This is a genomic window from Streptomyces blattellae, from assembly GCF_009709555.1.
In the GTDB taxonomy this organism is placed as follows: Bacteria; Actinomycetota; Actinomycetes; order Streptomycetales; family Streptomycetaceae; genus Streptomyces; species Streptomyces blattellae.
Map to the genome: position 1 here is coordinate 112,102 of NZ_WJBG01000213.1, position 57,671 is coordinate 169,772.

The window sequence follows — 57,671 nt, forward strand, 5'->3', positions numbered from 1 at the left end:
AAGCCGCCGAAGGCCGCCTCACCCCGGCCGTGCAGCGCTTCCCCCTCAGCGAGGCCGCCGCCGCCCACCGAGCACTGGAGACCCGCGGGACCACCGGGAAGGTCGTACTGGAGCCATGAGCACTCAAGCTGCGGGCACCCGTGCCGCCCAGGACGGCACGGGTGGTCCGCCCACCGCGTCAGCTCACTTGGCGACCGCCTTCGTCGCCTTGCTCACCGCCGACCCGTCCTTGTGACCCGTACGGCGCACGGTGACCTTCACGGTGATCTTCTTGCCCTTCTGCGCCGACTTCAGCACCAGCGAGGACTTGGTGGCCCCACTGAGCACCTTGCCGTTCGCGTACCACTGGTACGAGTAGGAGGTCGGGCTGAGACTCCACGTCCCCTTGGACGCCTTCAGCGTCTTACCGACCTTGGCCGTCCCGTTGATCACCGGCAGCTTGGTCGCCTTGGGCGCATCGCCCTTGGCGACGGTCACCGCCGCCGAGGTCGCCGACCCGCTCTGCCAGCCGCTCCTGACCGCCGTGACGGTCACGGTCAGCTTCTTGCCGACCACCGAGGAGGCGATGGTGTACGTCTTCGCCGTCGCCCCCGATATCGCCTTGCCGTCCGCCTTCCACTGGTACGTGTACGACGTCGGAGTCGCCGACCAACGCCCCGGGTCCGCCGTGACCTTGGCCCCCACCTTGGCCGTGCCGGTCACCTTGGGGGCGCCCGTGCTGGTCAGCTGCGGCTCCGTCACCGTGAAGGTGCCGCGCGGGTACTCGCAGCACGTGGTGAACACGCTGACGCTCCAGTCACCCGCCGCCGCGCCGGTCAGGTCGACGGTCGCCGTCACCGAGCGGTTGTCGGCGGCCACCGAGTCGGCCGTGGCGGTGATCGTCTGGCCGTTGCGGGTCAGCCTGACCCCAGTGTTCGCGCCGAGCGCGGTGCCGGTCACCGTGAGCTTGACCTTGCTCTCGCCGACCCCGGTCGTGGGGCTCAGGCCGGTGACGCTCACTTTGTCCGGACCGCACAGCGCCGAGAGGCAGGACAGCTGGGCGCCGTAGGAGGTGGCGGACGCCGTCTCCGGCAGGCCGAGCACGAACAGCGAGGGCGCGGATCCGCTGGTCGAGCCGCCGACCGAGCACTCGTAGCCGGAACTCGTCCGGTAGCAGCCGTTGTTCCACTTCGCGTTGTAGAGCGCGGGCACGGCCGTCGCGGTGGCGCCCGTCGTGTCCGTGATCTCGGCGTCGAAGCGGTCGGACCCGGCCGTCGGCAGCACCGCGCACACCGCGCTGTGCTGCTCGTCGAGTGTGCCGGTGACCGGCCCATAGCCGTAGGACACCGACGGCACCTTGGTGCACTCCGGCGCCGGACCGGCCGCGGTCGCGATGCGCAGGGCGTCCAGGCGGTACTCGGGCGCCGCCTTCAATGTGGCCGGGGTCTGTACCAGGACCTGGTGGGCGGTGGATCCGGTCACCGCGCAGGAGCGGTTGCGGTAGGAGCACTCGGCGCTGCCGTCACCGCCGAACACCGCGATGTTGGCGGTGCCCAGGGCGTCCCGCACGTCCATGTGCAGGACGTCGGTGGCCGCGTCGGTGGTGACCTGGTGGCAGGTCAGGGTGCCGGGCTCGCCGTAGGTACCGGCCACGGACGGGCCGCCGACCTTGCCCGCGGCGGTCGTCGCGCAGCCTGCCGAGGAGGCGCTCGCGGTGACGTCACGCCGGGTGAGGGTGTACGTGGCGGCCGTGTCCCGGCCGGTGACCAGCACGGTGTGGGCCTGGCCCGGCGTCAGCCCGCACACCGTCCAGCCGTTGACAGTGGAAGTGCGGTCGCAGACCTTGTCGCCGGTGGCGTCCAGCACGGAGAACTTCGCCGGTACGCCGCCGGAGGTGCCGATCAACTGGAAGACCTCCGCGCCCGTGTGGGCGTCGGCGGGAATCGTCAGGCACTGCGAGAAGACACCGTCGCCCGTGCCGAAGGCGGCCTTGGCGCCGTCGGCGGTGAAGCTGCCGGCGGGCAGGACCGGGCAGTCGTTCGCCGCGTCGGTGCGGTGGAAGGCGATCGTGTACGGGCCGGTGGCCTCCTCACCGACGTCTTCGGTGTGCACCAGCGCCCGGAAGGGAGCCGTGCCGGTCAGCGCGCAGTCACCGTCTGCCAGTTCCGTCGCGGTGCACTGCGCGGTGCCGTCCCGGTCGTAGACCTCCACCTCGGCGTCCACGCCGGAGGAGGCGATCGGGGTGAGCGCGGCGATCCGGGCACCCTGCGGGGCCTCCAGCAGGAGGCAGTCGTACTGCCCGACCGTGCTCAGCTCACCCCGGTACACGCCGGTCCCGGTCGTCACGCATCCGGCGTCCGAGGCGCGGTCGAGGAGGAGCAGGTCGTCCCGCAAGTCGCTGAGGAGACCCTTGCCGAGGACGGCGGTGTAGGTAGCCCCGGCGGCCAGTCGGCAAGGGTCGCTGTCCGCACAGGCGATCTTCCCTGCGGTGTCGTACACGAGGACAGGGCTCGCGGAGTAGTCGTCGACCTCGTGGACCAGATGCGGTCCGGCCTTGTCGACGGTGAAGGTGTAACAGGGGTTGACCTGGAAATCCAGGCCCTCCAGCGGCCCGAAGGGGCGCACGGATGCGGTCCGGCAGCCCTGCGGGTCGGACAGCGAGCGCACCCGGACCGCGTACTCGGCAGGGTAGCCGTTCTCCGCGTGGGCGACCTGGGAGAGCAGTCGATAGGGGCCCTCGCCGGTCAGCACGCAACTGCGGGCGTCCTCGTCGTCCTCCGTGACGCGCGGGCAGATCCGGGCCCCACTGGCGTCGGTGATCCACGCGTCCATGCCGCCGTCGGCCTTGGTGTCCGTGGCGAGGACGACGCGCTCGCCCGGCTTGCCTTCGAAGGCCTGGCAGTCGACCTCCAGCGGGGTCACCGAGGTCCGGCTGACCGTGGGCAGGTCCCAGGCGGTGCCGACCGGCTCGAAGCAGCCCTGCGTGGCCGAGCCGAGCGGGACGACGGTGACCTGCGCTTCTTCCGGGTCCGCCCAGCTGTTGTTGACGACGGTGACGGTGTAGGTGCCGGCCGCGGGGACCCGGCACCGGCCCTCCGCGTAGAACTGCTCGTCGTAGCAGTCCACTTCGGTGCCGTCCGAGGCGTACATCCGGGTGTACGCCTCGTTGTGACCGTCATCCAGCGACACCAGGTACAGGCCCGCCTCCGGGGCCGTCACGGTGAAGCAGGCGCTTTCCCGGGCCGGGACGGTCGCCTTGCCGACGGCATCCCCGGGGTCGCCGAAGGACGCGAGCGTGAGCGGCGCGCAGTCCGCGTCGGCGGCGGCCGCGGGGCTCGCCCCGGTCAGGGTAAGGAGTGAGACGAGTAACGAGACGAGTACGGCGAAGACGGCCGGGACAACAGCGGTCCGCCCCCGTCTCGCCGATCGCCGAAAACCGGCGTCGGACAATGGATCCCCCCTGGATCAGTGGTCGTTGAGGCGATCGTGGCACATGGGACTGACAACGCCGCCATAGGTTTCCGGGGGCGGCAGAAACCGTTATCTGCCCCGGCAGGAACCGTTATCTGATCCGGCGAGAACCGCTATCTACCCCCGGCAGAAACCGCTATAAGGAGAACCGTCGTCCGCTCAGTGCCGCCCAGCGATCCGATCGGCGAACCGCGCCAGCCGCGACGACTCCGCGCTGTGCGTCGCCGCCTCCCGCCGGTCCGCCGCCCGGTACGTGGCGTACATCCCCCGCACCCCCAGCCAACGCAGCGGCTCCGGCTCCCACTTGCGTACCTTGTGCCCGACCCACGGCAGTTCGGTGAGTTCGGTCCGACCGCCCTGCCCCGAGTCCTGCTGCACCAGGTCCCGCAGTGTCCGCGCGGCGAGATTCGCGGTGGCGACGCCCGAGCCGACGTAGCCGCCCGCCCAGCCGATCCCCGTCGACCGGTCGAGGGTGACGGTGGCGCACCAGTCGCGCGGCACGCCCAGCACTCCCGACCAGGCGTGCTCGATCCGTACTCCGGCGAGTGACGGGAAGAACCGCACGAGGATCTCCCGCAGCGCCTCGACGGTCGTCTCCTGCGTCCGCCCGTCGTTGTCGGTGCGCGATCCGAAGCGGTACGGCACCCCGCGCCCGCCCAGCGCGATCCGCCCGTCGGCGGTGCGCTGCGCGTACATGTAGGCGTGCGCCATGTCGCCCAGTGTCTCGCGTCCGCCCCAGCCGACCGACTCCCACTGCTCGTCGGTGAGCGGCTCGGTCGCGATCATGGAGGAGTTCATCGGCAGCCAGGTGCGCTTCTGGCCCCTGAGCCCGGCCGTGAACCCCTCGGTGCAGCGCAGCACATACGGCGCCCGGACGGTCCCGTACGGCGTCACCGCGTGCTTCGGCCGGATCTCCGTCACCGGCGTCCGCTCGTACACGCTCACCCCGAGCGCCTCGACCGCCGCGGCCAGCCCCTTCACCAGCTTCACCGGATGCACCCGCGCCCCGTGGGGCGTCCAGCTCGACCCGACGGCGTCCATCACCCGGACCCGCTCGGCGGTCTCGCGGGCGCCGTACAGCTCACGGTCGTTCTTGCCGTACGACAGCTCGTGCTCGTGGAAGGCCTTCAGCCGCGCCAGCTGGGCGGGAGTACAGGCGACTTCGAGCACTCCGCCCCGGTGGACGTCCGCCTCGAAACCCTCCGCCGCCGCGACCTCGACGACCTCGCTCACAGTGTCGTTCATGGCCCGCTGCAGTCGTACCGCGGCCTCGTGGCCGTGCAGCTTCGCGTACCGGTCGCGCCCCGCGATCCCGTTGTAGAGCCACCCGCCGTTCCGCCCGGAGGCCCCGTACCCGCAGAACTTCTGCTCCAGGAGGGCGATACGGAGGAACGGCGCCGCCTTCTTCAGGTAGTACGCCGTCCACAGTCCCGTATATCCGCCGCCGACGATCACGACATCCGCCGACGCGTCCCCGACGAGCGGCTCCCGCACCGCCGGGAGTCCGTCGTCCGCGTACCAGAAGGAGACACCGCCGTTCGTGGCGGCGCCTGGCGAGTTGCTCATGGCGAGGACGGTAATTCGCGTGAGCCGATTCCCCCACCCCAGTACGGTCACAAGGTGATCGACATTCCGCCGGAGCTGGCCGCATCACAGCAGCTGTACAACGGGGAGGCGGGCCGCGCCTTCATCGCCGCACTCCCGGACCTGACGGCCGACTTCCTGGGCCGCTGGCAGCTGACGCTCGACGGCCGGCCGATGCACGGGGTCGCCGCCCTGGTCCTGCCCGTCGTCCGCGCGGACGGCACGGACGCGGTCCTGAAGCTGCAACTCCCCGACGAGGAGAGCGAGGGCGAGCCGGTGGCGCTGCGCACATGGGACGGCGACGGGGCGGTCCGGCTCCTCGACCACGACCCGGCCACCGGCACGATGCTCCTCGAACGCCTCGACGCGACCCGCATGCTGTCGCACCTCGGCGACACCCGCGAGGCCGTGCTGATCATCGCCCGCCTGCTGGCCCACCTGACGTCCGTCCCGGCACCGCACGGCATGCGCCGGCTCGGCGACATCGCCCAGGCCATGCTGGACCGGACTCCCCGGGCACTGCGGCGGATCCCCGCCCCCGAGGCCCGCCGCCTGGTCGCCGACTGCGCGGCCGCCGTACGCGAAGTGGCCGCCGAGCCCGGCGACCGCCTCCTGCACTGGGACCTGCACGACGAGAACGTCCTCGCGTCCGACCGCGCACCCTGGCTCGCCGTCGATCCCAAACCGCTGTCCGGCGACCCGGGCTTCGAACTGTGGCCCGCCCTCGACAACCGCTTCGACGCCGACTACGCCGACGACACCGTCTGGCGCTTCGACGCCATGACGGACGTGCTCGGCCTGGACCGGGCACGCGCGCGTGCCTGGACGCTGGGCAGGCTGCTCCAGAACTGCCTCTGGGACATCGAGGAGGAACGCCCGCTGGAGGAACGGCAGTTGGAAATCGCGAGGCGGCTGAGGAACCACCCTGGCTAACCTCGCCCCATGATTCGCCCCGCGAGCCCTGCCGACATCCCCGTCATCCACACCCTGATCCGCGAACTCGCCGAGTACGAGAAGGCCCCGCACGAGGCCAGGGCCACCGAGGAGCAGCTGCACGACGCCCTGTTCGGCGACCATCCGGCCGCCCACGCCCACATCGCCGCCGACGACACCACGGGCGAACCGGTGGGCTTCGCGCTCTGGTTCCTCAACTTCTCCACCTGGCGCGGCGTCCACGGCATCTACCTGGAGGACCTCTACGTCCGCCCCGCCGCCCGCGGCACCGGCCACGGCAAGGCCCTCCTCACCGAACTGGCCCGCCTGTGCGTGGCCCGCGGCTACGCACGCCTGGAGTGGTCCGTCCTCAACTGGAACCGCCCCGCCATCGACTTCTACGACTCCCTCGGCGCCCGCCCCCAGGACGAGTGGACGGTATACCGGCTGACGGACGAGGCCCTGCGGACGCTTTCCGGTTACGCACCGTCCTGACACCGATACGCGTCACGAACCTCGTGGCTTGGAGAAACACACTCTGTGTACAGTGGTCCCGCCTTCGCGTGCGGCATCGTTGTACGCACTGCCTCCTTAGCTCAGATGGCCAGAGCGGGTCACTTGTAATGATCAGGTCGTCGGTTCGAGTCCGACAGGGGGCTCCAACAGCATGGATAACCCGCGGCGAGGCCCGTGAACTCGTAGTTTCGACTACGGTCCAGATCCCGCGGGCTGACCGCCGCAAGGGCGGCGAGCCCCCGATGAGGGCCGCCGAGGAGCCCCGCAAGAACGGTACTCGCGCGACTGACCTTGAGACGTGGGAACGGCGCGGTATGCCTCGGCCATGGCGTCGGCGGCTGCGTACCCCTCCTACGTTCACCAGAAGTCGTTCGCCCTTCAGAGCGAGGCAGAGGCCACGAGCACCGCGCCGTGGCCCTGTCGGCCGGTGGGCTTCTGCTCCTGGCGACAGTCGGAGGTCGATGGGCTTCTGCTCCTGGCGACAGTCAGGCCGCTGAAGCCCGCCGAGCATGCCGGCCGTCGGGCACGCACCGTGGTGTGGATGGCGTTTCTGCTCGGCATCGGAGTGTCCCGACTACGGTCGAGCCGTCCTCGCGCGCGCTGGCGGCGAGCAGGCCGCATCCCTGATGCGAGCGACGCAGGCGCCCGAACAGCCCGGATTCCAAAGGTCACCGAAACAGGAAGCCCCAGGTCGGGGGCCTGACCTGGGGTTCGCTATGGAGCCGCCTTCGGGATTCGAACCCGAGACCTACGCATTACGAGGTCGTGAGAGATCGTGACGAGCTGTGCCACGCGATCGCATCAGATCCAGTTTTCGCAGATCAGAGCACCGATCACGGTCCCGCTGCTCGTACGCCGTGTTGCAACGTCCACAGGCGTCCGCGCTCCCCTTGCGCTCCCGCCCCTTCGGCAGGGCGATGAACCGGCCCAAAAGCACGGTAGCGACACCATCGCCGCACGGCTTGTCGAGATCTGACACACGAGACCGATCACCATCATCCGTGGCCTCCCCGCCCACACGCCTCACGCCGACGAGCACAGCGGCACGCACAGCAGCAACAACAGCAGCTCAACGAGAGACGGCCTCCTTCCGCCTCCGGCGTGACAGCCGTCGGCTCATCGACGCCGTCGGGCTCCGGTACGTCAATGTGGAGCAGCTTGAGCAAGTCAGCGGTGACAACCCGGTAGGCGTTGCCCAGCCGCAGGACCGTGCACGGATACCGGCCACGCTTGGCCAGGTCATACCCCGTAGTACGACTGAGGGACAGCGCACGGTTCGCCGTCTCCAAGTCCACGGCCGCGGGCAGCGCCAGCAGTTCCTCACGCGTCAGCCCACGGGATGCGTCGGAAAGCTTGGTGATCACAGATGATCCGTACCCCGCGAGGCATCAGCCACCTGCCGTGCCCGGGCCGCAAAGCCACAGAATCCGCCAGCAGTGTGGCGCCGGGGCAGCGGCAGCCTCCGGCTCGCTGCCGCTCAGCACAGCTCTGTCCACCCACCTGGGCGCCCGATGTCAGTGCACTGCCGTACGCTGGCTTTCCGCACGGCCCGGACCACCGGTAGCACCGGAGGCACCAGCCGCAGCTCACCTACTTCCCCGTCCGGGAGTGCGGCAGTACCGCGCTCACCAGCGGAAATTCCCTTCTCGCTTGCGCATCCGCAAGGTTGCGCACCCAACGCGTCCCCGGAGTCTCCCGCATGGCCACCGAGCCCGAACCCACTCCAGTCGTCGACTTCCTGTGCGAGCACAGCCCCAGCAAGAGCCGCGTCATGGCCCTGATCGGTCCCTACCACGGCGCTCGTTCCCTCACCGCAGTGCTGACCTGCAAGGACAAGCACCACGCCTACCAAGCGGTCCAGCTGCTGCGCCGCGCACTGGCCTCCCGCGACACCGCCGTCGTCATGGAGGACCTGAACGCTCTGGCCGCCGCGCTGCCCGACGCCCCCGCCAGCTCCTTGCGCGCGGCGACGGCCCACGCAGCCTCAGGAGCATGGCCCGCCCCCGCAGGCACGACATTCTGCCCACCTGACGAAGAGCTCGGAGAGGACGAGGACGCGCAAGTCGACGAGGCCCCCACCACACCGGGGTCAGAAACGCCTGACGGCGCGCGTCTGAAGGAGCTGCCGGGCAAGGTCGTACGCATCACTCATCTGCGCGAGTTCCACATCACCGACGAGGACGCGCTCATACGTGCGGCGATCGACGAAGGCTGGGAGCCGCTGCCCGCGTCCGAGTTGGACGCGGACGATCCACGCGATCTGGTCGGCGCCGTGATGACCCTGACCGAGAGCGGCAGTTGGATCACCGGTGCCGACACCCTGGAAGACCAGAGCGAGGCAGGACTGCTGCGCGCAGGGCATGGTGACGAACTCACCGACTGGAGCCCTGTCCCGGTAACCGTCCACTTCCACCACGGGTGGCGGCTGCGCCGTGCGGTCCCCGACACGCCAGCCGACGAGGAGCAGCCCGACCTGGTCGCCCTCTTCCCGGTCAAGGAGTGTTCCTGCGGCGACGAGGACTGCGAGAACTGCGGCTGGCAACTCACCCCGCGCACCGCCGACCTACTCCTGACCGCGTTGAGCGTTCTGGCCGACCAGGCCTACGACGACGCCGACGAACTACGGGACCAGCCCGTGACCAAGCAACAGCCCGGCGACTGGGAGCTGTTCACCCGCCTGCCCTCCCTCACCTGGTCCGCCGACCGGAACTGGCGCCGCCGAATGGCACGAGCCTTCGACGACCTGACCGACGACCTGGAACACGGTCGATGGCCCCAACCCTCATGCACCGCTGAGGAAATGGCCTTGCACCTGGCGATCGAGGACGCGCCCGGCTACCTGGACGACATCGACACCCGCGACACCGCACACGGCACCCTGCCCGAGCACCGCGACGACTACGACTGGGACGCCTGCTCCGACCTGTTCTTCCAGGACCACGACGTCCTCATGCTCTTCGATGCACGCCTCGACGGCATCGAGGACCCGGACGGCGACGTGAACCAGCGCCTCGGCATGGGAGACCTGCGCACCGCAGCCTGGTTCGAGCCATTCGGATACCCGGACGCCCGGGACCCGGGGCGCGGCTTCCGACGCTGACCGCAGCTCTCGTGGCAGCTGCTTCGCCGCTCTTCGGCTGAGCAGCTGCCACCGCACTTCTGCAGCGCGATCGGCCCCTCGGCGGCATGAGAGGAGCATCCCCGACCAGGCGCTCAGAGGACCGCACGGGCCCGGTGGACCGTCGGATCACGGCGTCGGGGCCACCCCGCCCGTCCTGGCCGAGGGCCTGGGCCGCCCTACCCGTCGCCGCCGACCGGGAGCCTTGGACGACAGCCCTCTTCGGCCAGCCAGGCGCGGGCCGGTCCGAGCCGTCGTTCACCGCTGAGCCGGTGAAACCGACGCCAGGCGCACTCGTCACGGGCGAGGACATCCTTGAAGCGCCGAAAGGCGCCTCGGCGTTCGGTGAGGCGGATGAGTTCGACGGGCCCGGCGGTCAGCTCCTCACGCAGGCGGCGGTCACGCTCCCGCGCCGCCGGCGGATCCGCTGCCGCCCCCATGACGCTCAGCAGCTCCGCGAGTTCCTGCGGCAGGCCCGCAGGCGGTTGGGGTCCGCCATCGCCTCCGGATACCGTTCCTCGGCCGCGTCCACCGCGTCGAGGGAGTCATCGAGCGCCGTGGCTCCCACAACCCGAGCCGACCGTCGGCGGTCGGCCCGGTGCCGGTAGTCCGACGCCGCCTCGGCCATGAACGGGTCCACCGGCAGCCCCTGCTCCGTGGCCCACCGGACCAGCTTGTCGACCAACAGCCCGCACGCCGCTTCGAACTCCTCCTCGACCCCGGCTTCGTACCGCATCCGCATGAGATCCGCCCCGCCTGACCGCAGCCCTGCTCGCCTCTCCACGCTACCGCCGAACTGCGACGCACCGCTCTCGGCCGAGGATCAACGGCTCGCCGCCGGCATGTCGTAGTGGCTGCCCGCGCTCACCCTGACCGTCCGGCGACGTATCGCGCATGGGCGTAGGAGCCCGCGACCTGCTCTCCGAAGAGCCCGAACTCCTCATAGGGGCCCGTCAGCCGGTGCGACCAACCCGGCCCCCGCGCTACATATCGAGAGTCACTCTCCGTGGTACAGGCGGGGCAGGTCGATCAGTTGAATCATGGGGTCGTTCTTTGCGAGGTGATTCAGCTCATCAGTGAAGCCGGTGCCGCTGAAGCAGTAGAGCCTCGTTGCCTCGGTAGCCGTACCGCTCCTGATCAGGAGGGAACGGATGTGCCGGAGGCGTTCCAGGTGGCCGGCTCCCATCACCTCACTCCACTTCGCTTCGCCGATGGCGAGCAGCACCTGGCGACCCTCTTGGCTCTCGCCGTGGACTGCGACGTCAACCTCGTGGCTGGTCCTGGCAGCCGGGTCGTTGACGGTCCCGCCGGCGACGCGTGTGACGTGCCCTCCCTGGGTGTCGGGTGCCGCATGCCAGCGGGCCCATTCCCGGCAGACCTGCTCGAAGTGCGGACCGACGACTTTGCTGCGGAAGGTGGACTGGGTTCGGCGCCATACGTCGGGCGCCCGCCCGGGGCGTTCCAGATCGCCCCAGGCCGGGCGCATGACCGCGTGGTAGAAGGTGACGAGCGGTTCGGCGATGCGGTAGGCGGAGCGGTTGCGGCGAAAGGCATCGGCTTCGTGGGTGATCATGCCGACGTCCTGGAGAACGCTCAACGGGTGGGCGAGGTCGGTGGACTTGCGTCCCAGGTAGTCGGCGATGCCGCCACGAGCGGCGTTACCGGCGGCGATGGCTGCCAGTACCGAGTGATACAACGCGGTGTCGTGAAGTTCGGGCTCCTCGGCGAGAAGGTAGCGGGCTTCCCGGAAGAGCGGACGCGCCGGGTTGAGCACCGCACGCACGACCCAGGCATCGAAGTCGTCCGGCCCGGCAGGGGTGTCCCCCTGGGTGAACTCACGGCGGTAGGCGGGGGTGCCCCCGACGATGGCATTGGTCAGCAACGCCGTGCGCGGGTCGTCGATCTCCCAGAACTCGGCCGCGAGCCGGAAGTCCAGGGTCGGAACCACGAGTTCGAGTCCGGCTCGGCCACGCAGCGGAGCATTGCCGGACAGCAACCGGCCCATGAACGACAGCGCGGAGCCGCACAGCAGCAGACGCACGGGAGTGTTGGTGTGCTGGGCAGCAGGGTCCAGAGCGCGCTGGATGATCGAAGGCAGGGAGGGAGATGCCTTGGCGAGGAAGGGGAACTCGTCGATTACCGCCACGGTGGGGCCGTCGGCGTCGGCGATGCGCATGAGTTCCGCGACCGCCTCGTCCCAGTGCGCGAAACGGAACGGAGTGGGCTGCCCGCGATAACGGGCGAGTGCCTCACCGAACTGACGCAGGGCGTCGGCCTCGGTGGTCTCGGTGGCGGTGAACATGAAGCCGCCACTGGCACGAGCGACGGCGTCGAGCAGGAAGGTCTTGCCCTGCCGGCGGCGACCGGAGACCACACCCAGCGTGGCCCGCGGGCCCGGCAGGGTGGCGAACCGGGTCAGCTCGGCCCATTCGAAGACACGGTCGAACATCTCGGCGGGCTTGTCCACAGCACCAGCTCCCACATATAGATGCAGTTATTATAGCTGGACTTATTCGCCACATCGAGCTGCCATACCGACTCCGGATCCCGCGAGGCGAACACCAGTGCCGCTGCTTCCAGGCGGTGTGCCCATTGAAGAGCGCGTACGCACTCACACCCCCGCCCTGACCCCGGACGGCACCACCGGGCCGACGGAACCGCACCCACCTTCCTGCACAGGATTGTGCGACATCGACAACCTGGCCGAAGTCAGCACTTCCCGCTCGGACACCCGCCATCAACGCCGGCTGCCGCACTGCAGTTGCACCAACGCGCTCCCCTCCCGCACTCCATTGCCAACCAGAACCGATCAGGCAGCGGCGAACTCTCGAAACCACAAGGGTCAGAGGGGCGTCCGCACACACGCCCCGGGGAACCACACCGCCACAACCTCCGACCTACGCATTGCGCCTGCGCAGGTCAACCGCCGCAGTCCAGCCCGGACGACGCAACATGAATAGCAGAAAACCCCAGGTCAGAGACCTGACCTGGGGTTCAAAAAGAGCCGCCTTCGGGATTCGAACCCGAGACCTACGCATTACGAGACCATGAGGGATCATGTTGCGTAGTGCCTGGTCGTGCTGCTGAGTGACGTTCTGCCTGATCAGAGCATGTGCGCTGGTTGCTCTGTGCTACCTCGTATTACGTCATCCAAAGGCGTCCGGCCACCGGCTGGCCACCGGGAAGGGCACCACTGGCGACAAGAAGCGGGTTCACCAGGGTTGTCGGCCTCCCACAGACCTCCTGCGATAACCCTCCCTGTCAGACTCTCGTGAGACATGAGGACAATCGAGTCTTCTGTTGTCAGTGGGGCGAGAACAGGATCTTTCGAACGTGACGCTGAGCGGTGCCGACCTTCAGGCCGGTGTGGCCGATGATGGGGCCGTGGGCAAGAAGAAGCGCGGCCCCCGTGCGGGCGGGCCAAAGCGGCAGTCCTTCACCGCGGAGTACAAGCTTCGGGTCGTGGAGGAGTACGAGCGGCTGACCGAGCCCGGGGCGAAGGGCGCGCTGCTGCGCCGGGAGGGTCTGTACCACTCCCACATCGTCGACTGGCGTGCTGCCCGGGATGCCGGAGCGCTGGGTGCGCCGGCCGCCAAACCGTCCGGACCGGCGGGATCACTCCCGCAGCGCCGACGGCGGCCCCGCCGCCGAGCGCTGCCCCCGTACCTGCTCCTATTGCCATCAGCGAGTTGGGACGGAATTGCCATGGTACGTTCCTGCCCACAGTATGGCCTGCGCCACACGCCGCAGGACACTACGCAGCGGCATCGTGCGGGGTCAGCGTGATCTTCGGTTCGTCGTCGGCGACGTCGATATCGATGCGCAGGGTGGCGTCAAGCCCCTTGGACAGCTTGTACAACAGCGTGAGGGTGGGGACCGCGTCGCTTCCCTCGATACGCGAGATCTTCGCCTGGTCCAGTCCGCACCTCTCGGCGGCCTCGGCCTGGGTCAGACCGAGTTCTTTGCGGCGGTCATAGACCACCACAGCAAGTGCCATCGCCAGCAGGTTCTCGCGTCGCTCCTGAGCGCGCTCCTCGGACTCGGGGTACCCCTCCCGGATCCGCTTCTCACGCAGGGCCTGCATCCTGGTGTGGCCGCTCATGGCATCCCTCCGTTACTCGCACTCCGGTGAAAGTCGGCATCCGCTGGGCCGTGTTCGGCCTCGCACTGCTTGCGGGCGAGGACCGCGCGGGCGATCTGCTTCTCCTCGTGTTGCTGGGTTTTGCGGAACCACGTCAAGAAGACGATCCGACGGTCCGGCGCGATCCAGTAGGTGATGCGCGCGTCGATGTCGCCGAGCACCAGCCGCAGTTCCCAGACCCCGTCCCGCAAGGGGCGGGCCAATGGCATGGGCATGGCGGGACCGAGTTCGGCCAGCAGCCCCGAGGCGTCATCGACCTTCCCGAAGTGCTTGTCCGAGAGGCCGTCGAGCCACTGGGCGACCTCCGGCTCCAGCTCGACCTGATAGAGCTCGCTCACCCCTCCACCGTATATGGCGTGGGCGACATATTTCAATGCCAACCAGGGCGCGACTCCGACCCCGGGCCCGGCCTCCCCGCGCGCGTCCAGGCCTCCGGGAAACGGGGAACCTCAGCCACCCTTCCGGCCGAGGACGCCGGACAGGGCTGCGGCAGCCTGAGCTCAGGGGAACAGCAAGGAAGCGGCGCGCAGATGTCGACCCGGTCGTCAGCCCCCGCGAATACCGCAAGGGCGTTGAGCACCTGCGTGCGGGAGGGCTCGCCCACCGGCTCGCCTCAGCTGGCGGGCAAGCCGCAGTTCCGCGCCGGTCCAGGCCTGGGCGGGCTCCCAGGCGGTGACGGGCGGGCTGCCCAGGTCGAGGCGGCCGCAGGCGAGGACACCGGGGATTTTGTCGATCTTGGCCTCGCGGATCAGGCTGCCCTCACCCAGCCAGGCGCCGCCGGCGTGGCAGCGGGGACGTGGAGACGCGGGGAGCACCATCTCGCCGACCCTGCCACCGGCCTCCGCCCCGCCTCCACGGGGAGCGAGGCCACCTGACGGTGCGGAGGGGGGAAGAGGGTTCTTCGGCCAACCACGGCCGATAGCCTGAACTGCATGCGCAGCAGCACAACTCACCCGAACCCGCCCGCAGTACCTGCGGCTCTCCGCAAGGTCGCCCAGGCGGTGCACACCGGCGACCTCGACGCCGCCGTCCGCCGCAACACCGCGGTCGGGCTCCCCCTCCGGTCCCTGCTGAGCAGGCATCTCGGACCGCGCGGGGAGTGTTCCGAACAGGACGTCGCCGACGTACTGGCCTGCACCTGGCTGCTGAGCCGGCCCGCGGCAGCGGCACAGCTGCGTAGCAGGCTGCGCCGGCATCGTCTGACCGATCCCGTCGTCCTGGACCATGTCTCACGCGAGGCCGAAGCCCTGGCCCTGGAGTCGCGATCCGACCAGGCCCACCCCTGGGCCACGGCGCTCGACGAGACGAACACACTCGCCGACGAGCGGACCGACCCCGCGTGGTCAGCGGCCCTGCTGCTCGTACGGGCCCGCATGGCCGAGGGCTCCGGAGACACCGACCGGGCCCGGACGCTGACCGAGCAGTGCCTGGCCCTCGCCCCGGCATTGCGCCCCGCCGTACGCGACGCGGCCGAGTACGCGCTGTGCGCAGGCGACTGGGTCCGGGCCCACGAGCTGGCCCGCTCCATCGCCGACGACGCCGTCGCCGAGCCCCTTCCGCACCCCCTGCAGTCACTCCTCGCCCCGCCCGCCACCGCCGGACGCGTCCCCCGCAACCAGCCCTGCCCCTGCGGCTCCGGACGCAAGTACAAAGCCTGCTGCCAGGCATCCGACCGCGCACAAGCCGTCCATCCGCTGCCCGAACGCGCCCCGGCCCTGTACGCGATGCTCGCCACCTACGCCCAGCGCGGAGGCTTCGATCACCACCTCGACCGGCTGCTGACCTGCGCCCTCGGCGCACCCTCCGCCGCCGGACTGTGCACGGACACGCTGATCTTCGACCACGGCGCGGGCGCCGCCTTCCTCGCCGCCCGCGGCCACCTGCTCCGCGACGACGAGCGCGAACTGCTGCGCACGTGGCTGACCACTCCGCTCGACCTCTACGAGGTCACCTGGGTACGCCCCGGGGAGCGCCTCAAGCTGCGCAGCCTGACCGGCGGCGCTGGGCAGCTGGAACAGCGCGACCAGTTGTTCTCCCTCTCCGTGGTCCGGCTCGACCTCGTCGTCGCCCGCTTCCTCACCGACGGGACACGGCTGCGCGCGCTGGGCGGCCTGGGTGCTCCCGGCCGCGAGCGGCGCGCGAAGTTCACCGCGCTGTTCCACGAAGGCCCTATGGCACCCCAGGACAGCACCGGCCACTTCACGGAACAGCTCCTGTGCGCCTTCGCCGACGACGGCGCACTGGAGGTCACCACCGACGACGGCACCCCTCCCGAGTGGCACGAGGTCACCTACGCCCGCGTGCCCGACGCGGCCGCACAGCTGCACGCGCACAGCACACAGCCGGGCGCGCGCCCGCTGACCACCGTCCAGGACTACCAGCAGTGGGTGGCGGCCCAGCCGGAATCCTGGCTCCAGCAGACCTCCGAGAACTCCTGGACGCTGGTGGGCAAGGGCCAGGGGCACCAGCTGCTGTCCCTGGCCGACATCAGCATCGCCCGCAGCGGCGCCCTCACCGTCTCGGCCTCCACCGCCAAGCGTCTGGAACAGCTCACCGCACTCCTGGCCACGATCCTGCCCGGTCTGCGGGAGAAGCGGCACCGCGTCACCACCGCCGCCGAAATGCTGGCTCAGACCGGCCGCGACCCGCAGTGCGAAGACGCCGACGATTCCGAACGCGCGGTACGTCTGCGCCACTTCGGGATCACCCCGCCCCCCTCCGAACCCCGCCGTGTGATGCTGGAGAGCTACTTTCTCCCCGTCCCGGAGGATGCCCCCCGCCTCGCCTCAGCCATCTCACGCGAACTGGCCGCCGAGCAGATGCTGCTCCACCCCAGCGAAGAGGACGGCCTCACGCCCGCCGAAGCCGTCGCCCACGGCGGCATCCCCCGAGCCCGCGTCGAAGCCCTGCTCGACGACGTCGAATGGCGCCGAGCCCGAATGCACCTCGAGGGCCAGGACACCGACGCCCTCCCGGACGCCGACGACCTGCGCCGCCGCGTGGGCCTCACCCGCCGCAGCTGACCCCGCGCCGCACGCGGTCAGCCACCTCACCCGCACGCCGATGCCCCGGCGCGGGGGCGCGGGGGCGCGGGGGCGCGGGGGCGCGGGGGCGCACTCGGCGATGAAGGCGGCGTTCGCCCCAATCCGGGCACAGGCAGCGGGCAAGACCCAGCCCCGTCACGTGCACCGCCCCTGCCTCCACGAGCGCTGCGGGGCCTAACAACGATCCCCGCGATCACACGGCTTCGCCTCTACTTGCCCGCCGCCCATAGTCGCAGCATGCAGCTATGGGAGCCCGCCTCGCACCGCAAGCCGGGTACGCCAGCGTCACGTTGTCCGCTGCCTACAAAAATCAGCGCCCTCACCGGACCTCATTCACGGCACCTCGGACTCCTTCGGGACACTGACGTTGCACGAATGGCCACCACTTGGCCACCCCTACCCCTGCAGGTACTGACCGAAGCGTCAGCAGGATCTCAAGAAACACCAGGTCAGCCGCCTCGTCCGGCGACACAGGCGCATCACCGATTCCGAAGAGTGAAGCCTTTGACCTACGCATTCCATGCACGGGCACCCGAAGCGCTACATGCGCACATTCCAAGGTCAAGAAAACGAAAAAACCGCAGGCCAGAGGCCTGACCTGCAGTTTCCCATGGAGCCGCCTTCGGGATTCGAACCCGAGACCTACGCATTACGAGACCATGAGCATTCGTGTTGCGTAGTGCTTCGTCATGCTGCCCGGTGACGTTTTTCCTGATCAGAGCACGCACAGCAGGTTGCCCCGTGCCACCCCGTGACGCACCGTCCAAAGGCGTCTGTCCACCGGCTGTCCACCGAAGGGGTTGCCGTCGGCCCACCGGCGGAACTGGAGCCGGGCTTGCGACGACACTGTCAACCGTTCAGAGAGACGAACGGAGGTCACTGTAGGACCTTCACAAGCACCCCTTCGCTGGGCTCCAGCACCGTGGTCCCCCGGGTGCCGGACCCCGGGGCTGGCAAAGGAGCCCGCGCCTGTGGGCGCTCGGGGTCAACAAAGCCGGGTGAGTCATCTCTCGTCGAGCCGTTCATCGAGGATCTCGGCAGCCCAGGCGCGCAACCGTCGACGCATGTCCTCCACCTGGCCGCCATCGACGCCGTAGACCTCGTACTCCCGGTCCGGCCAACGGTCGACCGCCCGCAGCGCTTGGGCGAAGTAACGCGGATCGAACCCGACGTCGTGCTCCGACGCCAACTGCAGCAACCGCCCACCCGAGTACCGCCCGGAGGCGAGGGCGGCATTCACGTCGAGGTAATCCCGTGGCGCAGCCCGTCCGAAGAGGGTGGTCACCTTGTTGGCCACCGCGTCATCGGGGTGGAGGACCGGGCCGATCTCCAGCACGGCAGGCGGTCGAGCCCGCCAGTCGCATCCGAGTTCCACCTTCGCCATGTGCCCCTGTTCGTCGGCAACCGCGAACCGGGCGAACACCCCGGCGGACTTCTCCACCTCGACGGTCAGGTCGGCCGCCTGGTAGGCCGCAGCCACCGCTTCGACAGCCTCGGAGAAGGCGACGGGGTCGGCAATGTCCGTGAAGAGGTCGACGTCGTCCGACAGCCGTTCCAGGAACCCGTGCGCCTGAACCGCGTACCCGCCGGCCAGGACGAAGCCGTATCCCGCGGCGGCTTCAAGACCGATACGAGCGAGTCGGGCGTGAAAGGGATCCATACGGGTGGATACTACGCAGCCCTGCGGGTCAGTTGCGGGAATCGCCCTTCCCACATCAACCGTGCGCGCGGCGGAAGCCACAGCCTCTGCCACACGGCCGAGAGCAGCACCGGGTCCAGGAACTGCCGTAGCTCCTCCACATGCATGGCCTCCCGGATGATCGTTTCATAGAGCATCCGCAGGTCGACGTCGTCCGACAGGTCGTAGACGCGCTTCGGCGTCCAGTCCAGCACGGTCGGCAGAACCACCACCCCGGCTGCCGGACCGGCCAGCTCCTCCAGCGTCTCCGGAACCGTGTAGGGCCGGATCTCCGCATACCGCACCCGAGACTCCATGCCCCCAGTATGCCCAGCCTCAGCCCTCGACAGCCACGGCCACCCACGAGTCCGGCCTGAAATCCGCTCCCGCTGGGACTGGTCCCTGAGGATCGGTGCTCCGGGCAAGGGCATGTGGGTCGAGCATGAACACCTGGAGGCGCAGTGGTCGCGCGGGCGAAGGCCGCCGTGGCGTCGCGTCCAGGTCGGAGCCCTTACGCTGATCCGGGTGAGTTCCAGGAAGAGCCGCCGTACTCGATCCACGTCCTCCTCTCCTCGGGCGACCCGCCTCAGCGGCAATCCCGCCCGCCGGGCGCAGGCGGCCTCTGCGCGGTCCGTGCCGCGTGCACCGGCCCTGGCTGCCGCACTGGCCGCGATGGCGGAACAAAGCGGCGGGATCTTCCTGGCCCTGCCGGACGCGCTGCATGCCGAGAGCTTCGCCAGCGGCCTGATCGGACAGTTCCAGCACCGGGTGCCTGATGCGGTAGCACTGTTCGACGTACTGCTCGACCTCGTCGACGCGTTGGAGCGCGCGGACAGGCCCGGGCAGTACGCCCTACTGTGCGCGCTCGCAGCGATCGGCCCGGCTAGGATCGCCGCGGCGGCCCGAGTTGCTGCGGACCGGATGCTCGCCGGGGCCGATCCGGCACGAGCGGGCTGGCAACTGCCCGTCTGGCTGCCCTCCGTCGGGCAGGTCACCCCAGGGACGTGCCGACGGTGGACCGACCGGTTCGGGGAAACCGAGCACTTCCTCATCACCTACCGGTATGCCGAGGACGGGCCCGAGCACGCCCTGTACGTCACCCGTGACCACAGCTGGCACGGGGCGCTGTGGTCCTCGACCCTCGTCACCGAGGACCGCCTGGACAAGGTCTGTGAGGAATTCGGCAAGCAGGCCCGTAAGGAGGGGGCCGCTCTGGAGATGATCCCGGCCCGCGAGGCACACGACGCGCTGCGGCACGCGACTCTGGCCTTTCTGGAGCACCGGCACGGGCCTCCCGAGACCGGGGGCGGCTGGCCCGACCGGGACTTCTTCGAGACCCTCAGCCTCACCGTGCACCGCGGGGCCGCGCTCCAGACCGAGGCCGCCCCCGATGTCCTCGCCATCGGTACCTCCACCGTACACACGCCCTCGGCCCTGTCGTGGCAAGCCCAGGACGCCGAGAAACTGCACGCGCGGTTCCTCGCCTCCCCCGAGAGTACGCGGCTCACCGGCCCCGCAGCTCGCACCCTGCCTCTCAACCTGATGCGGCTCAGCGCCGACTTCATGGGCCGCGACCCCCGCCGTATCGGCCCCAGGACCCTGGACCGTCTGCTGGGCGAGCTCCTCCCCGCCTCCTTGCTCGCCCCTGACACCCTCCTCGAAGAGCTGCCCGCCGCGGTGGAGGCGTGGTTCGGGTGGCTGGGAGCGGCATACCTTCCCGCCGGCGAACGCAAGGCGGTGGCCCGGCAGGTGCGCAAGCTCGCCGCAAGGCTGCCCAAGCTTGCCCGCGCGGCCCACAATCCCATGCGCCCCTACATCGCGGACGTCCAGGAGAACGGCCACGATGGCGACATCCTCCAAGCCGTCCTGGAGCGGAGGAGCTTCGCTGTTCCGTACCCGGGAGAGCGGCTCGTCGAGCCGGGCACCCCGCCGGAGCTCATCGCGAGGCTGAATGCGCAGACTCCCGACGTTCCCAAGGACCGGGAGGCGATTGTGCTCTGCGAACTCCTTGCCCGGGTGCTGGACCCGGCGGAGTATCCGTGCCACGTCCATGTCGTCGAACAGCTCTGGGCCGATCAGCCTCGGGAGGTCTGGGAGAGCGCCCAGCGGCTGCGGGCGCGCGGCCTGCCCCGGGAACGGGTCTTGGAGCTTCTCGCGGGAGCGCTCCGCCCGCACGTGCGCGAGCTTCCCGGGGGGATGGGCGGGGCCGGTTTCGACGCCAAGCAGTATCTGGACTCTCTCGCCGCCCTGTAGAGCGCGGCTGGCGTACGGCGGGGCCGGAACGACCATGGCCTCGGTTCGCGGTCGGCGTCCCGCCGTTATGCGGGCACTCCGGCGTCAGGGTGGGAGAGTACGAAGATTCCTGCGCTCGCAGGGGCGGCGTCTGCTTCATCGAGGCCCGCGAACCCCTGGAAGACGTGCGGGACACCCGATGGCACCTCAGGGGTGACGGCGACGTCGGCGGCTACGGCCTGCGCGGCCAGCCCGTGGCATCGTCGAAGACGATCTCGTGCGAGCCGGCTTGGATCAGCAACGGCGGCAGCCCGGTAAGACGCTTCACCTTCTCGGACACCAGGCGGGCAGGCCTCACCCCAACCGTCCCGGCCGGTCGCTGGTGTGGTGCGCGGCGGGGTTGCCAGAGTCGAGGCGTGTATCTCATCCACGTCCATCTGAACGGGCCGCCGGGAGCCGTACTGCTGGCCGGTATCGAAACCCTGGTCTGGTCCGTCGCGCGAACGGCGGACCGGTTCGAACACATCGTGGTGCATCCCAAGGGCGGCCCTACTCCGTCATCGGGCTGCACCTGATCGCGGAGCAGGCGAAGGACGCCCGTATGCTTGCCCTCGGCGTGTGCCGCCGGGCGCTGGCCGCGTCGCGGGCAACGCTGGCCGGGTGGCAGCTGGTGGGCGCCGAACTTCCCACGGGCACACCGCTCGGCGACTGGCCGCCGGACTGACGGCGCCCCGGCGGCCCTGGACGGAACGGTCCACTGCCTTTTCCGTCCAGACCGGTTCCCTTCCGCCCCATCGCCGCGCCGGGCGAAGGTGCTGAGCACCCGCTGGTTCGCTCCGGTATTGACGTGACCTGCGCAGTGACGCCCGCCGACGGCGCGGGCGGCAGGCGCGCGGCCCATCATGGTGCCCGATCCGACGCGGACCACGGATGTGCTGGCTGGGCCGGCCCGGGAGGGTCTCGCCGCCGATGACTTCGCGGTGGTCTGCAGCGGCCTTGAGTTCTGCCTGCTGGCCGCTGCCGCCGTCGCCGACCTTGCCAACGGCGGCAGTGGCCCGGTGTTCCCTCGATCAACGATCCCATCAACCTCACCTCCTCCACCCACACGGTAGAGACCCCACCACGCCACCATCACCGGAACGGAGCTTTCCCAGCTCAGCCAGTCCCCCGAGGAGAGCTACACCCATCGGGCATAGCTACGGTTTGTGCTCGGGTGGCGCTGCGCGGTCAGAACGTTAGCCGTGGACGGTGGCACCGCTGAACCATTCCCGTGCCACTGCTTCGCTGCGGGGGCTCAGCGGAGTCACGAAGACGACCGCTAGGCGACTGACGGCCCGGGAGCAACAGACGTAGAAGACGTTGCGGGAACGGGAGGCTCGTTCCTTACGGTGGTCGTCTCCGGTGAGCATCCGGTCGACGTTGAACTGGTTCCATGCGCTGTCGTCGATCATGACCACGACGTTCTCGAACTCGTCGCCCTTGACGCCGTGCTGGGTCGAGAAGGGGGTGAGCTCGTTGCGGTACTCGGTGAGACGGACGACCTCCTGGTATTTGATGGCGCGCAGGCCAGCCGCGAAGTCGGCGTCTCTTTGGGCACGTTCGTCGAGGTCCTTCGCGCCGATGGTGCGTTCGATGGATTTGACCCTGCCCGGCGGAGTGATCAGCTTGGCGCGGGTGACGGCGTCAAGGACGTCGCCTACGCTGCCCGTGGCCCGGACTGCGGTGATCTCCTGGAGTATGCCGTTGATCTTGGCTTTGTCCGAGTGCTTGCGGATGGTGAGGGGCCCTGTGCCGAGCAGGGTGGTGAGGTGGGCGTACTCCTGGGCTTCGTACGCGGCGCACAGTTCCTCGATGTTCTTCATGAACTGGGCGTAGGGCTCGGTTCCCTCCAGAAGGTCGTCCCTCCCATGACTCCCTCGTTTGCTGTAAAGCTGGAGGAGGTTGGGGTAGCCATGAGCGGCTGCGATGCTGCGGTGCGTCAGGCTCAGGTACTTGACCCCCGTCGCAGGCCAGCCGCAGGTGTCGAGCACTGTCCGGGCCCGCTGGATCGGGTCCTCGTCCTCAGCGCCGGGCAACTTGAGAATCAGGCGGACCTCGCCTGCGGTTTTGTCCGGGTCCGGTTGCTGGATCAAGTCGGGTCGGATCTTGTTCAGGACGTCGACGATCGGCTTCGCGCAGCGGTGGTTGCCATGCATGGTGAGCGTGATCAGGTCGTCCCGCTCCAGGGCGCCGACGCCGGTGTTGTAGATCTTCTGCATGGAGTCGCCGAAGAAGCCGACGGTGCAGGCGGGTCCGGTCGCCGTGGCGATGTGGTCCAAGAGGAGGGTGACGGTGGCAGGGAAGGTGTCCTGGTACTCGTCGACGAAGACCACCGGGTAGCGGTGGGCGATGATCCTCGCGAGTTTGGAGTGAGAGCCGATCAGTGCGGATGCGAGCGCGAGGACCTCGTCGTGGGAGATTTTCCCGTCGGCGAAGCGCCGGCCCCGATCGTGGTACTCGATCCGGAGGCCGGAAGCGAGTTCTGCCATGTCCTGGGGGCGCGGCAAGCCTTGGTTGTACTCGATGAGAGCGTCCAGCAATTCGCGCTGATGATCTTGGATCAGACTCCACAGGAACTCGTGGATCGTGCCAACGTACACCAGGGGGTCGTCAGCGATGCGCCGCTTGATCTGGTGCTTGGCCACGTTGGTGTAGGTGATGCAGGCGATCTGCTTACCGGCCTGCTCCAGGGCGGACCGCCGGGTGTCGAGCAGGTAGAGAAGGGCTTCCACCAGGGCCGTGGTCTTGCCGGCGCCGGCCCCGGCTTCCACGAGGAAGTTGCTCCGGGCGTCGAGGGCGGCGCGGATACCTTCGCGGACTTCTACCTCATCAGCCACTGCAGGCCTTCCCGGATATAGCGGGGGACCGTCCAGCCCTCCGTGAGGACCATGTCGAACGCGAAGTCGGTTTTCTTGCGGCTCAGTCGCTCGGCGATGGGGAAGGCGGCGGCAGCGATGGCCTCGGGGCTCGGCATGATGCCGACCTCGCTGGTGAAGGCGTTTTTGAGGGCCAGGGTGCCCAGGTTGCGAGCGAACATGTCGGCGTTGGCGATGATCATGGCGTCCTCGAAACTGCGCCCGCACGGCCCCCCGTCCGCTTCCGGCATCTCGTAGGCGACGCGTACGTTACCGCAGACTTTCGCCTCTGCCGGGGCCTGCAGGAGCGCCTTGACCTCACTGAGCTTCGGCACCCAATCCTTGAGGGTGGCATTGGAGGTGAGGGCGCCGCCGGTGTCGGGTGCGCAGCGTGTTTTGGTGGCGGGGTCGACCGAGTCGAGGTCGGTGATTACCAGCGCCGGGACGCCGAGGAACTCCAGGAGAGTCTTGAACCGGGCGGCGTATGCATCACCGACCTCAATGATCGAGATGTACTGGTTTGCCAGTTCCGGCGCACACTTGCTGATCATGGCGCGGAGGAGGAGCCGTTCAGCGGTTCCCTCGATCAAGATGATGCGGTCGGCGAAGAACATGTCGCAGCGGTGCGTGTGCATGTACTGGGCGAGGAACTGAAGGGTCGTCCTCCCATTGGTCTGCTGCTTGGTGGTGTGCTCGAAGTCGGAGAGGTCCTTGACCTTGAGGGAGGGGCCGTTGCAGTCGAAGTAGCGCACGGCACCAAAGCCGCTACTCGCGACAATGTGCGAGGAATGGGTGGTCAGGACCGCCTGGACGGCCCACTCTTCTCTCTCCAAGAGGCGGTTGATGTTGCTGATGAAGACTTCCTGCATCTGGGGGTGCAGGTGGGCTTCGGGTTCCTCGATGAAGAGCAGTTGCAGGGCCGGTCGGGGCTTCAAGCGCAGGTAGGCGTGGTAGAAGCCGATGACCTGGACCACGGTGCTGATGAGCTTGCTGTAGCCGAGGCCGTTGTGCCCCTCAGGCAGCGGATGGTCGCTCCCAGGTGAGGCGTACTGGATGCGGGTGCTGCCGCGGAGGATATCCCCGGACTCGATCAGCGAGATGATCTCCGGCGTTTGCAGCGGAGCGATAGTGCCTACGCCGAAGGTCCGCAGTTCGTCGAGGATGGGTCGGAACAACAGGCCGTAGTTGGTGTCGATGCTCTTCGAAGCGACGGCCAGCGCCTGCTCGATGCCCTCGATGTTCTGATTGCGTTCCTCGTCGGCGCTGTTCGCCTTGTAGAAGGTCTCGAAGGTCTTGGACAGCGTGCGGGCCCGGTCTGCGGGGACGTCGTCGATACGGGGCTGGGCGTGGATGGACTTTACCGACAGCACCCTGCGCGCCGCAGCCGGCGTGATCTCCCGGCGGACGTTCGGGTCCAGGGCAGAGACAGCCCAGTAGGAGGGGGCGTAGAAGGTGGAAAAATTCTTGCGGAGGAACTTGCCCCAGTCGAAGGCCGGGCCTTGCCGGGTCAGGGCAGCGTCCACTTGCTCGAGAAGGTCGCGCGGCCGCTTCACACTCAGGACCGCTTCGAGCCGGGCCTCCAGGCAATCCTCGTCCAGGTCCAGGATGATCCCGGACAGCAAGGCGAGGTCGTCCTCCACGGTGTAGGCGATGACGACCTGCAGACTGATGGCAGGGATGAGCTCTTCAGCTGCCTTCAACTGCTCTTCGCGGGTCTCGCTGCTGTCCTCCGGAACGGCCCGGGCGGTGCGGTAGGCCTCCACGGCCGACTTGATCCCCTTGATCTTGCTGACGGACAGGTCCTCCAGGACGAACTTGCTGTCGTCGCTGCCAAAGAACTTGTCGAAGAGGTTGGCGAAGGACGTCTTGCCGCTGTTGTTCCGGCCCACTACGAGCGTGGCCTTCTTGTCGATCTTCACCTCTACGTCCTGCAACGCGCGGAAGTTCGTCACTTTGGCACAGGTCAGCTGCACTGGCTCTCCCGAGCTGTTCCACCCCTAGCGTGCCGCAACGGCCCAACAGGCACGCCAATTTCATGCAGTATCAGGTACACCACTGGCCCAGATCTGCGCTTCACCAAAAGTGGATCACGCGTTCGACTACTCAGGTGCTTCGCTCGGGCCTAAGCCGCCGAGCGGAGGCCGGCGCAACTGCGGCAGTGGGGCCATGCCTGAGTGCCGCGACGCGGAGCTACCCGCCGTGTGATGCGGGAGCGTATGGCACGGGCATCTGTCGGGAAAGCACAAACCCAAGATCGCCAAGCCCAGCTCACGGACGACACAACCGGCGCCAGGACTCGGACGTCCCGCGTCCATGTCTGACGCTTCATCACGCACAGCTGTCCACCGGCTGTCCACCGAGACATCACGCACCAGGCGAATTTCGGGGCTCAGCCGATCAAAACAGCAGATCACAGCCTTGCGACCACACATCGACGACTGCGAGTAAACCTGTGACCTACGCATTGCGATGCGCAGGTCACACATATCCGATTCACCCGGAATTCAAGGTCACCCGAAGGAAGAAACCCCAGGTCAAAGGCCCGACCTGGGGTTTCCCTCGGAGCCGCCTTCGGGATTCGAACCCGAGACCTACGCATTACGAGACCATGAGTGATCGTGTTGCCTGGTGCCTCGTCGTGCTGCATGGTGACGTTCTGCCTGATCAGAGTATGTGCAACAGGTTGACCCGTGCTACCCCGTGATGCACTGTCCAAAGGCGTCTGTCCACCGGCTGTCCACCGACAGAGCCGCCGAAGGGATGTCCATGAAGCGATCGTGGGGTTGCAGGCGCAGTTCTCTCCGGGGCCAAGCTTACCGCCAAGGACACTTATGCAATCTCCACAAAGTTCCTCGTGTATCGCGAACGATCACATCCGGGCGGTGCACGTCCGCCTCCATGATGACCGCATACAGTGCCTGGTCGATGCGGCGGCGCCGTTCCAGCAGGCTGGGGAAGAAGCTGCTGCTGCGCAGCTTCGGGATGGCCAGGTCCAGATCGCCGGCCTGGGTGGCCAGGCCTTGTCCCGGTGGCCGTTGCGGTAGGCGGTGCGGGCTTCGTGGAGGTAGTCGACACACGCCGACATGGGCCTGTGTAGGCACCATGCTGGCACAGTTCGTCGAAATCCCACAGGCGCTACTGCGCGCTCCAGGAATCTGTGCTCCGCGCCACGCTCGGCATCCTCGCCCGGACCGTCGAGCACAGCACTTGAAGGGCGGCAGCCCGATGAGGGCCGCACCGGCCGGGATTCAGCAGACTTGTGCGTGCCGGTCCGTCCTACCGCGAGGCGCGAGCATCCTGGCCACCTCGCCCCGGACGACGACGGCTACGACAGCTGCGGGTGCGCCGCCCCGCGCGGGCAGCACATCCGTACGGCCAGACCAGGCGTCCGATCCTTCGCCGCGGATGCCGCGCAGGGCGACCTCACCAGTGGCCTCGAACAGAAGATCAACATCTCGTGCGCCGCGGAGCAGGCCGCGGCCAGTCGCCTTGACCGCCGCCTCCAGGAGCGTCCACGCGGGGAGGAACGACTCGGGGCCGGCGGCGGCCGGAAGATCAGGGTAGACGGTGGCGAGGACGTCCAGGGGAGTCGGTACCGGCCGCTGCCACTCGATGTCCACGCCGATGGGCCCGCTGCCGGACACCCCGAGCAGCAGCAGGCCCTCCGAACGCGACCAGCTGATGTGCAGCCCCGCATGGTCCGGCAGATACGGTTTGCCGCCCGGCAGATACGCGATGCGTAACTCAGCCGGCGGAACGCGCAGCCGCTCCCCCAGTAGACGGCGCACGGCCAGCCGGGAACGCAGGAAACGGCGTGTCAGGAGCGTGTCCGCGAACTGGGCACCGCGCCGCCGCTCCGCCTCCGTCAGGGCGCCCTCAGCTGCCCAGACCGGTTCGTTCGCGTCCAGGTCCACCAGCCATGTATGCACGTGACCGCCCCCTGCCTACAGGCTGAAAACCTGTGTCCGTGACAGTGCCGGGTCGCCGGGGCGTACGTGCAACTCACCGCGATCGGGCAGCAGAACGACGGCGGCGACGGTGCGTTCGGCGCGGATGTCTCCCCGGTCCGGTACACGGATCGGAGACTGGGACAACAGCGCGAAGTGCTCCTCCGGGCCGGCGCCGGGGGGCAGTTCGCCGAGTCCGGCGGCGGCCGCCTTCAACCTGCGGACCGACGAATTGCGGGCGAAGACGTTGATCTCGTCACCCGGTACGAAATCGGGATGCAGGAAGTGGTTCGTGTGCGCCACCTCCGCGTCCTCGATGGTCCTGAGCTCATCCCCGAGGACCTCCACGCAGACTGCGCGTCCCCGGTCGCACAGCACGAGCGTGCGGGAGCTGGCGAGCGGCAGGGTGCTCAGGATCTCCAGGGCCTCGGTGACGTCCCGTGCCGTGTCCAGGAGATGGCGGATCGCGAGATAGGGCGGCACTCCTGGGCGCCACTCGCCGCCCAGGACCAGGTTGAGGCCGACCGCGAGGCCGTCGCTGTTGAGGCCCAGATACCCGAGCAGGCCACCGAAGCTGAGGACGAGCGAGCGGCGGGGCGAGTCACCGCGGGCGATCTCCAGGACGCCGATGTAGTCGTCCAGATCGCCGTTGAGGTCGATGGTCTGCGCGAGCACCGGCGAGCTACGGGCAGTGCGGGCGTACGTCGTGCAGTCGCCCGCGGTCGGCACCTTGCGATAGCCCATGATCTCCCGGCGCAGCTGAAGCAGCCACGCCTCGTCCTCGGTGATCGCGGCGCCGGAGGCGAGGCCCGCGACCTCCGCCGCCTGGGCCGGCAGGGCCGCCGCGACCGCCGCCCGGTAGGCGGCGATCGACGGCAGCAGTCCGTCCTGGGTGACCGGCTCCGGCATGACCTTGTTCAGGCGGCAGAGCGAGTCGTCGAGGAACGCGCGAAGCGGACCGGCGAGGGCCTCGCCATGGGCGCGTCCGACAGTGAAGGGGTCACCGGACGCGCGGATGAAGGGGATGCCCCCGCCCACGGTCATCCGACGGCGTCCAGCTGGGAGACCTTCGGCTTGGTGGCGAGCTCCTGTTGGACGCGCGGCCATTCGGCGCGCAGCACGCTGTAGAAGATCGCGTCGCGGCGGCGGCCGCCGGGCATGTAGTTGAAGCTGCGCAGGGTGCCTTCCTCGACGGCCCCGATGTTGCGCAGGCCGCGACGTGCCTGGGTGTTGAGGATGTCGGTCTTGAACTCGACCCGCTCGGCACCCAGCGTGTCGAAGGCGTGTTCCAGCAGCAGGTATTTGGCCCAGCGGTTGATGCCCTGGCCCCGGAAGTCACGGCCCAGCCAGGACCAGCCGATCTCCAGGCGGGCGTCGGCCTCGGCCATGTTGCCGTAGCTCATGCTGCCCGCGACGCGGCCGCTCGCCCGGTCGGTGATGACGTAGACGACGCGGCGGCCGGCCGCCTGGTCGGCGAGGCAGGCGTCGAAGAATTTCTCGAAGTCGGCGTCGGTCTCCACGGCGGAGACGAAGTAGCGCCAGATGTCGGGGTCCATGGCCACGGCCCGTACGTTCTCGCGGTCGGCCTCGACGACCGGTCGCAGCTGGACATGCTCGTTCTCCAGGACCGCTGCCGCGTTCTGTGTCCAGGTCATGGTCAGGCCACCTTGTTCGTGTGTCGGGTCAGAGCCTCGGCGACGCTGCGCAGGGTGCGCATCTCGGCGAGATCGTGTTCGGTGAAGTTGGCGAGGTCGACGTCGGTCGCCTCGCACACCTCGGTCAGGAAGAGGACCTTGTTGAGGGAGGTCAGGCCGTAGGTGCCGGCCATGTCCGCGTCGAGGTCGAGGTCGTCGGGGCCGACGGGCGGGTTGAGCACCGCGGAGAGATTGTCCCTGGCCGCGCTTTCGATGTCAGGCCGCATGGATGCCTTCCTTGCTGTCGTGGATCTCGGCCCGGTAGGCCTCGAGGATCTGCTTGCGTTTCGGCTTGTACTGGGAGGTGAGCAGGCCGCCTTCGATGCTGAACGGAGCCTCGCTGACGACAACCCTGCTGATCTGTTCATCCTTGGCCAACGAGGCGTTGGTCAGGGCGAGTTGGGATGCGATGGCATCTCGGTCGGCGGGTACCGTGGCCGGGGAGACGACGGCGACCAGGTCGGTCTGCGCAGGGCAGAACAGGACGCACTCGGCGATGGCCGGGCTGGTGCGCATGCTCTCCTCGATCGGCCGGACCACGACCTTCTTGCCGTTGTCCAGGACGATGACGTCGTCGGCCCGGCCTCGGATGAAGAGGAAGCCGTCCTCGTCGACGTACCCGAGGTCGCCGGTGCGTACGGTGCCGTCGGGGCCGAAGACCCGCTCGGAGTCGCCGGGGGCGGCGTACTCGTAGCCGTAGCCCACGGGGTGATCGCTGCGGACGCTGATGACGCCGTCCTCGTCCACCAGCACCTCCTTGCCCCGCAGCACCCTGCCGACACTGCCCGCACGGCTGGCACCAGGGTGGTTCTTCGTGACGATGCAGGTTTCGTTGAGCCCGTAGCCCTCGTAGATGGGAAGCCCGGCCTCGGTGAAGAAGCTCAGCATCGTCGCGGCGGCGGGCGCGGAGCCGGTCCACAGGTAGCGGACGCGGTCGCCGAACATGCGGCCGGCGGCCTGCTTGAGGGTCTCCGTGCCGCCCGAGCGGCGCAGCCGTGTCTCGATCTGCCGCTTGGCCGTCTCGTAGAAGGCGGGTACGCCCATGACGACGGTGGGCCGGGTGCGTCGCAGCGCCGCGTAGGCCGCCTCGTAGGTGCTGACGGTGACGTCGTGGCCGTGGGCGAGCGCGGAGTAGATCCAGTAGCGCTGCTGGAGCAGTGACAGCGGCAGGAAGACGAACAGGTCGTCCCCCGGCTTGTGCTCGAAGATCTCCTGCACCGCGGCCAGTGAGCTGTCGATGCTGCCGACGGTCGCGGCCAGACCCTTGGGCGTACCGGTGCTGCCCGAGGTGAACTTGATGGTCGTCACGTCGCGCGGTGCCCAGGTGACAGGGGGCAGGAGCTCGGCGTCCAGGTCGTCCGGCTCCTCGGCGAGGGCGCGGACCTCGCTGATCGGCAGGGTCCCGGAGGCGTTCGTCTGCCGGTCGGTGAACAGCAGTGTGACGCCGTAGCGCTCGGTGAGCTGGTCGTCGGGGTCGAACTTGCCGGGTTCGAAGCCCGCGGTCTCAGCCTTCAGGCGCAGTGCCGCGAGGTCGAGCAGCACCCATTCCAGGCTGTTGGCAGCCAGGATGCCGATCCGGTCGCCCGGTCCGATACCGCGGGCCCGCAGCCGCCGGGCCAGCCGGCCGGCCATCTCGTACAGCTCCGACAGGCCGATGCTCCACGTACCGTCGAGCCGGGCGAAGGAGATGCGTCCGCTGATCGGCACGGTGGAGACGATGTGATTGATCGTCGAGTGGTCGGTCACTGATCTTCCTCTCGGGGGGCGAGGGCAGTGGCCATGGCCCGGACGGTGTCCATGTCGGCGAACATGTCGAGTGGGATGGTGACGCCGAACCGCTTGCGGACGGCGGTGAGGATCCGGGCCGCGGCGATGGAGTTGCCGCCGAGGGCGCCCAGGCTGTCGTGGACGCCGACCCGTGCCCCGCGCAGTACCTGGGACCAGATCCCGACGAGGACCTTCTCGGTGTCCGTCGCGGGTTCGCCGCCACTGCCCGTCCCGTCGGCGGCACGCGCCGTGTCCTCGAAGGGGACGTCGGCGAGCTTTCCCCGGTCGACCTTGCCGTTCCTGGTCAGCGGCAGTTCCTCGTGCCAGATCACGGCTGTGGGGACCATGTAGTCGGGCAGGTCGCGGCGCAGGGCGTCGCGCAGTTCGGCCAAGCCGGGCCGCCGCTCACCGGCCGGCACCAGGTGGGCCACCAGGCGGTCGCCCTGGGCGCCGGGGCGTCCGGCGACAACGGCCTTGGCCACGGCTTCGATGCCGACCAGCCGCGTCTCGACCTCGCCGGCCTCGATGCGGTAGCCGTTGACCTTGATCTGGAAGTCACTGCGGCCGAGGATCGCGATACTGCCGTCGGGCAGATAGCGGCCCAGGTCTCCGGTGCGGTAGAGGCGTTCGCCGCGGTGGTCGTCGTGGAGGAACCGCTCGGCGGTGCGCGCCTCGTCGCCCCAGTAGCCGCGGGCCAGGCCGGTGCCCGCCGCGCAGATCTCGCCGGTCACCCAGTCGGGACAGTCCAGCCCGTCCCGGTCGAGCACGTAGGCACGGTTGTTGGCGTTCGGGCGGCCGTACGGGATGGACTCGCTGCCGTCCTCGTCGGGGCCGACGGGGTGCAGGATGTTCCAGATCGTCGTCTCGGTGGGCCCGCCGAGCGAGATGACGTCCACGTCGGGCTTCAGCTGGCGCAGCGCGGCCGGCAGGGCCGGCGGGATGCGGTCGCCGCTCATCATCACCAGGCGCAGCGACGGCGGGACGGTGTCGTCGGCGACTGCCTGGTCGTGCAGCAGGGAGACGATGGCGGGCACCGAGTTCCAGACGGTCACTCCGGTGCTCTCGCACAGCTCCAGCCAGTGGGCGGGGTCGGCGGCCCGGTCCCGGTCGGGCATCACCAGGGCCGCGCCGGCCGACAGCGCGCCGAAGACATCCCACACCGACAGGTCGAAGTTGAACGCGCTGATGGCGAAGAACCGGTCCCTGGGCGCGATGCCGAATCGCTTGTGGCAGTCGGCCACGACGTTGGCGACATTGCGGTGGCTGACCATGACGCCCTTGGGCTCACCCGTGGTGCCGGAGGTGTAGAGCACATAGGCGAGGTCGTCGGGGCAGGAGCCCGGCAGCGGGACGGGCAGGTCCTCCGTCTGCTCGGCGTCGGTGATGTCGAGGTGCAGCACCTGCCGTTCGCCATCGGTGTCCTGCCAGCCGGTGTTGGTGAGTACATGGCGCACCCGGCCGTCGCGCAGCATGTAGTTCTGCCGCTCGGCGGGCAGTGCGGCGTCGACAGGCAGATAGGCGGCGCCGGCCAACGCGGTGGCGAGGATGCCGACGATCTGCTCGGGCCCGCGGCTCATCACCAGGCCGACCAACTCGTTGCGGCCGACATTTCCCGCGCGCAGCCGGGCCGCCGCGGCCGCGGCCCGGCGCAGCAGTTCGCCGTAGCTGACCTGGCGTCCCGAGGTGATGACGGCGGGCGCGTCCGGGGTGCGTTCGGCCTGGGCACGGAACGCGTCGCCCAGCATGGTCTCGGGCAGGGGCACGGCGGTGTCGTTGGCCTCGCGGCGCCGTTCGCGCTGGGCCTCGGGCAGCAGGTCGAACGTGTGGCGCTGCCAGGCGGCCTCGTCGACGAGCGTGTCGAGGAGCGTGCGGTAGCCGTGGGCGAGATCGTCGAGCAGGCCCTTGGGGAAAAGCTCGTCGACGCCGTCGAGTTGGACGACGAGCCCGCCGTGCTGTTCCATCGCGAAGGCGTTGAGCCACACCTGGGGGGTCTGGCTGACGGTGAACACCTCCGGCCCGAACAGCTCCAGTGCGGAGCCGTCGATGTCGCCGCCCACATGACCGATCGCGCTGTTGAACGTGAACGGCATCCGGGCGCCGGCCACGCCGCCACGTCGGCGTGCCAGTTCCTGCATGACGTCGCTGCCGGAGAAGTGCCGGTGATCCAGGTCGCGCCGCAGCCTGGTCTGCAGGGCGCGGGCCCGCTCCTCGAAGCTGCGGGCCCTGTCGACCTCGATCTCGACGAGCATGGTGTCGGAGAAGTTGCCGATGGCCTGGAAGACCCGGGGGTGCATGGGCGGGCGGTTGGCCACCGTGGTGTTGAGGGTGAACCGCATGCCGCCGCCCCAGGTTGCCAGCGTCTCGGCGTAGGCGGCGAGCAGCAGCGCCGAGGGGGTGAGCCGGGCGTGGGCGGCCCGCTCCTTCAGCGCGGTCCACGCCCGTTCACCCAGGCGCACCTGCCGCTGGGAGAAGCGGGTGTCGGTCACCGCGGACGGGCTGGTGCGCAGGGGCAGGTCCGGGTGCGGGGCGAGGTCGTCGACCCGTGCAAGCCAGTACTCCCGCGAGCGGCGGGCCGGGGCCCGGTCGCGGGCGGACTCCAGGGCCGCGACGTAATCCGCGTACGGCAGCTCCTGGGGCGCGCCTTCGTCGGTGCCGTCGCGGTAATGCTGCCACCAGGCATGGAAGAACAGGAACATGCTGATGCCGTCCATGACCAGCCCGTCGTGGCTGACATGGAGGACCATGCGGTCTTCGGCGAGGATGGTCACATCAGCGGCGATCAGAGGCACCTGGTCGGCGGCGAGCACCCGATGGGAGCGTTTCTCGCGCAGTTCGCGGCGGATGCGGTGCTGTTCCTCGGGGCTCTCCCGGCTCAGGTCGAGGCGGGGGATCCGGGGCCGGTACTGACGGAACTCGGTGATCTGACGGTCGTCGCCGACGAAGCGGGAACGCAGCGCGCTGTGCGCGTCCACGACTGCTTCCAGTGCGGACTCCAGGCGATCGACGTCCCACACGCCCTCGATCTCGTGATAGACGTGGCTGGCCACATCACCGATCTCGAAGATGCCGCCGCGACCGAGCAGATAGGCGCGCTGGAGGGTAGTGAGCGGGAAGCCTGGGCCGTGTCGCTCCTCCTCGGTGAGGTGGGCGATCAGCTCGTTCTTCACGCTCTTGATGCGGGCGATGAACTTGGGGTCCATGCGCTCGCGGCCGCCCTGAAGCCGCAGGTCGTTGCCGGAGAGGGAGACTGACAGGCCGCGGCTTTCGATCTCGCGCAACACCTCGCGATAGCTCATCGAACCTTCGCCTCCGCGAGTGCGGCCAGGGCCGCCGGCTCGGCGCGTTCCTCGATGATCGTGGCGAGGGAGTTGATGTCCTGGCTGCCAAGGAGCTCCTCGACGCTGACGTCCACGTCGAGGGTTTCGAGGATCTGGTACTGGAGGGTGACGGCCTGTAGAGAGCTGGTGTTCAACTGGCTGAGGTCGTGGTCGCTGACCACCTTGTCGTCGGGGAGTTGGAGCACGGTCCGCACGAGGCCTCTCAGCCACGGCTCCAGCTGCGGGCCTATGTGTGTCGGGGAGGGAGCTGCCGGGATTCGCGTCGGGCGGAAGAAGACGGCGTCCGCGAGGCGGATCTCGCTGTCGGGGGCGACGAGCTCGACGGTGCGCGGCCAGGTGGTCGGCTCGGGCATGCCGAGCATGTCGGCCAGGTGTGCGGCGAAGCGCGGCATGACGGGGGCGGCGGCGTGGGCGAGGAGGCGGGCGGCGGCCAGTTCCAGGGCGATGGCGGTACGGGTCTCGTTCTCCCAGCCCGCGGTCTCGGCGAGGAGCGACTCCTGGCGCGAGAAGCGCAGGGTGTCGGTGACGATGCCGTCGAGTTCGGCGGCGGCCTGGTTCAGGGAGAAGCCGTCGGAGCCCAGCGCGTCGGTGACCGCGGCGAGTCGGGCGCCAAGCCGGCCGAGGAAGGCGGAGTGTTCGGGTGTCCAGTTCCCGGCGTCCGGGGCTGTGCCTTCGTAGCGTTTGGCGATCCGGGAGCCGAGGTCGTTCAGCCAGGTCTGCCAGGTGCCGATGAGGGTGTCGGTCAGAGCCGACTCGTAGGCCGCGCGCTGGAAGTTGGTGCGCGTCCCCTCGGGACGGGTGGCTGCGAGGAAGTAGCGGACGGAGTCGACGGAATCGGGGCCGAGGATCTCCTTGCCCCAGATGGCGTGGCGCCGGCTGGTGGAGAACTTGCTGCCTTCGAGCAGGTAGAACTCGTTGACGTGGTAGTCGATGTCCGGTGTCCAGCCCGGGAACGCGAGCCGGTACAGGGCCGGGTAGAGCACCGAGTGGTAGAAGCTGTTGTCGTAGCCGAAGAAGTGGACGATCTTCCAGTCCTGGCTGGGCTCGGCTGCCCGCCAGTTCTCGCCCAGGCGGGCGCCTAGGGCCTGGATGCCGTGCAGAAAGCCGTACGACATCTCCGGCCACACCCAGATGACCTGGCCGTCCACGTCGTTCCCAGCCGGGGGGACGCCCCAGGAGGAGGGGTGGGTGAGGGGGATGTCCAGGCTCGGGCGGTTGAAGAGCCGGTCGGCGAGTTCCCGCAGTCGTGCCGGGACCCGGCCGAGGTGGTGGTGGGCGGCGATGTCGCCCTGGAAGGTGTGCAGGGGCAGGATCCACCGAGCCATCGGGCCGCGGCGGGGGGCCGCGGCCGAATGCGTGGAGGCGGGCTCCACAAGATCCGTGACGGTGTTGGGCTCGCCGCACTCTTCGCAGATGTTGCCGCTGGTGCCCGAACCGCAGCCCGGGCAGCCGCCCTTGACGTCGACCTCGTAGAGGTACTGGCCGTTCTCCGCGTCGAAGAGCGCGTCGGCCTCCGTGACCTCGACCGTACCGGAGGCGACGACACGGGAGAAGAAGTCCTGCAGGCCGACCCGGTAGGCGGGGTCGTCATGGGTGACGGTGTACTGATCGGGGGTGATGTCCATCAGCTCAAGGGTCGCGGCTATCTCGGCGCTGTAGTGGGCCGCGGTCTCGGCGGGTTCACGGCCCTCGGCGCGGGCGGCGGCCGGCACGTAGCTCTGGTAGTCGTCGCTGCCGGTCAGATGCCAGGCGTTGGTGCCGTTCATCCGCTGGTGCCGGACAAAGACGTCGGCACCGAGGTAGGGCCCGGAGAGATGGCCGAGGTGGAGATCGCCGTTGGGGGTGGGCGGGGTGGAGAAGACGAAGACCGGCCGCTCGCCGAAGGTCTTGCGTTCGGTGTTCCGCGCGGAGGCCAGAGCGCGTCCGGCGTCGCGCCAGTACTGGGTGAGGAAGACGAGATCTTCGTCGCCGGTGTTCTCCAGGACGTGGGACTCGAAGGGCTCGAAGAGCGCCACCGTGCCGGGGGCGGCCGGGTGCCGCCGCCCGTCGACGATGAACTCGCCACGGCCCGCGACGATCACGAAGAACTCGGTCTCGTCGTGCTGATGGCTGTCGGAGGCCCGGCCGGGGGCGACACGTCCCCAGCCGGCGCCCGTGCCGAGGCCTTCGATGCTGCTCATGTCGATGCCGAACGCCTTGGAGAGTGCGGTGTCGTCGTAGGTGTTGATGATCACGTCGCGTCCTTTCGCTGGGACGGAAGTCTCACTGGGACGGAAGGGGGAGCAGATCGGCGGTCTCCGCCGCGATGGCGGGGCCCAGCCGGTAGCCGGAGCCGTTGGCGGCGCCCGCGAAGACCACGCGCCCGTCATCGGTGAGCGCGCGGACCAGCGGCTCGAAGTCGGGCCCGTACGCGTCGCAGAAGACGCGGCCGGAGGTGCAGTGCTCCACCAGGTGGGGGGCGTACTGGCGCAGTGTGGCGAGGGCCGCCCTCCGATCGGTCGGCGACAGGCTCGCCGGCACCGTGTCGGGGTCGACGTCCCACTCCTGGCAGGTGTAGCTGAACAGCCAGTGGCCGCGTTCGTGGTACGGCAGCAGGAAGGCGTCCTCGTCCTCGAAGACGATGGCCTCGTCGTCGGCGGTCGGCGGAATCTCGATGTGCAGGGCCACGACCTTCTTCACCCGGGCGCCGAGCGGGGCGACGAGTTCCTTCCAGGCAGGGGCAGCCAGCCATGGGCCGGGGGCGAGGACCACATGCCCGGCGGTGAGCGCGTCACCGGTGCCGAGCTCCAGACGCACCCCGTCCGCCACAGGGACCACGCCGGTGACCTGAGCCCCTTCGCGGAACTTGGCGTGCGGACGCAGCTCGCGGGCCAGGACGTGGCTGAGGGCGTGGACGTCCGCGTACTGGCAGCCGTCGCCCTCCCAGGCGCTCATGCCGTCGGGCAGCGCCGCGACGGCCGCCGGGAGTGCCGCCGTAGGCCGCAGTTTCGCCTCGGGCAGATAGGTGCCGCGCAGCCGGGTCTCCTCCGTGGTGGGGGAGACGACCGTCATCCGCAGGCTGTGCAGCGGCAGTTCCGGGCGGGCGCCCTTGAGCTCGGCGTACCACTGCTGGCTGTACGAGGCCATGCCGCGGACGCGTGGTGTGGAGCCGCGCGGGAAGTGCAGGCCGGCCGAGCGGCGGGTGGCGCCGCTGCCGATGGCGTCCCGCTCCAGCAGGGCCACGGAGGCGTGCGGATCGCGGGTGAGGATCTCCCGCGTGATCAGGCAGCCGAGCACTCCGCCGCCGACCACCGCGTAGTCATGGTCGGTGTTCCGCGTAGTCATCATGCCCCCCACGGCATCTTGGTGCCGGTCTTGGTCGACCATTCGATGAAGGACGCCAGCTGCTCGTTGCTGCGCGCGCCTGACAGCCGGTCGGCGATGCGCTGGCTGCGCCAGGCGTTGAGGCTGAGGTTGGGGTCGGCGAGGCCGCGCTGGCCGCGGGCGGCGTTCTGCACGAAGACGCTGCGGTCGGCCGGGCCGTCCCAGCACACCGCGTAGTCCTCGTCGATGCGCAGCTCGTCGCCGTCGCGTTCGAGGCGGTGGGCGATCGGAGCGAGGAAGTCCGTGGCTGCGGGCCGGAATCCGGTGGCCCATACGACGACGTCCGCCTCGAAGTGCTCCCGGGCTCCGGGCTCGTCGTTGTGCCGGACGGTGATGTCCCAGCCGCCCGCCGAGCCGGCCTCGACTCCGACGACCTCGCGGTTGGGATGCAGCCCGACCAGGTCGGGGTTGCCCTCCACGAAGCGGTGGACGTATATGCGCTGGTAGATGTCGCGCAGCGTGGACTCGGAGATGCCGTCGCTGGTGAGGATGTGCTGGGCGTTGAACGCGGCGCGGACCTCTGTGCCGAGGCTGTAGAAGTAGTCGGAGTGGTCGGGCATGTAGTAGTCGTTGGTGAACGGCGAGTCGTCGATGGGGAAGTAGTTGCGGCGCCGCGATATCCATGAGACCCGCCGCGGCAGTTCGGCGCCGGAGCGGGAGATCAGGTCCGAGAAGGCCTCGGCGCCGGACTGACCGCCGCCGACCACCACGACCCGCTTGCCCCCCAGGTTCCGGGCCGAGGTCACGAAGTCGTTGACGTGGAACTGGGTGGCGCCGAGGTGGCCGCGGCCCTGCTCCGGCACCCAGGGCTGGTTGCCCACACCGACGACGACGTTGTCGGCGGTGACGGTGCGGTGGTCGGTGCGGACGGTGAAGACACCGTCGAAGCCGACCTCCTCGACCGTCTCACCGAAGACGATGTTCTCGTTACGCCGGCTCGCCCAGGCCAGGTAGTTGCGGAACTCCAGGCGCGGCACGTCGTCGAACTGGGCGTTGAGGAAGTGGTACACCCGCCCCTGGTCGTGCAGATAGGCCAGGAAGGAGAACGGGGACTTGGGGTCGGAGAGCGAGACCAGGTCCTTGAACATGGAGACCTGCAGGGTCGTGCCGGGTATCTGCTGGCCGTCGTGCCAGCCGAAGGACTCCTTGCGGTCGATGAAGAGGTTGCGCACCTCCGTACGGCTGTGCAGCAGTGACGCGAGGCTCAGGTTGGCGGGTCCCACACCAACCCCCACGCAACGGTAGTGCGTGGAGTCAGGCGTGGTTTTCTCGTGCCCCATGGTCGGATCTCTCCTTCGGACTGGTGCCGGCGGCATGCAACTAAAGAAATGCCGGATATGGGATGTGAAAACATGATGAATTGCACAGAAAACGGCATGCCTGGTTGCCGTTGACGGTGCGGGACAAGATGCCTGGCGGTGGGGGTGTCGTAGGGGGCGGTCCGGCGATCAGGCCGTCGGTGTCTCAGTCAGGACCGGGGTCTGCTTCCGCCCGTCGGGCGGCAGTGGCGGCTGAGGCTTGCGCACGGCGGCCAGGCCACAGACAGTGGCAACGAGGGAGCCGAGGGCCACAACGGGCCAGACCAGGCCGCCGCCCAGTTGCAGAAACAGCCAGCTGCCGATCATCGGACCGACGGCGGTGCCGAGGCCGAACATGAACTGGAAGCTTCCGATGTAGCGGGATCTCAGGTTCTCCGGGCCCGCGCTCGCCGGATAGGCGAACACCGACGGGCCGCCCAGTATCTCGCCGATGGACCAGACGAGGGTGCCGATGACGACGGCCGCGGGCCCGATCGGCAGGCCGTATACCGCTACCCCAGCGCCCACCAGGGCGAACCCGAGGCCGACCGTCACCTTCAGTGGCCATGCCTGGGCGAGTTTGGTGACCAGCAGTTCGAAGACGATGACGATGAAGCCGTTGAGCGATACGGCGAAGGTGTACCAGAAGAGCGCCATGCCGGCGTCCTTCATGTAGAGCGGCAGTGTGGACGTGTACTGCATGTAGACAGCGGCGTGGCAGAAGGCCGCGATCAGGTACAGCACGAACCGCCGGTCACGGACCACGGCCGCATAGCCGCCACCCGACCGCTTCTCCTCCGCATCCTTCTTGGTCTTCCCATCCGCGGTACGGGCAGGCAGCGTCGTCCAGGCGAGAACCGCGTAGAGCGTGGCAATCAGCGCCTCGCCCCAGAAGAGCAGGGTGTACTGGTGTCCTCCGGCGTTGTACAGGGCGTAGCCGAGGAGGGGCGCGGCCGTCGCCCCCACATTGAGCCCGAACCGGTACATCGCGAAGATCATGACCTGCCGGTTCGCGGGAGTCAGCTCCGCCAGCAGCATCGCCGACGCGGGCCGGAAGAGCTGGGCTCCAAGGCTGACCAGCGCGATGGCCGACAACAGCAACGGCAGGCCGGGCAGATAGAGCAGAGCCGCCGTCAGGACGCTGGTGCTGCCCATCGAAACGACCGTGGCGTTGCGGACGCCCATCCGGTCCGCGAGGGTGCCGCCGATCAGCGATCCGACGACGGCACCGCCACCGTACACGCCGAGAGCAAGGACAGTGCTGCCCGCAGAGTAGCCCCTGGCCGTCAGGAACAGCACCAGGAAGACGTTGAGGAAGCCGCTGAGGCGGTTGACGAGGACCCCGGCGAGCACGGTCTTCACCGAGAGCGGTGCCTCCCGGAACGTGGCCCATACGGTGGCCGGTCCGTCGGTCACCGCCTCGCCCTGGGCTACCTGATCAGCTGTCATGCCCGTCCACCGTCCGTATCGCCACGTTCACCGCAGCGCGCACCTGGGCTTCCAGCTCGTCGAGCTGCCGGGGGCTGGGGGCGTCGATGAGGAAGGTCACCGCCCGGTCGTCGGAGCTGGCCAGCGGGGAGAGCGTGGCCCCCTTCTCCTTGAGCACCAGAACCGCGCGCAACGTGGGCGGGGCGTCCGGTCCGCCTGGGACGATCTCGGGCCACATCCCGCCGTCACCGACCCATACAGGCGCCACACCCGGCCAGTCGACGCTGACGCCCTCCAGGATGCCGGGCTCGTGGTCCAGGTAGACCTGGCGGGCCCAGCGGCGCGGCGCCGGGTAGGCGGCGGGCTCGCCCAGCGCGATCCGGATGATTTCGGGCTCCAAGGGGGCCCCGGTTGCGAGTTGATAGAGCGCGAGCAGGCCGTCGCCCGGGGTGCGGGCCGCGATCTCCATCAGATACGGCTGGCCATCGGCGCCCGTGCGCCATTCCGCGTGGGCGATGCCGTCGCGGAATTCCAGGGCCTCCAGCAGCCGCTGGTTGGCCGTCAGAAGCGTCTCATCGGCCCCCGTGTGGGAGTTGGGCACCGAGTGGGAGAGCTCTACGAAGGTGCGGGCGGCAGATTCAGTGGTCTCCTTGCGGGTGACGGACGCGAAGATGACTGTGCCGTCCTGCACAAGACTTTCGACCGAGTACTCCTGGCCTTCGGTCTTCTGCTCGACCAGAACGGTCTCGTACTCGGGGTACTCCGCGAGTAGCTCCCGCAGTTCGGAGGCGTCGGCCACGGTCGCCACGCCTGAACTGGAGTGCCGGGTCGCGGGCTTGGCCACCGCCGGATACCGCAGCGAGCCGAGGTCGACGTCCTCGCGCTCGCCGGGCGGGATCACCAGGGAGGCGGGGCTGAACTCATCCAGGTACCAGCGCTGGAGATACTTGCTACGGCACACGCGTGTCGCGCGCAGACCGGGGCCACGGAGGCCGAGGGCGTCACCGAGCAGCCCGGTCGGCTCCACCAGCGTCTCGCCGACCGCGTACGCGCCGACGATCGAGTATCTGTGCCGCCAGGTGCGGGAGCGGGCGATGACGCCGGGGACGAACGAGCCCTCCTGGTCGAGCGAGCCGTCGACAAAGGCGATGTCGTCGATGAGCGACGCTGGGTGCTCCGGGTCCTTCATGCACTGCTGGGCATGCCTGCGATAGTTCTCAGGCGTGATGAGCAGGACTTTCAGGCCTCGATCGGATATCTCGTGCAGGTAGCGCGGGTTGCGGCAGACAACCCAGAACGCGCCGGTGAGGACGACGGCCTCGGGTCGTACGGTGGCAGTCATGCCTTCTCTCCTCGGGGGGCAGGGACGCTGTCGACGAATGTGCTGTGCAGCCCGGCCGCGTCCAGGAGTTCCATCCAGCGGGCGGTCTCGTCAGCGGACTCCGCGGCGCGGTTCAAGCCGGCGGGCAGCGCCCCGGCCAACATCCGCGTGATGCCGGTGACGAGCGGCAGAGACACACAGCGGGCCATGGCGCTCTCGGTCTCGTCGCCGGTCAGGTCCAGCAGGTAGGACCCTTGCCAGCGCGCGCCGCCGGTGGCACGGACGTCGAGCGCGACGGACAGCACGACGCGGTCGCGGTCGGCGTCGGTGGTGGGGTAGCGGGCGGCCAGGTCCTTGGCCAGGGAACGGATCTCCTCCTGGTCACCCGTGCTCACAGTGGTGAAGACATCGCTCCAGGCCTTCCGCCAGCCCTCGTTGCGCAGGGTGCCGCGGACGAATGTGCGCAGTCGCCAGCCCTCCGGGACACCGTACTGCGCCACGAACGGCAGGCTGTCGCGATTGGGATAGACCTCGAAGACCTCGCCACCGAGGCGGTGCGTGCGGGAGGCCTCCCAAGGACGGGCCACTGGGCGCTCCACGCCCTCGTCGATGGTGCGGGCCGGGGAACCGAGGGCGGCCAGGACACCGTAGGGCGCCCAGCTGAAGCGGTAGCGGAAGTCATTGGGAACGGCGGGAATGCCACCGCAGTAGGAGGTGAAGTCGACTGATTCGGCCGTGTCGCCGACCGCCGCGCGGGCGCGTTCGACGAGCCGGTGGGCCATCAGGTGGTCGATGCCCGGATCGAGTCCGGCCTCGGCGAGCACCACGACGCCCGCGTCCGCCGCGGCCGCGGCCTGTTCGGCGAGGGCGTCGGAGACGTAGCTGGTGCAGGCGAAGTGGGCCCGGCGGTCGAGTGCCAGGCGCAGTAGGCGAAGGTGTTCGGCGGCGGGCAGCATGGAGACGACCACGTCGCCGGCGCCGACCGCGTCTTGGAGGGCGTCGTCCGAGAGCGCGCGGACCTCGGCGCGGCCGGCCAGGCCGAGTGCGGTCAGACGGTCGGCGGCGCGTTCGGCGGTGCGGTCCCACAGCACCACGCGCTCAGCCCGGTCGCACAACAGGCCGAGGCCGGACGAGCCGGTGGACAGGCCGGTGCCGATCCAGTGGACAGTGCCGCTTGTGGGGGCGGGCGCAGCCGCCTCGGTGGTGTTTCGACTAACGGGCATGGGTGCTTCCTTTGAGGACGGTGGTGGCGGCGGTCCCGAAGGCCAGCAGCGCGCGCTCCCAGGCCGTGTCGGCGTCGTTCAGTCGCAGCAGCTGGGGGTACAACTCGGCTGAAAAAGCACGGCTGGACTCGACGGGCAGCAGCGAGGGCAGGTTGTCGATGGCGATGAGGTCGGCCGGCCGATCGCCCTCGCGCAACCGCCGGACCGGGTGCTCCCAGTCGGTGATCTCGTCGTAGACCGGCAGGACGTTGCACTCGGAGGTGACGTCGCAGGTGACATCCGCGATGAGGGAGAGGCGCCGCCCGGGGGCGTCGAGGTCCTCGGAGGTGAGAAAGGGCGGTACGGGCCGTGTGGTGAGCACGGTGTTGACAAGGATGTCGTGATCGAGCAGTGCCGTCCGGTCCAGGGCGCGGGTCTCAGCCATGTCCCAGCGGGTGGGGGTGATGCCCGCCGTCTCCAGGGCGTCGCAGGCGCCGCGGCCGCTGCGGCCGAGCGCACCGATCACCAGGGCCCTCTCGTCCGCCGGTGGTTCCCCGGCGGCAAGCCGACCGTCCAGTGCGGACCGGTCCAGCGGGTGCAGCGGGGCCCGGAGCAGGCCGCGGTGGTGGAGCACGGCCAGGGCCGCGCCGACGTAGCCGGCCCAGTAGCCGAAGGCGGCCACACGCCGGCCGTCGTCGTCCGTCAGGTATTCGAGGTCCAGCAGGGCTCCGCCGCCGGACGTGAACCGGCCGAGCAGCTCCCGGGCGCCGGTCTGGCCCTTGTAGGCGTGGCCGAAGTAGATGTGACGGTGCACCAGGTGGTTGGGCGCGTCCGGCAGTTCCTTCAGGCCCAGGACGTAGTGGTCCCGAGGGGCTTCGGTCCAGCTGCCGGCCGGGGCGGTACGGCAGCCGGCGGCGACGTAGTCCGCGAGGGGGAAGGAGCACTGCGGCGCCTCCTCGACGGTGATCTCGACACCCTCGGCGACGAGCCGCGCGGCGTCCTCGGGGACGAGCGGCGCCCGGCGCTCACTGTTACGGGACTCGTGCCGCATCCACAGGCGTGGCCTGTCCGACATCAGATTCGCACTCTCTCTTCGACGGATAGCTGTGGGTGGGTCGTATGAACGGCTAGAGCACGGGGATGCGGGCGTTGGCCAGCGGTCGGTACGTCACCTGGCCCGGCAGCTCCGCCGGGTCGAAGCCCGCCGCGAGCAGTTCACGGACGACCGCGACCGCCACGGTGACGGCCAGAGTCTCCCCCGGGCAGCGGTGGGCCCCAGCGCCGAAGGTGAAGACCGAGGGGTCCTGGCGGCCGGGCCGGAAGGTATGCGGATCGGGGTTGGCGGCCGGGTCACGGTTGGCGGCGGCGAGGACCACCAGCACCTGCTCGCCCGGAGCGATCTCGCCCCCGTCGTGGCGGAACGGCTCGGCGGCGAAGCGGCGGGTGTTCTGGATCGGCGCGTCGTGGCGTACGACCTCACGGACGAGCGCCTCGGCGTCGGCGGGGCCGGAGGGCGTGCGCGCACCGCGAGCCAGCGCCACCAGGGTGTTGCCGATCAGCCCGGCCGTGGCGTCGTAGGTCTGGGACAGGAAGCCCACCGCATTGGCCAGCAGCGGAGCGGTGCGGGACCAGGAGGCGCGCCGCGCGGCCCGTACGAGTTCGGCAAGCAGGTCGGTGCCGTCCTCCCCCCGCTCCAGGCCGGGACCCAGCAGTTCCTGGAGCCGGCCGGCCGCGAGCGCCGCGGCCTTCTGCTGCTCGGGGGTGGCGGAGGCGGGGATGCACCGGACGAAGTCGCCGATGAGCCGGCCGGCCTCGGCGTCCGCTCCCCGGTCGAGCCCGCAGAGCGCCGCCACGACCCGGGCGGGCACGCCGAACATCAGCTCCTCGAAGGACGGCCGCCCACCCGTCGCGAGAACGTCACGGGTCCGTTCGGCGACCAGGCCGGCGGCGCGCACCGTGTCGACGCACCCCAGAGCGTCGACGACCACAGCCTTCAGGCGGTGCTGCGGTCCGCCGTCGGTCATCCGCACCAGGTCGCCGAAGACGTCGCCGGCGGGGGTCCCGGCGATTCCGGCGGGCACCGGCTCGGCGGGCGGACGCACCCGCAGGGCGGTGGCGGTCAGTACGGCTCGTACCGCCGCGGCGTCGCACGCCACCCAGGCGCCCACGGCCTCGTCGAATGCCAGCGGACGCTCGGCCACCAGCGTCGCGTAGTAGGGGTACGGGTCCGGCTGCCGGACCGCTTCGATCGGGGTGGTCACCCGGGAACTCCTTGTTGACGGAATGGGGGAACTGGGGTGGTCAGAGGTCGCGGGCGGCACGGTCGGCACGACGGGTGTCGAGGGTTCCCGCGATGGTCAGCCGCATGATTTCCGAGGTGCCCTCATAGATCCGCAGCGAGCGGATCTGCCGGTACAGGCGCTCCGTGACGCTGTCCTTGACGACGCCCGACGCGCCAAGCAGTTGCACCGCGGTGTCGACGATGCGCTGGGCCTCCTCGGTGGCGTGGAGCTTGGCGATGCTGGAGTGGCGGGCGAAGCGGTGGCTGCCGCGGTCGGCCTCCCAGGCGGCGCGGGCCACCAGCAGGGCAGCCGCGTTCAGCTGGACGTCCATGTCGGCCAGGGACGCCTTCGTCAGTTGGTGGTCGATGAGCAGGGACCCGCCGACCTGTCGGGTGCGGGCGCGCGCCAGAGCGGTGTCGGCGGCACGGCGAGCGAAACCGAGCGCCGCCGCGCCCACGGTCATCCGGAAGCGTTCGAGCAGGTCCATGGCGATGACGAAGCCCCTCCCGGGCTTGCCCAGCACGGCCTCTCGTGGCACCCGGCAGTCCTCGAAGGCGAGGTGGGCGAACGAGCGGGGGGCGACCGGGGCCGGCCGGCCACTGATCCGTAAACCGGGGGTGTCGGCGGGGACCAGGAAGGCCGTCAGCCCCAGCGGGCCGGGGCCTTCGCCGGTTCGGGCTATGACGACGTACAAGTCGGCGATGGTGCCGTTGGCGATCCACGCCTTGTGCCCGTTGAGGACGTAGCCACCGTCGTCGGTGCGCTCGGCGGCGAGACCGACGGCGGCTACGTCGGAGCCCGCCTGTTCCTCCGAGACCGCGAAGGCGCCGACGAGCGAGCCCTGCGCCATGCGCGGCAGGTAGCGGAGCTTCTGGTCTTGACTTCCGAAGCGCATCAAGGGGGTCGCGGCCAGTGCCTGGATCGAGAAGGCGAAGTCGGCCAGGTCCTCGGCGTACGCGAGCGCCTCGCGCATGAGGCAGAGGGTGCGGTGGTCACCCGGTCGCTCCTCAGGATCGGAGCCGGGGTCCAGGAAGGCGAGCCAGCCGTCCTCCCCCAGCCGCCGTACGAGGCGCAGGCCGGCCTTGTCCGGGTCCTCCGCTCGGACTTCGTCCCACAGTGCGGTGCGGTCGTCGCACCAGGTGCCGATGGCGTCGGCGAGGCGACGGTGCCGGTCGTCGTAGAGGGGAAGGTTGAGGATTTCCGGGTCGAAGCTCGTGGTCGGGTCCAAGGTGATTCTCCGTGTTGGAAAGAGGGGTGGAGGGGCGGTGGTTGTGCACGGAGGATCAGATGAGCAGGTCGACGTCGTCGGGCGGGGCGGGTGCGGAAGCGGCCGGCGTCCGCTCCTGTGCCCGTACCTGCTTGACCAGCTGATGTTCGACGAAGTAGGCGAAAGAGGCGTAGCCGCGCCAGATGCGGCGCCATTCCTGCTGGACGGCCGCGTCGCCGGAGTGGCGCCGCACGTCGTCGAGGTAGGAGACGATGATGTCGGCCGACTGCCGGGCGTGTCCGGCGGAGAAGTTGTCGATCGACAGATGCGCCTCCTCGTAGGAGACGTCGAACTTGTGGCGGCGCAGCTTCTGTATCTCGTGGAGCCGCATTTCCCCCAGACCGAACATCTCGATGCCCAGGTTGTAGCCGAGGATCTCGTTGTAGAACGTGTCGGGGAAGAGCGACAGGCAGACCTGATGGATGGAGAACCCGTAGAGGTGGTCGGGGAGGTCTCCCTGTTCGAGGAATTCCGGCTGCCGGATGTGCGGCAGGTGGATGTCCATGCTGGCGAGGACCTGGTGGATCAGCGTGATGTGGTTCTTGGTGACGTCGCCGCGGCCCATTTCGTCGGCGTAGATCCCGAACAGCATGGCGTCGCTCTGCCGGTGGTTGCGACCGAGGTTGCCGATGCGGTGCGCCCAGCTGCCGTCGATGAGGCTGCCGAGTGCGAAGGTTGTCTGCTCGAAGATGACCTCGTCGCGGTCGGGGATCTCGGTGAGCGGCTGGTAGGGGTCGACGAGCTTGTCCCAGTAGACGCGCTCGACGCGCTCCATGAGCCCCTCGGGCGTGTAGTCGAAGTACTCGGCGTTGGTGAGCCGTCCGCCGGCGCCGTGCGTGAAGAGGATTTCCGCGTCGGTGAGGCCCGCCTCGGCCCGGTCCCGGGCGGTGGCCAGGATGTGGGGGTACTGCTCGACGTTGACGACGCGGTGGAACAACCGCCGGTCGTCCAGCCCGCTTTCGGCGTCGGCGATGACGACGTCCTCAGGTGCGGTGCGGCGCAGGGCCTCGGCCCAGGCGTCGGCCCGGTCGTCTCCCGCGGTGTTGGCGGCGAAGTCGAGATCGGCGGGTTCGCCGGCTTCGACGGCGTGCGCCCATGCCGTGAAGGTGGCCGCCTCGCGCTCGTCGAAGATGCCGAACATCGGGCCGCCGAACTTGATGGACTTCAGGAACCGGCAGGTTCCGTCACGGCCGGGCCTCAGCTGCCGCGAGGCTCGGAATTCGGCGATGAACGCGGCCAGGTCGACGGGTTCGGAGCCGAGCCAGTCGGACAGCAGCCGGTCGCCCATGCGGACGCTGCGGTGCTGGCGGCCGGCGAACGGCGCGTGGCGGGCCACGATCTGCGCGACCCTGGCGTCCAGGGAGAGTCCCTCGTGCCAAGCGGCCAGTTCGGTGAGCAGGGCGGTGTGCTCCCGCTCCAGCCTCAGGACGAGGGCGATCGCGGCGAGCGTGCGGCGGCGGTCCGCGTCCCCGGTCGGTGACTGGTCGGTGAGCGAGAGGTAGTCGGCGAGGACGGTACGGGCCTCCGCCTCCGGCAGGTGCGGCTCGGTGCCCAGGAGCAGGTCGTCGATGCCCAGCGCGGCCATGGCGTAGTGCACGCCGATCACTTCCGGCAGGAAGGAGGCCGGCAGCCGGGAGAGGGCGAGGTGGAAGGCGGCGTGCAGGACAGTCAGCGGGCGGGCCTCGGCCTGCCGGAGGAAGTCCGAGGCCTCGATCTCGGGCAGGTGGACACCCAGTTCGGTCAGGGCGCGTCGGCGCCGGGCCAGCTGCCCACGTTGCGGGATGCCTTCGCCCTGCAGGTGGAAGTACTGGCCGAACAGGCGGTTGACGATGACGGACGGCTGGGTGGCGGCCTGCGAGACGGTGTCGAGCCAGCAGCCGCCCAGCAGGGCGAGGGGAGCGCGTTGGCGCAGCACGAGCTCGCGCGTCTCGGGGGCGGCCTCGCGCAGCGCGAAGAGGTCCGGCGCGAGTTCGGTGCGGGTCTGCTCCAGCCACGCGGCGATGGCGTCGGCGTCTGCGCGGGGCTGCGACGGCGCTGCGGAGAGGAACGCCTCCAGGGTGCGGCGGGCGACGAGCAGCGTGGTCTCGCTCTCCTGGTCGCCGAGTAACTGCCGGAAGATACCGGCGGGTTCCCCGGCGATGACCGCCGCGGCCTCCTCGGCGGCCTTAGGGCTGAAGTGGAAAGGGGCGCGGGGCAGCGAGGTGGTCAGGTCGGGAAGGGGGAATTCAGTGTGTGCGTTCATCGAAGCTCCCGGGTTTCGGTTACCGCCGCCTCGGATGTCGGTGCGGTGGGCGGCTTGCGCAGCAGCACGCCGACCCTGACGCCGGGCACGCTTGCCGCCAGCAGGTAGTGGCCGTCGTCCCGCAGCTGCCCTGCCGCGGCCCGGTCCGTGAGGTTGATGAGCGGATCGGCGGCGAAGCAGTGGCCGATGCGGGGGATGTTGTCGAGGAACAACTGCTCTTTGGTGAACCCGGCCTGCCGCTCCTTGAGCACGACGATGGGCTTGTAGAGGTTGAGGTGCAGGACACCGTCGATGTCGCCGATCTTCATGTCGGCGGCCTCGAGGATGCGTTCGTTGACCGCGCGGGCGAGGTCCGAGCTGATCTCGTTGGTCCACTCCAGGGCCCGGGGGTCCTGCGCGGAGGCCCCGGCCACGATCTCGTAGGCGTCCGGCCCCTGGGGAGCGTCGCTCACCAAGGCGGCAGCGGCGCCGTCGCTGAACAGGGCGAAGTTCTCCATCCGCACCGATTCGTCGGAGACCCGGTCGGTGGTGACGACCAGCACCGTGCGGTGGTGTCCGGCGGCCACGAGCGCCTGTGCGGTGCGCAGGCCCACCAGGAGGTTGGTGCAGCGGTTGAGGGTGATGCCGGTGAACGCAGCGTTGTCCAGGCCAAGCCCGGACATCACAGTCTCGACGAACTTTCCGTGGGTGCGTGGGCCGCCGGGGAAACGGGTGGAGCACAGCACGAGGCAGTCGACGGACGAGGGGGCGGTCCCGGCGGCCTTCAGCGTCGCCAGACCGCTGCGCACGGCCAGGGTCTCCAGGCTCTCGTCCGTGAGCCTGACGCTGCCCCAGCCCCACAGCGATGCCTTGGGAGGCATGCCGAACTCCCGGGCCTTGCGGGGCAGGTCCTTGACCGAGGTGTGGTCGGCCTCGGTTTCGCCGATGACGTAGCGGGGGGCGGACAGATGTACCTGTGCGACATTCACGGTGCGGAATCACTCTCCGGGCCGGCCGGTCGGGCCGGCACCATCATCGCGTTGGCATCGGGGTACGGGACGGCTTCGGCCCCGAACCCGAAGGTGCCGAGGTCACGGATCTCCTTCGCCGCGCGAACGACCGCACCGAGCGCGGCCCGGGACAGCGCCGAGCCGACGCTGATCCGTCGCACCCCCAGGGAACCCAGCTCAGCGACGGTCAGCGGCAGTGCGGGCGAACCCATCAGCACGTTGACCGGGCGTCCGACGGAGGAGCACACCGCTCGGATCGCGTCGGCGTCCGGCAGCGCGGGCGCGTAGAGCACATCGGCGCCGGCCTCCTCGTACGCCTTCAGTCGGCGGATGGTGTCCGGCAGATCAGGCCTGCCCTGGAAGAAGTTCTCGGCCCGCGCGGTCAACGTGAAGGGGAAGTCGAGCTCCCTGGCTGCGGCAACGGCGGCAGCCACGCGCTCGACGGCCTCCTCCAGAGGGCGTACGGGGTCGTCGGCGCGGCCGGTGGAGTCCTCGATCGAGCCGCCGACCAGGCCCGCGGCGGCGGCACGCCGGATGGTCTCGGCGACCTCCTCGGGCGCGTCACCGAATCCGCTCTCCAGGTCCGCGGTCACCGGCAGGGTGGTGGCGGCGACGATCGACCTGGCGTTGTCGAGGACGTGCAAACGAGTGAGAGAGCCGTCGGGCAGGCCGCGGCCGTGGGCCAGGCCCGCGCCGGTGGTGGCGAGCGCGGAGAAACCGAGCCCGGTCAGGACGTGTGCGGTGCCCGCGTCCCACGGGTTGGGGACGACGAAGGGGTCGGGGCCCTCATGGAGCTTGTGGAAGGTGACGGCCCGTCGGTACTGGTCGGTGGCGGACTGGCTCATGGTCGTATTCCCTCTGCGGTACTCGTGAGGCAGGTGTGAGGCACTGCTCAGATAACCTCAACGTGCGTGCCGCCAGGTGGATTCGCGCCACGGTCGGCGCTGAGGAGCGACCGGAGGACATCAGTGACGGCACTGGGCCGGCCATCGAAGTAGAAGTGGCCGCCGTCGGCCCAGTGCTGGGTCGGCTCGTCGGCGCATTCGCGCGTCCAGGGTTCGAGACCGTCCTCTTTGACGTGCGGGTCGTCGGCTCCGTTGATGAGGGTGACGGGCACGGACAGCGGGGCGCCCGGCCGGTAGATGTACTGCGCGACCATGCGGAAATCTGCCTTCAGATGCGGCAGCAACAGCTCCTGCAAGGCCTCGTCGACGACCACTTCGGGCGGCAGCCCGCCGAAGAAGCCCACGGCCTCGGTGAACGCACGGCCCTCCAGGCGCGCAGTCTCCACCACGCGTCTGCTGGGCAGCAGCGCGGGCGCCGAGCAGCCGGAGGCGACCAGGTGGCGGCAGTCGGGCAGGCCGCCGACACGGCGTGCGACCTCGAAGGCCAGGACCGCACCGAAGCTGTGTCCGAAGAGGACGAAGGGCCGGTCAGCGGTGGCGGCGATGGCGGCGGCCGCACCGTCGGCGAGCTCCATCACGTCAGTGGCAGAGGGTTCTTGGTATCGGGGGCCACGGCCCGGGGGGCAGACGGCGACGATCTCGGCGTCGTCTCCCATACCCCGCTGCCAGCCGAGGAACGAGCGCGGGTTTCCTCCCGCGTGGGGGAAGCAGTAGATGCGGGCAGCGCACTCGGACACTGCCGAGTCACGCAGGAACCACGGGGAAGAACTCACAGGAATCTACCGATCTCTCGCACCTTGGAGCGGTCAGGCAGCCGACCGGGGACCGGCCACATTCCAGCCGACATCGGCGAGCGTGACAGCTCCGGTCGGCTGCGGGAAGTCCAGGAGCGGGAGTGCGCAGACCACCGGTGTTCCCGCCAGAGCACCGGTAGCAACAGCGAATCCGGCGCGGACTACAAGCGAAGGCCGTCCGGGCATACGGGAGGGTAAAGAACTCGACAACATGTACCCATGCCTCTCTTACCAAACGTGCACGCAGGAATCGAGGAGATTTTCCAGAGGATGGCAAGGCGGCTCGCCCAACACCAACCACTGAGGTGACCGCGGCTCGAACTGATCACTTGGTTTCAATCTTCCTTGCCTCGGGCCCGGATTGAAGTTCTAGGATGGCTCAGGTTTCCGCACCCCTGAAAGCCGAGGGATCCATTACGGAATAAAGATGTCGATAACGGACAAATGGGAGGGATGGCCATGACATCAACCGAGCAGCAAAATAAGGACATGTTGGGGCGATTTGAGAGCGAAACGGCTACGCGGCAGGAAGGGCCGGAGGGTGCGCTGCGATCCATTGCCGAACGGCTGGATGCGCTTTCTCGACTAACCACCGACCACCTCATTGACATCAACAGTACGAAGAAGTCAATGAGTGCGTCAATTTCCGAAGAATCCCACATCGAATACCTCCACGGACTGGACGCGATCAGCTCCGCCATCGACGACGCGCTCACCGGCGCGCAGCAGGAAATACTGACCGCGCAGCCCGATGGTCCCCGCCCGGGCCAGGTTCTGGACAACGCCCTGGAATCTGTACGTCCCCACATCGAGGCCGGGGTTACCATGCGTACGCTCTATCAGCACACTACGCGTTTCGATGAAGCGACGAAGAACTACGTGCGGACGGTCACCGATTACGGAGTAAAAGTACGGACCCTGGCAGAATTCTTCGACCGTCTCATCATCATCGACGATTCAGTGGCATTCATTTCCGCCAACGAGAGTCGAACCGTGGGACTGGCAATCAGGGAACCAGCAATCGTGCGCTTCCTCAAGGACACCTTCGAACGCTCCTGGGACCGTGCGAAGTCCTTCCCGTTCGTCCCCCTGCACGCCGCGAAGGCGGCCGACGACGTCATCCCGTCGCTGCGTGAGTCGATCAGCAGGCTCCTCATCGGCGGCTACTCAGACAAGCTAATCGCACGCCGCCTCGGCATCAGCGAACGGTCGTTGCAGGGTCATATCGCGGCGATGAAGCAACAGTTGGGGGCGAACACGCGGCTGCAGCTCGGCTATCTGCTGGGCAGGGACGAGACCACGCTCGTGCTGTGAGCACCATAAGGCGACGCCCCCGGTACTACAGCCGTGACTCGTGTCCGTGTCCGGTCGGTGGGTGACGCATTGACCGGTTCGTGAGTACGGAGCGGGTAGTTCGGGTCTGGGCGGGCTGGTTCGATGACTTCTTCGCCGGGCTGGCGGGGGTCTTCGGGCGGGTGGAGCCGCGCCGGATGGCGATGGCGTATGTGAAGGCGCTGATCGCTCCGGTCGAGCGGAAAAACGGCTGGCAGATCGCCGAGCATGTCGGACATGCGACGCCGGACCGGGTGCAGTGGTTCCTGGCCCGATCGACCTGGTGTGCCGATCAACTCCGCGATGCACTGCGGTCGTTCGTGGTGCAGTTCCTGGCCCGCGAGGACGGGGTGCTGATGCTGGACGAGACGGCGTTCTTGAAGAAGGGGCGGATGTCGGCCGGGGTGGCCCCGCAGTACGCCGGGATCACCGGGCAGATCGAGAACTGCCAGGTCGCGGTGTTCTGCGCGTACGCCACCGACACCGGACGGGCGCTGATCGACCGCGAGCTGTACCTGCCCGCCGCCTGGTGTGAGGACTCCGGCCGCTGTCGTGCCCAGCGCATCCCCCGTCCGCGGGCGAGGGCGGTGGTGACCAAGCCGGAGCTGGGCCGGCGCATGATCGAGCGGTGTCGGCGGGCGAGGGTTCCCTTCGGCTGGGTGGCCGCCGACAGCGCGTCTGGCCAGGACCGCAAGCTCCGCGCAGCCCTGGAGCGCCGCCGCATCCCGTATGTGATGGCCGTCCCGGTCGACGAGACCGTGATCACCCGCGGCACCGGAAACCTGCGCGTGGATCAGTTCGCCGCCGCCGTCCCGCTCGTCTTCGAGCGCCGCTCGTGCGGGGCCGGGGCCAAGGGGCTGCGCTCCTACGACTGGGCGCTGGCCGAGGTGACCTGGCCCGGTGGCGCCGAGGGCGGTCCCCGCCGTGGCTACGTCCATCTCCTGCTGGTGCGGCGCTCGATCACCGGCCCGACCCAGATCGCCTACTTCGCCGTGCACGCCAGGGCCGGCACCCCGATCGGCGAGATCGTGCGTGTGATGGGCCTGCGCTGGAGCATCGAAGACTGTTTTGAGACCGCGAAGTCCGACTGCGGCCTGGACCACTACGAGGTTCGCACCTGGGACGCCTGGCACCGGCACATCACCCTGTCCATGGCTGCCCGCGCCTCCCTGACCATCACCGACACCCGCACCCGCGACCTCCAGGAACCAGACGCACCCGACCAGCTGCCCACCGGGGCCGATCCGGTCGAGACGCCCGAAAAAGGGGACCATCGGGGGTTGTTGAAAAGCTGATCTGCTACACCGCCGAGGAGATCCGCCGCCTGCTCAACCGACTCCTCTGGGCCACAGCACCCCCGCCACCGGTAATCGTGATCGCCCAGTCGCGCTGGCGCCGCACCCACCAGGCGCGCGCACAACGCTGCCACTACGCCACCCGCGACAAACGAGATCGCGAGTCACGGCTGTAGTACCGGAGGACAGGCGAATTCCCGGGGGCGCTCGTACATATGCGGGGAGGCGGGGGCGAGGACCGTCCATGTCCTGCGCTGCGCTCAGGTCAGCGCGTCGGCTCCACCGAGGAAGCCGTAGTGCCGTCCTGCACCGGCGGGGCAGACGGCGGCGGCGTCTGAGAAGCGCGGCCGGGGCGCAGCCGTGAAACGGCCACGCCGCCCAGGCAGACGGCGCCACCCAGGAGCGTGACCCAGCCGGGCACTTCCTCCAAGGCGATCCAAGAAATGAGAATGACGACCGCCGGCACAGCGTAGGTGGTCGCGCCCAGCCGCCCTGCGGTGGTCCGCGACAGCGCGTAGGCCCAGGTACTGAACGCCAGGGCGGTCGGGAACAAGCCCAGATAGACGACGTTGAGGACCGCTGAGAGCGGTGCTGCGGACAGATCCGAGACGAGTTGCCCAGTGAACGGCAAACATGCGACGGTGCCGATGAGGCAGCCGAACGTCGTCACCTGCATCGGTGTGGCATGCCGCAGCGCGGGCTTCTGCGACACCACGCCAGCCCCGTAGGCGAAGGCCGCCAGCAGGCACAGCCCCACACCCAACACCGATGACGAACCGCCGCCAGACGTGGAGAAGCCCACCACGACCGCGCCCACGAACGACACTCCCATGCCGGCAAGCAGCAGGGGCGGGAACCCTTCCTTGAGCAGCCAGCCACCCAACAGCGCGATCACCATGGGTCCGATGTTGACGACCATGGCGGCGGTGCCGGCGTCAACCTTCTGCTCGCCCCAGTTCAACGCCACCATGTAGCACCCGAACCAGAGCACTCCGGAGCATATGATCCCGGGCCATGCCTTGCGCGGCGGTATACCGCCGCGCTTGACCAACAGAACGCACACCAACGCGAGGGAGCCTGCTGCAAGCCGCCCGAGGGCTAGGGCTCCGGGTTCGAAATAGTCCGCCGATGCACGAATGGACACAAAGGCCGAAGCCCATAAGACGACCGTGACCGAGGCGGCAAGCAGGGCGCCACGGTCCATTTCGGAACGCTTGCTCAATGGGTTCATGCGAGCGATCTAACCATGTGCAGGGGTCATCAAACGGACCGACGCCGGATGCTGCGGATCAGTACTCCAACCTGTCTTCGCGGTACGTCCCCGGGTCACCACCCGTGCACCTAAGCCTTGATCCACCGACGTGGTCCGAAAGTGATCTTGTGGCGGGTTTCTGAGCTGGTTTGGGTCGGCCGACAGCCATGAGCGTGCTGTATCAGCTGGTCTGCCCAGCTTTTCCACGGTTTTGGTTCCGGTCGGGCCCTGGCGGGCGGGATGGTCGGGGGCGTCAGGCCGGTTTGGATGGGCGGTGGACGGTGTCGAACAGTTGCATCCACGCGTCTTGCCAGGGCCATCGCTGCGGTAGGTGCAGGGTGAGGCGCCGGGCGGAGCGGGCGAGGCGGGCCGGAACCTGGACCAGGTGGGCGCGGAGGGTGGCGGTGGTGGCCTTGGCGTGGAAGGCGGAGGCCAGGGTGCCGACGGCCCGCAGCAGGTTGTAGGCCATCGCCCAGAGGGTGAGCCAGGCGGCGTTGGCGTGGAAGTGTCCCGAGGGCAGGTGGGCCAGGGCGGAGGCTTTGCTGTCGGCGATGACCTGTTCGACGACGGCGTGGTGGCGGTGTTCGCGTTCGGCCTGGAGGGTCTCGGCGGGGTTGTCGGTGAAGAACGGGTGGTAGCGCCAGACGGGGAACAACTCGCCCTGCTCGCCCACGGTGGCGGGTTTGGCCAGGTCACGGACCCGGCGCACGATCAGCCGGGCAGTGACCCGCTCACTCTTCTTGCGGCTGGCGAACGCGGTGTAGGCGGGGATCTCGGCGACTTCGGCGTCCGAGATGAGCTCGCCGGTCTCGGGATCGGGCACCGCCGTGGGGTAGGTGATCTGCTGCCAGGCAGTGTCGGGAATAGCGGCGATGGCCCGTTTGATGGAGGGATTCATGCCGGTGGTGAGGGAGAAGTGGGCGCCGGCCCGGCGGCAGGCGGCGGTGACACCGGCGTTGTAGAACTGCGAGTCCGCGCGCGGGATGCGCACTCCGGTGCAGCCGGCCTCGGCCGCGGTGGCCAGTGCTTCGCTGACGAATTTCGGGGCGCCCCGGGAGTCGGCTGCCTTGCCGCGGCGCATCCGCACGGTGGCGATCACTGGCCGGGAAGCGGGGGTGCAGATCGTGGCGAGCAGGGGATGCAGGGTGCGGATGCCCTTGAACCGGCCGTATTCGGCGCCCTGCTTGGTGCGGCCGTAGACGCGTTTGTGGGTGGAGTCGACGTCGATGAACGCCTTCTCGCCGGCGCCGGGCAGCAGCGGGGTGTGCGCGGCCAGTGCGCCGAGGAACCCGCGGTGCACCGCGTGCAGTTGGAGGGCGTGACCGTGGGTGAAGGAGCGGAGGAACGTGCCCAGGGTGGAGGGGGCACGCACCTCCTGGAACACGGCCGGCATCGCACCGTGGCGCAGCATGTCCAGGTCGTCGATGCTGTCTGCCCCTGCGACCATGCCGCCTACAAGGCTGGTGACCTTGGCGTCCGCTGCCGCACCCGCGCCGTTGCCTGCCCCGGACAGCCTCACCTTCTCCGTCACCAGCCGGGGCAGACCGCACCGCTCGGCCAGCCGCATCACCGGGACCAGCCCGGCATGCGCGATCAGATTCGGCTCGTCGAACACGGCAGAGACCGCCGAAGCGGCATGGGAAGATTGCATCTCGCGGATGTTCTCTCGATCTGTGGACATGGAACCTTGAAGAAGTCCCATCATCCCAGGTCAGAGGGCATCCGCGCCTTCATGTCCAGGCTCTGAACCGGCTGTTGATCGGTGGATTCAGGCTAAGGCAGCCTGGTGCGCAATACGTGACCGCCGACCGTACCCCGAAGCACATCGGCATCACCTTGGGGAGTACGCATTCAGAAGGAATGGGCCTGATCGGTGACGGTCGGTGAGAGTGGCTGGTCAGGTGGTCTGTGCGATGGGTGGCATCCAGAGTTTGCCGGTGAAGGCGCGGTGGATGGCCTCGAAGGTGGTCAGGCCGTGCTTGCGGGCGGAGTCGAGGTAGGAGCGCACGGCGAGCCAGGCCGTCGCGCCCGTGTCGGACTGATGGCAGCCGGAGATCTTCAGCTGGGTCTTGACCGGACGCAGGGCCCGTTCGCCGCAGTTGTTGGTGAACGGCACGTGCCGGGGATCGTCGGCGAAGCGCAGGACGTCGTGGGCCTGATCGCGAAGCCGGGTCAGGAGGTTGTGGGCCGGGCTCTGCTTCCGGCCCGGCACTTTGGGATGGAGACTGAGCCCGACCTTGATGCCCTGGTGGAACGCTTCGCAGTGCAGCAGGAGCGCACCGGGGGTGATCTCGGCGGTCTCCTGGTTCCGGACGCGTACGGCCTGGGTGTTCAGTCCGGCCAGGGCCCAGCGGATCTGCTGGTG

Annotated in this window: 44 protein-coding genes, 1 tRNA gene and 2 pseudogenes (2 of these 47 only partly in view); 11 read left to right on the forward strand and 36 right to left on the reverse strand. The window is 69.1% G+C overall.

All coding sequences use genetic code 11. The features are described from left to right. Window positions 1–119, forward strand: the final stretch of a protein-coding gene (locus GFH49_RS29255; RefSeq protein WP_155059063.1) for a zinc-binding dehydrogenase. The gene continues 862 nt to the left of window position 1, outside the view; the window shows 119 of its 981 coding nt (coding positions 863–981); its start codon lies beyond the left edge, outside the window; the stop codon is at window positions 117–119. 64 nt (window positions 120–183) lie between these two features. Here the strand turns inward: GFH49_RS29255 and GFH49_RS29260 are convergent, their stop codons facing one another. Both GFH49_RS29260 and GFH49_RS29265 read right to left on the reverse strand, forming a co-directional pair. Then, complete coding sequence (locus GFH49_RS29260; RefSeq protein WP_155059064.1) at window positions 184–3,429, reverse strand: PPC domain-containing protein; 3,246 nt, start codon at window positions 3,427–3,429, stop codon at window positions 184–186. Between the two features lie 180 nt (window positions 3,430–3,609). After that, window positions 3,610–5,016, reverse strand: coding sequence for an NAD(P)/FAD-dependent oxidoreductase (locus tag GFH49_RS29265; RefSeq protein WP_155059065.1), 1,407 nt, complete (start codon window positions 5,014–5,016; stop codon window positions 3,610–3,612). 27 nt (window positions 5,017–5,043) lie between these two features. Here GFH49_RS29265 and GFH49_RS29270 point away from each other — a divergent pair, with 27 nt between their 5' ends. The 3 genes from GFH49_RS29270 (at window position 5,044) to GFH49_RS29280 (ending at window position 6,629) form a co-directional block, all read left to right on the forward strand. Then, window positions 5,044–5,967 (forward strand): aminoglycoside phosphotransferase family protein, encoded by a 924-nt coding sequence (locus GFH49_RS29270; protein ID WP_408055968.1) that lies wholly within the window; start codon window positions 5,044–5,046, stop codon window positions 5,965–5,967. A 9-nt stretch (window positions 5,968–5,976) separates the two neighbouring features. Next, window positions 5,977–6,462 carry a GNAT family N-acetyltransferase gene (locus GFH49_RS29275; RefSeq protein ID WP_155059067.1) on the forward strand — a complete coding sequence of 162 codons (486 nt, stop codon included), beginning with the start codon at window positions 5,977–5,979 and terminating at the stop codon, window positions 6,460–6,462. 90 nt (window positions 6,463–6,552) lie between these two features. Then, window positions 6,553–6,629, forward strand: a tRNA-Thr gene (locus GFH49_RS29280). Between the two features lie 1,005 nt (window positions 6,630–7,634). Here GFH49_RS29280 and GFH49_RS40530 read toward each other — a convergent pair. Continuing rightward, window positions 7,635–7,847 (reverse strand): annotated as a pseudogene (locus GFH49_RS40530) (hypothetical protein); the annotation flags it as partial. A 335-nt stretch (window positions 7,848–8,182) separates the two neighbouring features. On the opposite strand from GFH49_RS40530, the gene GFH49_RS40535 reads away from it, so the two are divergent. Continuing rightward, window positions 8,183–9,583, forward strand: coding sequence for a hypothetical protein (locus GFH49_RS40535; protein WP_230396554.1), 1,401 nt, complete (start codon window positions 8,183–8,185; stop codon window positions 9,581–9,583). Window positions 9,584–9,780: 197 nt separating this feature from the next. Here the strand turns inward: GFH49_RS40535 and GFH49_RS29295 are convergent, their stop codons facing one another. The 6 genes from GFH49_RS29295 to GFH49_RS29320 form a co-directional block, all read right to left on the reverse strand. Further along, on the reverse strand, window positions 9,781–10,041 hold the full coding sequence (locus GFH49_RS29295; protein ID WP_155059068.1) for a hypothetical protein: 261 nt from the start codon (window positions 10,039–10,041) through the stop codon (window positions 9,781–9,783). Window positions 10,042–10,046: 5 nt separating this feature from the next. Then, window positions 10,047–10,343 (reverse strand): hypothetical protein, encoded by a 297-nt coding sequence (locus GFH49_RS40540; protein WP_230396555.1) that lies wholly within the window; start codon window positions 10,341–10,343, stop codon window positions 10,047–10,049. Between the two features lie 255 nt (window positions 10,344–10,598). Beyond that, window positions 10,599–12,050 carry an AAA family ATPase gene (locus GFH49_RS29305; protein WP_230396561.1) on the reverse strand — a complete coding sequence of 484 codons (1,452 nt, stop codon included), beginning with the start codon at window positions 12,048–12,050 and terminating at the stop codon, window positions 10,599–10,601. A gap of 1,305 nt (window positions 12,051–13,355) precedes the next feature. Further along, complete coding sequence (gene relB / locus GFH49_RS29310) at window positions 13,356–13,703, reverse strand: type II toxin-antitoxin system RelB family anti-toxin (RefSeq protein ID WP_138053886.1); 348 nt, start codon at window positions 13,701–13,703, stop codon at window positions 13,356–13,358. After that, window positions 13,700–14,080 carry a type II toxin-antitoxin system RelE/ParE family toxin gene (locus GFH49_RS29315; protein ID WP_155059070.1) on the reverse strand — a complete coding sequence of 127 codons (381 nt, stop codon included), beginning with the start codon at window positions 14,078–14,080 and terminating at the stop codon, window positions 13,700–13,702. Before GFH49_RS29315 ends, relB begins: the two co-directional genes overlap by 4 nt. Window positions 14,081–14,287: 207 nt before the next feature. Then, a complete protein-coding gene (locus GFH49_RS29320) occupies window positions 14,288–14,560 on the reverse strand; it encodes a hypothetical protein (RefSeq protein ID WP_155059071.1) in 273 nt (90 codons plus the stop codon). Window positions 14,561–14,674: 114 nt separating this feature from the next. Here GFH49_RS29320 and GFH49_RS29325 point away from each other — a divergent pair, with 114 nt between their 5' ends. After that, on the forward strand, window positions 14,675–16,765 hold the full coding sequence (locus GFH49_RS29325; protein WP_155059072.1) for an SEC-C metal-binding domain-containing protein: 2,091 nt from the start codon (window positions 14,675–14,677) through the stop codon (window positions 16,763–16,765). A 1,024-nt stretch (window positions 16,766–17,789) separates the two neighbouring features. On the opposite strand, the gene GFH49_RS29330 is transcribed toward GFH49_RS29325, so the two are convergent. Next, entirely contained in the window at window positions 17,790–18,446 is a 657-nt protein-coding gene (locus GFH49_RS29330; protein ID WP_155059073.1) for a nucleotidyl transferase AbiEii/AbiGii toxin family protein, read from the reverse strand. 11 nt (window positions 18,447–18,457) lie between these two features. Beyond that, window positions 18,458–18,781: a hypothetical protein gene (locus GFH49_RS29335; protein ID WP_155059074.1), complete on the reverse strand. Its 324-nt coding sequence runs from the start codon at window positions 18,779–18,781 to the stop codon at window positions 18,458–18,460. Between the two features lie 355 nt (window positions 18,782–19,136). Here GFH49_RS29335 and GFH49_RS29340 point away from each other — a divergent pair, with 355 nt between their 5' ends. From GFH49_RS29340 to GFH49_RS41080, 3 genes are all read left to right on the forward strand, one after another. Beyond that, the gene (locus GFH49_RS29340; protein WP_155059075.1) at window positions 19,137–20,717 is read left to right on the forward strand and encodes a hypothetical protein; all 1,581 of its coding nucleotides are present in this window, start codon (window positions 19,137–19,139) and stop codon (window positions 20,715–20,717) included. 395 nt (window positions 20,718–21,112) lie between these two features. Beyond that, window positions 21,113–21,271 carry a hypothetical protein gene (locus GFH49_RS29345; protein ID WP_155059076.1) on the forward strand — a complete coding sequence of 53 codons (159 nt, stop codon included), beginning with the start codon at window positions 21,113–21,115 and terminating at the stop codon, window positions 21,269–21,271. Window positions 21,272–21,297: 26 nt separating this feature from the next. Continuing rightward, the gene (locus tag GFH49_RS41080; protein ID WP_268867532.1) at window positions 21,298–21,420 is read left to right on the forward strand and encodes a hypothetical protein; all 123 of its coding nucleotides are present in this window, start codon (window positions 21,298–21,300) and stop codon (window positions 21,418–21,420) included. Between the two features lie 511 nt (window positions 21,421–21,931). Here GFH49_RS41080 and GFH49_RS29350 read toward each other — a convergent pair. From GFH49_RS29350 to GFH49_RS29455, 22 genes and pseudogenes are all read right to left on the reverse strand, one after another. Next, the gene (locus GFH49_RS29350; RefSeq protein ID WP_230396556.1) at window positions 21,932–23,572 is read right to left on the reverse strand and encodes a UvrD-helicase domain-containing protein; all 1,641 of its coding nucleotides are present in this window, start codon (window positions 23,570–23,572) and stop codon (window positions 21,932–21,934) included. Further along, window positions 23,557–25,563, reverse strand: coding sequence for an ATP-dependent nuclease (locus GFH49_RS29355; RefSeq protein ID WP_155059077.1), 2,007 nt, complete (start codon window positions 25,561–25,563; stop codon window positions 23,557–23,559). The genes GFH49_RS29350 and GFH49_RS29355 overlap by 16 nt, the downstream gene beginning before the upstream one ends. 909 nt (window positions 25,564–26,472) lie before the next feature. Next, a pseudogene (locus GFH49_RS29360) lies at window positions 26,473–26,648 on the reverse strand (transposase); the annotation flags it as partial. A 190-nt stretch (window positions 26,649–26,838) separates the two neighbouring features. Beyond that, the gene (locus GFH49_RS29365; RefSeq protein ID WP_155059078.1) at window positions 26,839–27,519 is read right to left on the reverse strand and encodes a 4'-phosphopantetheinyl transferase family protein; all 681 of its coding nucleotides are present in this window, start codon (window positions 27,517–27,519) and stop codon (window positions 26,839–26,841) included. Window positions 27,520–27,534: 15 nt separating this feature from the next. Continuing rightward, entirely contained in the window at window positions 27,535–28,581 is a 1,047-nt protein-coding gene (locus GFH49_RS29370; protein ID WP_155059079.1) for a C45 family autoproteolytic acyltransferase/hydrolase, read from the reverse strand. After that, entirely contained in the window at window positions 28,578–29,192 is a 615-nt protein-coding gene (locus GFH49_RS29375) for a GNAT family N-acetyltransferase (protein ID WP_155059080.1), read from the reverse strand. The genes GFH49_RS29370 and GFH49_RS29375 overlap by 4 nt, the downstream gene beginning before the upstream one ends. A 2-nt stretch (window positions 29,193–29,194) precedes the next feature. Further along, window positions 29,195–29,458: an acyl carrier protein gene (locus GFH49_RS29380; RefSeq protein ID WP_155059081.1), complete on the reverse strand. Its 264-nt coding sequence runs from the start codon at window positions 29,456–29,458 to the stop codon at window positions 29,195–29,197. Next, window positions 29,448–30,977 (reverse strand): AMP-binding protein, encoded by a 1,530-nt coding sequence (locus GFH49_RS29385; RefSeq protein WP_196218160.1) that lies wholly within the window; start codon window positions 30,975–30,977, stop codon window positions 29,448–29,450. Before GFH49_RS29385 ends, GFH49_RS29380 begins: the two co-directional genes overlap by 11 nt. Continuing rightward, the gene (locus GFH49_RS29390) at window positions 30,974–34,294 is read right to left on the reverse strand and encodes a non-ribosomal peptide synthetase (protein WP_155059082.1); all 3,321 of its coding nucleotides are present in this window, start codon (window positions 34,292–34,294) and stop codon (window positions 30,974–30,976) included. Before GFH49_RS29390 ends, GFH49_RS29385 begins: the two co-directional genes overlap by 4 nt. Beyond that, window positions 34,291–36,570, reverse strand: coding sequence for a class I tRNA ligase family protein (locus tag GFH49_RS29395; RefSeq protein WP_230396557.1), 2,280 nt, complete (start codon window positions 36,568–36,570; stop codon window positions 34,291–34,293). Before GFH49_RS29395 ends, GFH49_RS29390 begins: the two co-directional genes overlap by 4 nt. 28 nt (window positions 36,571–36,598) lie before the next feature. Beyond that, a complete protein-coding gene (locus tag GFH49_RS29400) occupies window positions 36,599–37,663 on the reverse strand; it encodes an NAD(P)/FAD-dependent oxidoreductase (protein WP_328288299.1) in 1,065 nt (354 codons plus the stop codon). Beyond that, window positions 37,660–38,979, reverse strand: coding sequence for a lysine N(6)-hydroxylase/L-ornithine N(5)-oxygenase family protein (locus GFH49_RS29405; RefSeq protein WP_155059084.1), 1,320 nt, complete (start codon window positions 38,977–38,979; stop codon window positions 37,660–37,662). Before GFH49_RS29405 ends, GFH49_RS29400 begins: the two co-directional genes overlap by 4 nt. A gap of 168 nt (window positions 38,980–39,147) precedes the next feature. Then, complete coding sequence (locus GFH49_RS29410) at window positions 39,148–40,446, reverse strand: MFS transporter (RefSeq protein ID WP_155059085.1); 1,299 nt, start codon at window positions 40,444–40,446, stop codon at window positions 39,148–39,150. Beyond that, the gene (locus tag GFH49_RS29415; protein WP_155059086.1) at window positions 40,436–41,767 is read right to left on the reverse strand and encodes an ATP-grasp domain-containing protein; all 1,332 of its coding nucleotides are present in this window, start codon (window positions 41,765–41,767) and stop codon (window positions 40,436–40,438) included. Before GFH49_RS29415 ends, GFH49_RS29410 begins: the two co-directional genes overlap by 11 nt. Continuing rightward, on the reverse strand, window positions 41,764–42,969 hold the full coding sequence (locus tag GFH49_RS29420) for a saccharopine dehydrogenase C-terminal domain-containing protein (protein WP_155059087.1): 1,206 nt from the start codon (window positions 42,967–42,969) through the stop codon (window positions 41,764–41,766). The genes GFH49_RS29415 and GFH49_RS29420 overlap by 4 nt, the downstream gene beginning before the upstream one ends. After that, on the reverse strand, window positions 42,959–44,023 hold the full coding sequence (locus tag GFH49_RS29425; RefSeq protein WP_155059088.1) for a saccharopine dehydrogenase: 1,065 nt from the start codon (window positions 44,021–44,023) through the stop codon (window positions 42,959–42,961). Before GFH49_RS29425 ends, GFH49_RS29420 begins: the two co-directional genes overlap by 11 nt. Window positions 44,024–44,075: 52 nt before the next feature. Further along, window positions 44,076–45,209: a cytochrome P450 gene (locus GFH49_RS29430; protein WP_155059089.1), complete on the reverse strand. Its 1,134-nt coding sequence runs from the start codon at window positions 45,207–45,209 to the stop codon at window positions 44,076–44,078. Between the two features lie 40 nt (window positions 45,210–45,249). Next, the gene (locus GFH49_RS29435) at window positions 45,250–46,458 is read right to left on the reverse strand and encodes an acyl-CoA dehydrogenase family protein (protein ID WP_155059090.1); all 1,209 of its coding nucleotides are present in this window, start codon (window positions 46,456–46,458) and stop codon (window positions 45,250–45,252) included. 55 nt (window positions 46,459–46,513) lie between these two features. Further along, window positions 46,514–48,739 carry an iron-containing redox enzyme family protein gene (locus GFH49_RS29440; protein ID WP_155059091.1) on the reverse strand — a complete coding sequence of 742 codons (2,226 nt, stop codon included), beginning with the start codon at window positions 48,737–48,739 and terminating at the stop codon, window positions 46,514–46,516. After that, the gene (locus GFH49_RS29445; protein WP_155059092.1) at window positions 48,736–49,707 is read right to left on the reverse strand and encodes a beta-ketoacyl-[acyl-carrier-protein] synthase family protein; all 972 of its coding nucleotides are present in this window, start codon (window positions 49,705–49,707) and stop codon (window positions 48,736–48,738) included. Before GFH49_RS29445 ends, GFH49_RS29440 begins: the two co-directional genes overlap by 4 nt. Continuing rightward, window positions 49,704–50,573, reverse strand: a complete 870-nt coding sequence (locus GFH49_RS29450; RefSeq protein ID WP_155059093.1) for an isocitrate lyase/PEP mutase family protein — start codon at window positions 50,571–50,573, stop codon at window positions 49,704–49,706. Before GFH49_RS29450 ends, GFH49_RS29445 begins: the two co-directional genes overlap by 4 nt. 47 nt (window positions 50,574–50,620) lie before the next feature. Continuing rightward, window positions 50,621–51,406: a thioesterase II family protein gene (locus GFH49_RS29455; protein ID WP_328288300.1), complete on the reverse strand. Its 786-nt coding sequence runs from the start codon at window positions 51,404–51,406 to the stop codon at window positions 50,621–50,623. Window positions 51,407–51,886: 480 nt separating this feature from the next. Between GFH49_RS29455 and GFH49_RS29460 the strand changes: the two genes are divergently transcribed. Together GFH49_RS29460 and GFH49_RS29465 are read left to right on the forward strand one after the other, a co-directional pair. After that, a complete protein-coding gene (locus GFH49_RS29460; RefSeq protein WP_196218161.1) occupies window positions 51,887–52,741 on the forward strand; it encodes a LuxR C-terminal-related transcriptional regulator in 855 nt (284 codons plus the stop codon). 80 nt (window positions 52,742–52,821) lie between these two features. After that, window positions 52,822–54,054, forward strand: coding sequence for an IS701 family transposase (locus tag GFH49_RS29465; RefSeq protein WP_155059095.1), 1,233 nt, complete (start codon window positions 52,822–52,824; stop codon window positions 54,052–54,054). 265 nt (window positions 54,055–54,319) lie between these two features. Here the strand turns inward: GFH49_RS29465 and GFH49_RS29470 are convergent, their stop codons facing one another. The 3 genes from GFH49_RS29470 to tnpC form a co-directional block, all read right to left on the reverse strand. After that, window positions 54,320–55,285: a DMT family transporter gene (locus GFH49_RS29470; RefSeq protein WP_230396558.1), complete on the reverse strand. Its 966-nt coding sequence runs from the start codon at window positions 55,283–55,285 to the stop codon at window positions 54,320–54,322. A gap of 274 nt (window positions 55,286–55,559) precedes the next feature. Next, a complete protein-coding gene (locus GFH49_RS29475) occupies window positions 55,560–56,957 on the reverse strand; it encodes an IS1380 family transposase (RefSeq protein ID WP_155059096.1) in 1,398 nt (465 codons plus the stop codon). A 246-nt stretch (window positions 56,958–57,203) separates the two neighbouring features. After that, window positions 57,204–57,671: the 3' portion of an IS66 family transposase gene (gene tnpC / locus GFH49_RS29480; protein WP_155054304.1), read on the reverse strand. 963 nt of this gene lie beyond the right edge of the window; the window shows 468 of its 1,431 coding nt (coding positions 964–1,431); the start codon falls outside the window, past its right edge; its stop codon occupies window positions 57,204–57,206.

Excerpts from the sequence above, each read along its gene's own strand:
- GFH49_RS29400 (WP_328288299.1), bottom strand. The coding sequence starts at position 37,663 with ATGATGACTACGCGGAACACCGACCATGACTACGCGGTGGTCGGCGGC.
- GFH49_RS29370 (WP_155059079.1), bottom strand. The coding sequence starts at position 28,581 with ATGACCGTGGGCGGGGGCATCCCCTTCATCCGCGCGTCCGGTGACCCC.
- GFH49_RS29475 (WP_155059096.1), bottom strand. The coding sequence starts at position 56,957 with ATGCAATCTTCCCATGCCGCTTCGGCGGTCTCTGCCGTGTTCGACGAG.
- GFH49_RS29265 (WP_155059065.1), bottom strand. The coding sequence starts at position 5,016 with ATGAGCAACTCGCCAGGCGCCGCCACGAACGGCGGTGTCTCCTTCTGG.
- GFH49_RS29340 (WP_155059075.1), top strand. The coding sequence starts at position 19,137 with ATGGCGGAACAAAGCGGCGGGATCTTCCTGGCCCTGCCGGACGCGCTG.
- GFH49_RS29320 (WP_155059071.1), bottom strand. The coding sequence starts at position 14,560 with ATGGTGCTCCCCGCGTCTCCACGTCCCCGCTGCCACGCCGGCGGCGCC.
- GFH49_RS29375 (WP_155059080.1), bottom strand. The coding sequence starts at position 29,192 with ATGACCTGGACACAGAACGCGGCAGCGGTCCTGGAGAACGAGCATGTC.
- GFH49_RS40540 (WP_230396555.1), bottom strand. The coding sequence starts at position 10,343 with ATGCGGATGCGGTACGAAGCCGGGGTCGAGGAGGAGTTCGAAGCGGCG.
- GFH49_RS29335 (WP_155059074.1), bottom strand. The coding sequence starts at position 18,781 with ATGGAGTCTCGGGTGCGGTATGCGGAGATCCGGCCCTACACGGTTCCG.
- GFH49_RS29295 (WP_155059068.1), bottom strand. The coding sequence starts at position 10,041 with ATGGGGGCGGCAGCGGATCCGCCGGCGGCGCGGGAGCGTGACCGCCGC.
- GFH49_RS29420 (WP_155059087.1), bottom strand. The coding sequence starts at position 42,969 with ATGCCCGTTAGTCGAAACACCACCGAGGCGGCTGCGCCCGCCCCCACA.
- GFH49_RS41080 (WP_268867532.1), top strand. The coding sequence starts at position 21,298 with ATGCTTGCCCTCGGCGTGTGCCGCCGGGCGCTGGCCGCGTCGCGGGCA.
- GFH49_RS29415 (WP_155059086.1), bottom strand. The coding sequence starts at position 41,767 with ATGACTGCCACCGTACGACCCGAGGCCGTCGTCCTCACCGGCGCGTTC.
- GFH49_RS29425 (WP_155059088.1), bottom strand. The coding sequence starts at position 44,023 with ATGTCGGACAGGCCACGCCTGTGGATGCGGCACGAGTCCCGTAACAGT.
- GFH49_RS29410 (WP_155059085.1), bottom strand. The coding sequence starts at position 40,446 with ATGACAGCTGATCAGGTAGCCCAGGGCGAGGCGGTGACCGACGGACCG.
- GFH49_RS29440 (WP_155059091.1), bottom strand. The coding sequence starts at position 48,739 with ATGAACGCACACACTGAATTCCCCCTTCCCGACCTGACCACCTCGCTG.
- GFH49_RS29330 (WP_155059073.1), bottom strand. The coding sequence starts at position 18,446 with ATGGATCCCTTTCACGCCCGACTCGCTCGTATCGGTCTTGAAGCCGCC.
- GFH49_RS40535 (WP_230396554.1), top strand. The coding sequence starts at position 8,183 with ATGGCCACCGAGCCCGAACCCACTCCAGTCGTCGACTTCCTGTGCGAG.
- GFH49_RS29405 (WP_155059084.1), bottom strand. The coding sequence starts at position 38,979 with ATGGGGCACGAGAAAACCACGCCTGACTCCACGCACTACCGTTGCGTG.
- GFH49_RS29380 (WP_155059081.1), bottom strand. The coding sequence starts at position 29,458 with ATGCGGCCTGACATCGAAAGCGCGGCCAGGGACAATCTCTCCGCGGTG.
- GFH49_RS29305 (WP_230396561.1), bottom strand. The coding sequence starts at position 12,050 with ATGTTCGACCGTGTCTTCGAATGGGCCGAGCTGACCCGGTTCGCCACC.
- GFH49_RS29390 (WP_155059082.1), bottom strand. The coding sequence starts at position 34,294 with ATGAGCTATCGCGAGGTGTTGCGCGAGATCGAAAGCCGCGGCCTGTCA.
- GFH49_RS29325 (WP_155059072.1), top strand. The coding sequence starts at position 14,675 with ATGCGCAGCAGCACAACTCACCCGAACCCGCCCGCAGTACCTGCGGCT.
- GFH49_RS29460 (WP_196218161.1), top strand. The coding sequence starts at position 51,887 with ATGACATCAACCGAGCAGCAAAATAAGGACATGTTGGGGCGATTTGAG.
- relB (WP_138053886.1), bottom strand. The coding sequence starts at position 13,703 with ATGAGCGGCCACACCAGGATGCAGGCCCTGCGTGAGAAGCGGATCCGG.
- GFH49_RS29275 (WP_155059067.1), top strand. The coding sequence starts at position 5,977 with ATGATTCGCCCCGCGAGCCCTGCCGACATCCCCGTCATCCACACCCTG.
- GFH49_RS29470 (WP_230396558.1), bottom strand. The coding sequence starts at position 55,285 with ATGAACCCATTGAGCAAGCGTTCCGAAATGGACCGTGGCGCCCTGCTT.
- GFH49_RS29450 (WP_155059093.1), bottom strand. The coding sequence starts at position 50,573 with ATGAGCCAGTCCGCCACCGACCAGTACCGACGGGCCGTCACCTTCCAC.